The sequence below is a fragment of the Nostoc sp. CCY 9925 genome (assembly GCF_963920935.1).
Classification (GTDB): domain Bacteria; phylum Cyanobacteriota; class Cyanobacteriia; order Cyanobacteriales; family Nostocaceae; genus Nostoc.
Window position 1 is genome coordinate 115344 of the sequence record NZ_CAWUDO010000008.1, and the last position, 40590, is coordinate 155933.

Consider the following 40590-nt stretch of genomic DNA (forward strand, 5'->3'; position numbering starts at 1 on the left):
TCCCATATGTAATATTCCTTTGATATTTTAATTTTTTAGATAACAGCTTTATGTATTTCTACACCAGAAATAATTGTCTCATCATTTAATGAACATTCGCTATCATCTCTGAAAAATATTCAAATCCAAAATTATCAATATGTTGTGGTGTTAATGGTCTAGCATTAACTGTCCGCCAAATTAATTTCTTCACAGAACGCCAGTTAGCAAGTGAGTGAAGCATAATACTTTCAGAATGTCCAATAGTGTAAGCTGCTGCTCTAAATGGCATGGGCTGTAATGGCTTTCCTAATTGTTCGCAAACTTTCTTCATTTTTAAATGCTCCCATAAATCTACAAAAAACTCATCATCTGGAGTTTCCATAGACTTGGGTAAATCTTTTTCAGTTAGCCATACAATATTTGAGGAGGCTGACCAGCAATAAAAGTCGTTGCGTAGATATATCCTTTGTATCCCTTCCTGATACACAAAGCCTTTGGGAAAATACCATCCATTTGAGCCATAATTCTTTTTCACAAAACTGACAAGTTCTTGATGAATAAAATCATCTGCATCCATCCGCATTACATATCCTTGGCCAAAACCTTTGCAGGCAACCATACCTCGTTTGACCTTAAGTTTGATGTCAAGATATACTTCTCCAGTATTTTTTGGAATCGGAAAAGAATCAGTTACTATTTCTATTCTTGAATCTTGAGGATAATTTTGTGGTGGTTCATTGCAGACTAAAATTATTTTTAAGTCAGGACAAGTTTGTCGAAGAATGCTATTTAATGTTTGGGAACAAAGGCGAGAGACAAGAGACCAGTCTTTACTAACTTTTGGACTCTTCAAGGGAACAATAAAAGTGAGAATGGGTGATTGCATAGTATAAATACGGCTTCAATAATTGTTTTTGTAATCAGGCAATAGACTTAAATTATTTTTTTATAAAAAGATGATATGTACTATTAATGGAGCGATTTTGCCGCAAACTTTCTAAAGTATTTCTCCATAAATAATCTAACGTTGTATATAAATAAGATATACAAGATTTTAAAAAAGATTGTTTTTTTAAGTAAAATTTATCAAATAAATTTCTATTAGGCATCAAAGAATTTAGTTTATATCCTGCCCAATGTAGGAGAATAACTTGTTTTTTATGGTCTAAACTGCCATAATTCCACAGAAAGTATTTACCGTTATCCTGAAAAATACTACCTGATTGACGTGCCCACCCGTTTTGACAAATACCTCCAATTACTTCTGCAAAATGCCCGTAGCATAAGGGTTTCATATCGCAGCAATAGTTAATGAAAGCTTGATCTGTATTTCGGGGGTTGAGTTGGTTACGTATTTTCAACGCGTTCTCTGCTAGTTGCTCAAACTCTTCTATTGAAAATAGTCCTTTTCGGGAAGCCCAACGACCAGAGTTAAACCCACGCCCTCGTCTTTCCTTTAATAATTCTTGCCGAAATGTTCCTTGTTCGTAAACTTGATCGATCGCACAGTCATAATGTAGAAAGTCAAAACCAAAAGTTTCTATTGCTTCAATAAATGGTTTAATATCTGCTAACACAATTTGCCGAGCATCTAAGTACATAAAATACTCTAGTGGCCCCCAAAAAGATGCATAGCGTCTGAACCAATAGGGGCCAGTAGGGGTATAACCTAGCTCAAATGCTTGACCGATCGCTTCCAGTCGCGAAAAAGATGAATCAGTATATACTTCAAATTTGTAACTATCGCTCAATTTTAGTAAGCGATCGCACTGTTCGTTAAAAGGAATCAGAATCAGGCGTAAATCGGGGTTGAAGGTTCTGAAGCTGTTGAGAAAAGCGATCGTCCATTCATAAACTGCATCATTCGCTGAAAAATAGACTCCAATATTTTTAGAATGAGCCATATTAATCAATATAATTTTCTATATTTACGTAAAGTAAGAATCCATTCACTAGGAAGCATTTCACGTATTTTACTAATGATGTTTTTCTGCAACCAAAAACTTTTGTATTCATTAACAAAATACAATTCTTGCTGCAAAGATTTGCCAAAGTATTTTCTACAAATAGACCAACGCTCTTTAGTAAAGCTCAATATATCTCTAGAGACTCCTCCTGAAACGTCAAATCTAGAAATAACTACGGGAATTTCCTGAAACTTATAGCCACCAACGTAAACTTTAGCCATGAAATCATGATCTGCACACCAAGTCAAGAACGTATCAAAGGGATATTTAACTTGTAGTTCTCTTTTAACAAAAATACTCTGATGACAAGTAGGTATTTCACGCCATATTATAGACAGGTCATATGGCTGGCGTTGATATGTATGATATCCATATTTATCATTAAGAATATATTCGGTTCTGCCATAAACAACATCCACTGAATTATTAAGATATTTGGCGACATTAGCCAGTGTATCCTCTGCAAAAAATTTATCGCCGCAATTCATAAAAATTATCCAGTCTCCGGTAGCCGCTAAGGCTCCTTTGTTCATGGCATCATAAATTCCAGCATCTTTTTCGCTCACCCAATAAGAGATTTTGCCATCATTCTCTTGTAATAAGTTCACTGTTCCATCGTGTGAACCCCCATCAATGACAATATATTCTATATTTCTAAATGTCTGAGAATTAATACTAGCAAATGTTTCGCGTAATCCCTCAATCCTATTATAACTTACCGTAATTACAGAAATTTTTGGTAACAATTGCTCGAACGGTATTTGTTTTTCAAGAAAACTTTTGGCATCATTTTTTTTTTCAACCATAAATCATATTTAAGTCCATCTTCATAGAGGATTAGTACCGCTTCCAAGTTTTTGATTAACATTTAAATGCTGAGTAAGCAATACAAAAAAGTTAAATTAATTTTTAATTACTTTTTCTAAGGCAATAATTACCTGCAATCAAAAATTAGATGAGAGAGTTTATTGGCTGTAAATATCTGCATCACTTAATTTAGTATCTGGAGTAATTCTTCCTATATTATCTGTTGGATACTTCCAGTATTCGTTAAATAAATGATCTAAACGACCATTCTCAGTTTTGTCCCAGCGTCGTCCTCTCAAACCAAAAAGTAATTGTACTATACTAGCCAAATGGATTGCAGTTTTTTGAAGTTCTTCTTTGATAAAAGCAGCTAATGGAATACCGTAGGCTCCACAGCCAAGTAATGCAATATCAAACTCTGTGGCTTTTATCATTCCCTTCATAAAGTTTAATGCTTCAAACCATGAATCAAATTGATCTTGTTCAAGTGAATTACGCTGAATTGCACGTATTGTTTTTAATTCAAAGTCTGGTAGTATATTAGGATTATTGAATAATAACTTACGATTTACATATTGCATTTTAATATCTTCAGCAAATGGATGAACAACTAAAACTCGCTTACCTTTGAGCTTTTGTGACCACGGATTTTCGTAATGCCAAGGTTCAATATCTAACATTTTAATATATGTGGCTTTTGGGCAAACATTTGAAATAACTTTTTCTTCATTAGGTAATCCTAATAAACCCATGACATCTATTGCAGAAGAAGCACGTAAATATGTTTCAGCGAACCTCTCAATATACTCTGATTTCGTAGTCGGGAAAAAGCCAGCAGGATTATTTATGATTAATCTCAAACGAGAGTTATAACGTTTTTCGTACCAAGGAATGTGTTTGAGAAAATGTTGAATACATTCATATTCTACTGTTCCCCATCTTCCTAAGAAAAATGGCTCTCCTCGATCCAAAAGATTATAAATATAATCATTGACTTGTTGTCCTTTGAGAATTTCTTTGTCTCCGTAAAAATTTGGTAAGTTATCTTCAACAAAGGAAACTTTAGTTTCTTTAAATTCTCCAATATGGAAGTTGCCACCGACTAAATTTAATCCAAACTTTAAGCTCATTTTTAACAGCTTGAAAGTCTCATTGCTAGCATTTTTTGGCAAAATCATAATTTTAAAACAAAAAATAATTGATAAAAATACTCTTATAAAAACAAACTAAAAGTCAATTACGATACAATCTTCCTAAAACTATAACTCGCACGAAAATATAAACATGACCATGCAAACTTCAATATAGATTGAATTGTATTTTTCTGAGGTTCTTGTTTAGATGGAAGCCAAGAGAATCTTTGAGACAGTTGTTGACTGTAGTAAGTGTAGAGATGGCGCATAGGTACATAATTTTGAGATAACCAAGGTTTATCTGAACCTGTATAATGAATAATTTTGGGATTTTTCATTCGTTCAGTTATCTCTTCATTTTCAGGCAAACCTAACAACTTCTCTTTATAAAGCCGTGCTTCTACATTCCAAACCCCTGGCAAATGACAATAATTTCTCCAAAAAATTGCATTTAAAGCATCCTGGTCTGCAAAATGTAACTTACTAGCATTTTCTAAACAGAATTCTAAAACAACTTCGCCATATTGTTTGTTCCGCCAAGAAATAGTATCAATTAGCATCACCCCCGAATTAAAATAAATATCTTCATCATTAATATGAAAGTTTTTTCGAAAAGTATCTTCATAAGGTAGCTGTACATGAGGAACAGCACCAATTGGTTTACCTTTTAATTCATATTTAAACAAATCGTTCAGATCCCCTAGAACAATAATATCACAATCTAAATATATAATTCGTTCGCAGTTATGACATTGGTTTGGGCCAAAAAGCCGTGAATAATTATTCAGGTTAAAATGCTTTTGAAAAGCAGGTAAATACTTGAATAATTTTAGATCGATTGGAATGATTAATACTGTAGCGTCATACTGAGCGCAAACTTGTTGAATTCTATGAAGATTTTCTCTAGAAATATCTGGTGAAAGAATATAAAATTCAAATTTCTCTGGTTTAGATGTGTTTTCTAATATTGAAAGTATTGTGACTGCACAGTAGCGAGAATAATTCTCATCTGCTGCCAGCAAAATAGAAGTTTTTTCTTTCACTTGATTTGACCTTTAAGCATTTAAAAAATTAATCAATGTTATACTTTTCTGGCAATATAAAAATAGCCTGATGGATACAATGAATCCAAAACTTGGAATTTTTTACGTATATAATTACTCTTCTTCAATTGCAAAACAAAATAAAAAAGCATTATAGGCACAATTCTTTTGATTACAGGTAAATATGTGGAAAGGTTAGCAGTCATATATGACCAAGATTCAATAGCGCCACCTACAACCTCAAATAACTCTAATTTAAACCCTATTGATGCAATCATTTCCTTGAGGATGAATTCTGTATAACGATAGAAATCATAAGGTGATTCATGAATACGTTCAAAAAAAGGTACGTTTAAAATCACTACACCATCTTTTCTTAAGAGGCGATAAATTTCTTGGAGTAAAAGCTTTGGTTCGGCTATGTGTTCTAGTACATCAGAAAGAATTATTGTATCAAATGAGTTATCTGCAAGAGGGATGGAATTGTTAATATCACAGAATAAATCGGCATAAGGATTAGGATAAAGCGAATTTTCCCAATCTATACAGTAGTAAGAATTCGCTAAATCTTTGTATAGCCCATATAAAGGACACATTCCACATCCCAAATCTAATAAATCACCTTTGACATAAAGGGGTAAGTATTGTCCATAAACTCTTGCTGTTGATTCAGCAAAAATCCAACCACTTGCATTAAAATCTGGATTGCGTTTATTAACTGTAAGTTGATTATTTGATACTGAAAATTTTGTTTCCTTCCAAAGGTGTTGATTTTTCATTTTATTTAATTTTCTTTATTGAAATTACTACAAGCTTGAATAATAACTGATTGAAAGCGTTCTGGGGAGTAATCTTCCATGAACAATGAATAGCTAGATTCATCAATTTTGTAATTGGTATGTACCAATTCTTGAATACAATGTGCTATCTCTTCGGGATTATTATCTGTCACACTTCTCCAATTATATTGGTTGACAGTTTTTTCCATAATATAACCTTTACTAACAATAACTGGTTTACGATATGCCATCGTTTTAATCAGGATATTGCTACTGAAAGGATGACGACGATAATGCAAAAATACTAGATCAGATAATTTAATGAAGGTATCAAATTCTTCTTCGTTACTTATATAATAATCAAGGTCTATGTAAGAATTGTGCTTTAATTTACTTTTATAAAGTTCAATTGTTTTGATATCTTCTTCTCTAGTGTTTAACTCAGTTAGTCTGAGTTCTCCTAAAACCAGGAAAAAATATTTTTGGCAATCAAGTTTTGCAGCTGATTCCAGAAATAAAGGCAGATTTTTTCTAGAAGTTAAAATCCCTAAAATCGAGATAATTTTTCTGCCTTGGGCATTTTCTTTAATTTGTTGTAAAAGTTCTGTGTTGATAGTTGTTCTCACTAATTGGTTGTTATTAACTAATTCTGGAAGAAAACAACAAGTTAGCTCTTTAATTGTTTTAGAGAAAAATTTTTGATAAATTGGGTGCAAAACCATAATGCCTTTACAAGATGGTAAAGCAAAATTTTTCTCTCTATTGAAATAAATCCTACTTGTTTCTAAACCACATTGTATTTTAGATTGATAGGAAGGTTGAACATATAAACCAACCCATTGCCTTGGCATAAAGAAATGGGAAATGAATGTGGGAACTGCTGGCATTATAGAATCAGCATGTGTAAAAAACACTGGTATCTGCTGGTCTAAATCTTTAATCAGTCTTTTAACGTTCATTAAATTAATTAAAGAAGCAAAGCGAAAATACTGGAGCATCCGCAGTTTCGGTGCAAAAGAATCAATAGTCAACAAAAGTTTGTAAAGAATTTTATCTATAGGTTTGATATTGAGATCGATTACTTCGCAATTGTTCAGTTTTTCCTGGTCAATATTTTCTCTAAGTTTTTGGTTATTGCCACAGCAAGCATAAACAAAATAGTTATTTTTAATTAAAATTGATAAAATATTCATGAAATAAACTTCGAGATGACCTCCTCCTTGAGATCCTACAAACGCGAAGTCTACTAATAGTATTTTTTGCATTTTTATTAATTTAAAATTATATTTATTTAATAGTATTTATAATTTTACCAACCACTTGCTGATATAATTGCAGATACCTTTGAATTTGTAAGTCAAGAGTATATTCTTGTAAAGCGATCGCCCGACAATTTTCACCCATTTTCTGCCGTAGCTGGCTATCTTCAAGTAATTGAACTATACCATTAGATAAGTCTTGTGTATCTTCTAACTGAGCTAAGTAACCAGTAATTCCTGGACGCACTAACTCAGGTACACCGCCGACTTTAAAGGAAATCATTGGTGTACCACAAGCCATGCTTTCTTGTAATACTAAAGGTAAGTTATCAGCACGGGTAGGAAAAATAAATAAGTCAGCCGCAGAGTAAGCTATTGACTTGAGGCGATCGCTACTTACATACCCAAGTTTTAATGTTGGTATTCCTTCTAGATCGCCAAATTTCTCACTTGCCTTTCCCAAAATGAGTAATAGTATTTCTGATTTTAAAGCTTCAGGCAAATTTTGTAGAGCTTTGACAAGCAAGTCTCCACCCTTTCGAGACTCTTGAAGGAGATGTGCGCCAAACATCAAAACTTTTTTATTTGCTGGAATACCTAATATCTCCCTACATTTTTCTGCATTTAGAGGTTGATAAGCATCTGTATCAATACCATTGGGAATGTAATAAATTGGAAAACGGCTCAGCATACTCTTTTTTGCTTGTTCCGTTAGCCATTGACTGGGAGTAACTATGCTCAGATGAGATTTACTATAAACCCAGTTTTTCAGTTTCCATTCTATATGGGTATTATCTCTAGCGATCGCTGGATAAGTTTCCGGATAAGGACACTCACCGCAGCCTCTTTGCCAGCGATCGCAATCATAACTGTAGGAGCAATGTCCAGTAAAGCTCCACATATCATGGAGAGTAAAAATCGCCGGTTTACTTTCAGTTAATCCAGGAATAGCTAAGTAGTTAAAATAGCCTGTGTGCAGATTGTGGAAATTAATCACATCTGCTTGAGTATAGAAATTATGTTTAAAGATATCAAATGTACTAATTAAATTGAGATAATTTAATCCCAAGCTATTAGTAACGCGGGATAATTGATTTTCTAAACGATACTTACGAGAAACAGCAGCAACAAGCTCGCTATCAGTTTCCACCCAACCGACCATGAGCTTTGAGTTAATCCCTTGTTTAAGTAAACCTTGGTGAAGCCGATAGCCTGCGATCGCTGCTCCTCCACCAATATCAGATTGATTAATGTGCAATACATTCATGAAGTTTGTTTAGTAGTTTCCATTATTAGCTTGCAGAAACTTTGTCTAATTTGCTAATATTAATTTTCTTAAACGCCAGTAGAGCCAATTCGGTAGTAGGTGTTGAATTTGACCCCGACCAAAGCCATATATCTTGATCGTCTCGATCCATACGCGCAACTGTTGAGCAAATGTTTTAGGAAATGGATGTCCTTGAATCAGTTCGTCAATATTAATTTTGTCTTGACCAGAAGCATAAGACAAAATCTTAGGTAATAAGGCATCGACTTCGCTAATCATCATGCGATCTGTAATTGGCTCTGAGGCTACGTTTATGCGTGGCAGCGTCGTAGCTTGAAAGTACAAATCTTCTAAAGAGCTTTGCCAGTTGCTTCCAGTGTGAATTTCTACGATCTTTCTTCTGGTCTGTTCACCAATAGACAGTCTAAATTTCTCATCTTCAACTAATTGAGATAAAACTGTTGTGTACTCCTCCAGATCGCGCACACGAATCAGGCTTTGATCCAAAGCTGGTGTATCAGCACCAAGTATCCCACAGTCATCAGAGTATGGATAGCGACTCACCAAAGGTACACCATAGCTTCCTGCTTCAAGGAGTGATGTATTAGAGGCCAGGGGAAAACTGTCAACATAGATGTCAGCAGCTTGGTAAAAAACTTCAACATCTTCACGCTCCGGAAATGTTTTAATTCTACCGTTACAATACTGAATAGCTTTAGACCAATCTTCGCTTGGATTTGCACCAATAACTATTAGAATAGCTTGCTGATATTTCTCTATTAATGGAATATGTGCATCAGCAAAGCTAATTCCATCAATTGTTTTATACTTAGCCGATCTAGCAATCGATATTAATAAAATACTGTTTTCATCAATCCCAAGTATTCGCTTAGCCTCTAGACGATTGAGGGTTCTATGGGTAGGATTTAAAATAATCGGCAGCAGCATGTTGCGTTCTGCTGCAATACCTCTGCGCTCTTGCGATAAGCGCATACCTGAAAAACGGAGATTAGCAATTACATCACTAATACTCGCTCCTAACCACATACCAGTATCGGCATGATTGATAAAAATAATCGGTGGAGATTGCTGCTTATTTGAAAATGCAATTATGGGAATAACATCAGCAGGCATTATATGTAGTACAACAATATCGGCCGATAATGCTATTGTGCGTAATCGTTTTGCCCAAGAGATAACATCACCAATTGTTTCAACCAGTGAATAAATCTTACCGTGACTTTTAAAAACTGCATCTTTCAAGCTTTTAGGCACGTGGACTGAGGGTTGCTGCGTCAACACAATAGAGTGCGAACGCTGGTCATCTTGCTGTATCCAGCGGCGAATCATTGCGGAATGTCCACCAACACTATATACACTAGTAGCAACATGCAAAATATTTTTGACTTTTCCAGGCTGTGAGACGCTATTTCTAGAACTAGAATACAAGCTTGTTTGTATTTTCTTTTGCCCCAGTGCAACAAAAAGCTGTTCTAGTTCTTGACTAACAAACAAACCACAATGTCGTAAGAATGCATATAAAACTGCGGTTTGACCGTATACAACAGCATCATTATACTTGCCACGTTGTATTAAGTCTTTTGTTCGATCGAGAAGGCTACGAAACACCTCAAAGTTTTTTGAAACTAAAACGATGCCTTCTTCTTGCCAAAGGCGGAATGTATTATTAGCTGTTTTTTCCATATTAATCCTTGGATAAACTGTACTACGCTTTGGTAGACACTACACTCAAAAATGATAAATACTTTTCCAAAGATTAATTCCTTCTTTAACTAGTTAAATTGTAAGCATTATTTGATTTGCAACTCAGCTTGTTGTGCAAAGCAGAGTTATTGCTAGAAGAAATTTTTACTAAGAGGATGTTTTAAAACTACTAGCTGAGGTATCCAAAACTTTAGATCCTCCTAAATCCTCCTTAAATAGGAGGACTTTAAGAAGCTTATTCCCCGTTTTTAAGGGGGTTAGGGGGGATCTTGATACAACGCTAGACTTTACAAACATCCTCTAAAGGAATTTTTTCTTGCAGGACTTACGCAAAAATTGCCATAATTTCTCCTAGAGAAGAACGCCAAGGATTGGTAGAGTATGCGTAAGTCCTGCCTTTAAGGCTGACAAGCTATTTTCAAAACTTGCACTACATAGTCCTGTTCCTGTTCAGTCATCTGATGAAATAGGGGCAATAGGATAGTACGATCTTGTGCTTGCTCACTCTCTAAAAGGCGATCGCACTGTCCTCTTTCACAATCACACTTTTGCTGAGCAATTCCACAAGACCAAGTTTCATGATCATAGGCAGGTTCTCGGTGAGTACACATAACTCCACGTCGTGTGGAAATTCCCGCATCAAGCATTACCTGCATCACTTGTAGCTGATCGCACCCTTCGGGCAAGCGAACACAGTAACTCTGCCAGTTACTCCGTGCCCAAACTGCCTCAGTTGGTAACTTTAACCCTGGTATATCTGCTAAATTTTCTTGATACCGTTGTGCTAAATAACGCCGATGTTGCAGAAGCTCAGGTAGGCGTTTGAGTTGTTCTCGGCCGACTGCTGCCTGGATATCAGTCATGCGATAGTTGTAACCCAACGTGGGGTAAGACTCAAATATCACCTGTTTTGCAGCATGACGCACAGTGTCAGGTACGCTCATGCTATGTTGTCGCCAGAGGCGAAACTGCTTGTCCCACTCTGGGTTGTTGGTCGTCAACATTCCACCATCACCAGTGGTGATCAGCTTGCGGGGGTGAAAGGAAAAGCAGGCAATATCTCCACGTGGCTTGCCAATTTTTTCCCATTGTCCATCCCAGAGAATTTCACTACCGATCGCACAGGCTGCATCTTCAATTACTGGTAAATTGTGACTGTGGGCAATGTCCAAAATTGCTTTCAGGTCACAAGGCATCCCCATTTGGTGGACTACAAGAAGAGCGCGGGTGCGATCGCTAATCGCATCTTCAATTAATATCGGGTTGATGTTATATGTTTGTGGTTCAATATCCACAAACACCGGGATTGCCCCACAGTAGCGGATGCTGTTCGCAGTAGCAATGTAGGAATGACTGACAGTAATCACTTCATCCCCAGGCTGTACTCCCACAGCTAACAATGCTAGGTGTAGGGCTGTTGTACAATTGGAAACCGCACAAGCAGATTTTGCTCCTACGTAAGCTGCGAAATCTTGCTCAAAACCAAAGACTTCTGGCCCCTGCGTCACCCAGCCAGAAATAATTGCACGCCTAGCTGCCTCTGCCTCAGCTTCACCTATCCAAGGTTTAGCGATCGGAATATTTTGTTTATTTTCAGACATTGCTTGTTTCCTTCGTCTGCTTTTCAGAACGCCACCAATTCACCAACCGCCGTAACCCCTCTTCTAAAGATACTTCTGCTTCAAAAGCCAATAATTTCTCAGCTTTGCTCACATCTGCAAGTCGGCGCTGTACAGGGTTGACTTTGCGTTCTGAAGTGTATTCTGGCTGCAAGTCTACTCCCATTACCTTAGCCAAGGTATAGGCAAGGTCATTCAAACTGCTTTCTACACCACTGGCAACATTAAATACCTCGTCTGTGACATCGGCTTTGGCAGCTAAAATATTGGCCCTGGCGATATCTTCGATGTACACAAAGTCCATAGTCTGCTTCCCATCACCAAAAATGAGTGGCGCTTGACCTGCGGTGAGCCGATCCATCCACCGGATCAGTACTTCTGTGTAAACACCGTAAATATCCATACGCGGTCCGTAAACATTGAAGTAACGTAGCGCTACATAGTCCAAACCGTACATCTCATAGAAACTACGTAATAATCCTTCATTAAAGACCTTAGCTGCACCGTAAAGTGTACGGTTATTATAAGGATGGTGAGATTCCGTGGTAGGGAAATCTTCTGCCATGCCGTAAACAGAAGCAGAAGAAGCAGCTACTACTTTTTTTACTTTAGCTTTGACTGCGGCTTCCAAAACATTAAACGTCCCATCAGCCAGTACTTCCAACGCCAAACGGGGTTCTTCAGCACATTGGGTAATGCGAATTGCTGCTTGGTGAAAGACGTAATCTACACCTTGCATGACTTCTTCTAAAAGTTTTTGATCCCGAATATCGCCTTCAACAATCACCACAGGGCCATGTTCTTTTGCCCAGGCCAGGTTTGCCAGTCGTCCGCGGGTGAAATTATCCAAAACAATAATTTCCGCAACTCCCTCTTTCACTAGCAAATCAGCAATATGTGAGCCAACTAAACCTGCGCCACCTGTAATTAATACGCGATTATTTTGCATTTTCTTTTAAAAAAACAGTCTATTTTTCGAGTAGATTTTGACCAAGTTGTAAGTAAGTCGGCACTAATATTTCAAGCTATGTTAAGAAATTTGAATGTAGGGTGCGTTGTGCTACGCCCCTACAAAAACACACTTTCAAGCCTATTTTATTGCCTCTTACCTGCTATTTTATTAGACAGAGAATGCAAATTTATCGGCTTCAAAGTCATCCACTACTGACCCCATCTTGCCGCTTTTCACGTCTACCGTAAACAGGCGATTCTTTTTTCGACTTTTGTCAGCAGCAACCGCATACAATTGACCAGAAGCAGAGAAATTCAAGTCTCTAACATCATCGAATACAGGGACTCCTTGAAAGTTTAGTGGGTTCAGTCTTTTAATTTTGACCTTGCCCGTAATTACAGCTTTCTCCTGTAAGTTTATCGATATTAAAACGGGCGTACCCTCCGGGTCAGTCTCAGTTGCAAAAATATTTCCCTTCCCATCTTGGCAGAGATTAGCGAATCGATGGCTGGCCGCCAATGTGGGTAGATCTAGTTCATCCTGAGAAAGAATTTTACCTGTTCTAGAATCGATTACTCTGAACGAAAAAGGCGGGATACCCTCAATTCCGACTATGCACAAAAGTAGATTCTTGGGAAGGCTTAAAACGCTTTCAATAGTCTGATTAGGCGTCTTAAAATCTAGAACTTTTTTTGCTTTAAATTGAGGATTTTTAGCACCTCCAACGGTAAAAAGCAGGCGGTTGAAGTAACCATTTCTTTTTGTAGAGACTGTAGAAATTACTAGATTTCCGTCTCCAAGTGCTGCCAATTTCGTAATCCGATCGCCTTCACCCGTAAAGAAAGCCCGAGACTTTTTCGGTGTAGACAATGGATTATCCACAAACTGAGCTGGCACATCGATTTTAGAGAGAAGTTTTCCCGTCTTCACATCAGCAGTGCCCAGTTCTATTGGTGGAGTTTGGTCTTCTCGATTTAGACCATTGGGTGGAGTCAGAAGTTTGACTCTATAAAAAGCTTCCTGGCTAGCCCCAGGTTTTTGAGCAAGCGCTTTACCGGAGAGATCGGCAACAATAGTGGAAGTCAAACCAGCCGCAGCCAGTTGGGTAAATTCTCGGCGTTTTAATGGTGACATGATACATACTCCTTGTGGGATGGTTTAAGGAACAATGAGGTTTGCATCTGGCGCCTGGGGTTTAGCTCCCATATCTGCTAGAGCGTTAGCAGTTATTTGCTTAGCGCGAATATCCTCCCTAGCTGGGCTGACACCATCGCTGTCTAGCCCCCATGCCCACTGAATAGATCCGATAGAAAAGACTTTGGCTCCACTACCGGCTGTGTAGCGAACTGCATTAGTTATATTAAAGTTAGTGCCAGCAGGTAAGCCCGGTTCTCCAGCAGGTTCAAATTCATTAGCAATGCCATCAGGAACTACTGGCGACTCTGAAAGAGTAACAAGACCAGGAGGGGTAAACCCATTATTGATGACTGTATCCCATTCATTGCCTACTAATAGGGGTAGGCTATCTCCTTGCTGAAGATTAGTGTAGTTATAGTAAGGATCTGAAGGATTACTGACTACAAAATTGAACCCTCCATACCAAGGTGGGCCATAAAAAGCACCAGTATACATAACTCCTAACAAGGCATTTTCCGGTCGGTTGTTCTGGACGCTGCGATATTTATTCGTGGCTGCTGATGGCCCTTGCTGTATGGCAACTGGATCTATTTGCCAGTCGCCTTTGTAACATGCCATCACTCGGTTAGGCTTCACTTGACCAGCAGCAACAGTGGAACTTTCAAACCTGACTCGCCAATAAGCAGTATTGGCAGAGAAAAATGCCAAATTTTTTCCAGCATTGCGAGCATTCTCGAGGTTATCGCGTATTTCTTTAGACCAGTACTCATCATGGCCTATAGAGAGGAAGACTTGGTGATTAAGTAACAGTTGCGGGTTTGCGTGGACATCCATGTTTGTGACGTAGGTCACATTGTATGCTTGAGATTCCAGCCAACGTAGCATGTTGTATTCCACTCGCAGTGGGGTATCAAACTCTTGGGTGCTTGCACTAAATGATTGCCAATATGGTCGGTCGTAAGAAACCTTTAATGCTCTGAGTCCGTTAACACTATTGAATGAATATAAGCTAGAACCTCCCGTAGGGCTATAAGCCAAGACGGTGGAAACGCTGCTTTGGAACAGGACATCAGCAGTGCTGCTATCATCACGCACAACAAACCACACATGCGCCTCTTTGCCAGTTGCCTGTTCGGTCAGCTTGGCTATATAAAGACCACTAGTCCAGTTATTGTCTACTTGCAGGACGTAGGAAGTTGTCCAGTTACACTCCACCAGGTTTGTATTAGGGTCTTTAGTACACGCCGGTTGGACTGTACCATTGAGTGAAGCACTACTCAGTATCAGCCTTCCTCCCTTGCCACCGTAGTATCCCAAGCGATACACGTCGATCCTAAACTGTCCGGCTTGTCCAAGAGAAACTTTAATGTCTAGCGATCCTCCTTTATTGACACTAGTCGCCGAGGCATAGCCGGAAATTTCGCCAGTACCTGGGTTGACAAGCTTCCAGTTAGTTGTGCCGGGATTGAGGTTTTCCGAATAGATGGGATTGGGGTTGGTTGGAATTGCTGAAGCCGAGAAGGTGACACTGCCGATACCAGCTGCCGTTGCGGTGACTACTACTCCTCCAGGCCCAGTCGGTACTCCTCCCACCGTTAAGGTCGTGCTTGCTTGACCGCTAGCATCGGTGATTGCACTGATGGGCGAGACTGACCCCCCACCACTGGTAACAACAAAGTTTACTGTGACTCCTGACTGGGGATTGTTTTGAGCGTTTACGACTCGCACGACTAGGGGGTTGGGTATAGTCGCCCCCGTGGCAGCACTCTGATTGTCTCCACTGACTTTAACCAAACTACTGCCAACGACAAAGGCGATGTCGCGATAATAGTTAGTATTCCGGTGAGAACTGGTTGGGAAAGAATTCGCAGTCACATTAAACACCCCATTGTTGCCGTCTGCGACTGAGCTAAGATCCCCATTGACTATGGGGCTGCTCAGTTCATCATAAGTGGCAACAAAATAAGCGTTGGCGTTGACAGAGACCACATAAGTCGTATTAGCTTGAATGTTAACTGGCGGTTCTAGAAGCTGTTCCTGCCAGCCAGAAGCTGTCTCGTTAGTAAAGGTGACGCCCCCTAAAAACTCTCCTGTTGCATTCCAGATTTTACCAATATGAGTTCCTGTCTCACTGGGGGCTTTCCAGAAGCGAATGGCGGCAATCTGTCCTCCTTTGGTGCTGCGGAATTTCATGCCTAATTCATAGGGATCCCCATCGCTGAAATTTGGAATGCTTGGGACTTGGGTTGTCAGGATATTTTGGCTATTTCCTGAGGGAGTAGCACTGGCTGTGAAGGTAACGCTATCGACTTCGACAGCAGTGGCTGTCACAGTATTAGTCACAGGACTGGTGGCTCCAAAAGCAGCTCCCAGGGTTAAGGTGGTACTAGCCTGACCATTACTATCAGTTACTGCACTTGTGGGTAAGACTGACCCACCACCAGCAGTAACAGCAAAGTTGACTGTGACCCCGGATTGAGGATTACCATCACCGTCCTTGACCTGAACAAGCAAGGGATTAGCCAAGGGAGTTCCAGGAGTACCAGTCTGATTGTCGCCGCCGATCTTTGTAATGGTCGGCACAGCGACAGCTACAAAGTTGATGTCGCGATAATAGTTGCTATTCCGGGAGGAGTTATTGGGAAAAAAATTTACAACATTAAACACGCCATTGTTGCCATCTGCGACTGAGCTAAGATTTCCATTAACTATGGGGCTTTCCAGTTCATCATAAGTGGCAACAAAATGGGTGTTGGCGTTGACAGAGACCACATAGGTCGTGTTAGCTTGGATGTTAAGTGGCGGTTCTAGAGGCTGTTGCTGCCAGCCAGAAGTCGTCTCGCTGGTAAAAGTGACGCTTCCTAAAAGCTCTCCTGTTGCGTTCCAGATCTTGCCAACATGAATTCCTGTTTCGCTAGGGGCTTTCCAGAAACGAATGGCAGTAATCTGTCCCGCTTTGGCACTGCGAAATTTCATACCTAATTCAAAGGAACTCCCATCGCCAAAGTTGGGAATACTCGGAGTTTGATTGGTAAATAAAACAGCCATATACTGTAAGGTTTAGTGACTACGGTTGATAAAAAGTTAATTCGCCTAAATAGCAGCATTGAGCGATCGCCTCTGAACAAGCTACTATAAGGTTTGATAAGCTTCAGAAGTGACTCCTTACTCAATCTTTACTGTTACAGATGCTAAGTTCCCAGATAAGTACTGGGGATACAATTGATTACGCAGCGTACTTAGAAACTAAATTAGTCTAATTAAGAATGTAGTATAAATAGAGTAAATATTAGCTATCAGTTTGTCGTGCAAATTATTTAGGAGGCACGGCTGGAAGCAATTGCGACGAAAGGAATTTTTTCTTTAAACCTGACAAGGGGTTTTCAAAACTTTCACTACATAGTCCTGTTCTTGTTGAGTCATCTAACTATATCTGCCAAGCGATGCTTCACAGAGTTGGCTTTGTGCTGTGGAGTTTCTAATGACTCTTCAACTTGGAGTCAGAACATGCGCCATCCAGCTCGTGGGTAACCATCATACGGACTTTAGCAACCGTTTCAAAGCCGATCTAGTCCGTCTTGATACCTGAGAAGCGGCTCTTTTGAGATCCCAATTTATTGGCCTTGGCCAGTTATCGGGCAGCACCTCCCAATCGATATCAAGCTTCGAGTTTTTCGTCTGAAGAAGAGCTTGTGCCCGATGAGAAAACTGTGCTCTTTGCTTCGGAGGTACGACAGCCCAATGGTTCATCAGTGGATCGCGGTCAACTCGGCAAAGTCCAACAAGTAGAAGCCGCCGATTTCCACGGCTTCGATTCTGTCCCACTGAGTGGATCATAGTTGGATCTATTACAACCAGATCTCCCGCCTTGGCCGTCAATTGTACCGCGGACGGTGGTCGGTTGGACTTGAGTTGTTCTAGGCAATATCTTGCCGAAATTTCCTTACGGTGTGTCCCTGGAATTACCCAAGTTGCACCATTGTCCTCAGTGGTGTCCGTTAAACAGAAAAACATCCAAAGGTAGGAATGTGTATGGGAAATTTCAAAATCTCGATGCCAGTCGAAGCCCTCGATATGTTGATGCCAGTCAAATCCATCAATATCAGTTTCCTCAGGTAAGTGCCGTGCCTCAAGCAGTGCCATGTCCCATAACTTCGTTTCACCAAGAACGGCAGAACTCAGTAGGTGAAGTGTCTCGCGATCTAACAGATCGCGTGCAGATTGATCCCAGCAATAGAAACGTCGCACCGTACAAATGTACTGACTGGGCAAAGTATGAGAGAGCCTAATTCCAGAGGAAAGGGCGCGATCGACCGCAATGGTCGCCAGGTCGGCAGCTGCATTTAGCTTATCTAAGGTGTTTTGATCGAGCTGATTGGGAAAGACAGTGAAACCATTTTCTGAGATTGACTGTGCGTGCTGCTGAATCGACAAAACATCAAGTTGGGAAGGTATCATCACAGACCCCGAATAATTAAAAGCTTATTGTTTATGTTCTATGTTTTTCTTTGGTTCGTATCCTTCTCGCCAGCGTAAAAACTTAGCAGGAACACCAGCGACGATCGCATATGGTGGTACATCTTTGGTAACCACTGCTCCTGCACCCACAATGCTGCCTTTGCCAATTGTGACTCCAGGTAGGATGACTGCGTTCATGCCAATGTCAGATCCTGATTCAATTTTTACGGATTTGACCTCAAAATCTGTTTGGATGATCTCAGTTTCTATCGGTAATCCAGTGTGGGATGAACATAAAACTTTTGCTCCTGGACCCCAACCTACAAAGTCTTCGATGATTAAGTCTCGGGCATCAAAGTAGCTCTGCGGGCCAATCCAAACATTGTTTCCAATAATACATCTACCTTTAAACCATCCCTGGATAAATGTTTGTCCGCCGATGAACACTCCGTTACCAATCTCAAAAGTTTCTAAGTGTTTAAAATTAACATTAGTACCAATTTGCACACCATGTCCAAACTGGCGAGCCATTGCACGCCAGATGACTCGCCGCATCAATATGTCATAATCACTATCACCCGCTGCAAAGCGCCCGTACAAATTAATTAATGCACTGCGGTCGTACTGGGTACGTAAGTGTTCTGCTAATCCTATTTCAAAGTCAGGATCTTGTTTTAGTTGTTGTGAACCGTGGACAGCCTTAACTAGCTGTGTTCTCCCATTAAGCACATTAGACATTGGTGACCTCTAGTACAACACTTCTAGCGCTGATATCCATGCCTGAAACCTTTATTAATTGTAGTAATAGTTACATTTTTTCTATGCAAATTTAAGCACTTATCACTAATCTATCTTTAATTGCTGAGTTTGGAAATTGCCTAAATTATGTCAAATGGTTATGATAATCACGCTTAGCCTGCTTGTACTAAATTCGCCCAAGGAAACCATTCTATTGGATTTTCTGGTGTTACATCTGCACGAACTCGGATCTGGCGGACTTCTCCCAGGAACATAATATGTGTTCCTAGAGTTACCTCACCTATAACTTGACAGTCAAAGTGTATGGGCAAAGCAGGTAAAACAGGTGCCCAGTCATTTGGCTCTACTTGCAATCCTGCCCTTGCTATCTTTTGCGGATCTTTGGCAAGTGAAGTGTTACCTGCATATTTGATGGCATCAATGACAACATCGTTAATAAACGGCACACCACAGCCGAATTTGCCAGTTTTGCGGATAATATCTAAAGTCACGCGGGGAGCATAACGTTCATTAATTTTGGCGTAAGAAATGCAAGGTGTGATTACCAAGGGATGCCGGCTGACAATTGTTGTTGAGCCACAAGGCATAAGGTTGGGAGTTCCATCTTCAGCCCAGCAAGTAATCATGCCAGCCGAAGAGGGGAAAAAGCAAGGCCACCGAGCTCTGTCATTATCTACTTCTACTTGATCTTCTGGTAAGGGAGGAAGGTATTTGACTGCCATGCCATTTTCCACAGCATCGGCTTCAAAGGCAATCGTACCTGGCGATGGGAAAGCATAGTGAGGTGTATAGCCTTTTTTATAAGTGCCATCTTCCACTGAATCTCCAAGGATGGACACAGGCTTTTGCAGTTCGTACTGTGGTTGCCAAGCTGGTAGACTCCGCCAGAGGATTTGACTACGCCCTTCGGCTATGTCTTGCCGCAGTTGAATGGCATTGATTTCGAGAAAATAAACTCTGTGGCTACCAACGTCAACCCAAGGTTGAGAATAAATTGGTTGACCTGCAAAATCTTTGCCCGGTTTAACCAGTTTTGCTTCATAAACCATGTATGCCGAGTCGAACACAGGTGCGTCATTTGTCAACGCTTTATGTGTTGTTAATCCGCTATCAGCAATGCGTGAGTGAGTTTTTTCTTCGGGTACGGTAGCGATCGCCTTCATGGCTCGATCTAGCTCTTCACCCGGAGGAAGAAACTGCACAGCAACGCTACCACTGCTTTCTAACATATCACCAAAGGCACGGCGGACATGATGCCGTTGTGATAGCTCTTGGGTACAAAAGCTCAGAGCTAAAACGTAGGGAAATCTGTTGACAATTGATGCTCCGACAACTTTTTCCAGGGCAACTTGGGAACCGTCAGCAGTGGTGACTAAACAAATTGGCGAAGGAAAAAATCCCGGCCATCGACTATCATTTGATAGTTCTTCGAGACTTTCTGGTAAATCACGGATATAAACCTGTTTGTCTTCTGTGGTTCGCCAATTACTAGCAGCTTGCAAGTTATTCTGTGGCCACAGATAGCGATACTGTTCTACAAAATTAAGCATTTGTCGTTTCTAAAATTAAAGAATATTTGTAAACCTATAGAGTTTTGATAGCCTCTTTCAGCTTCTGACTCACAGTTGCGATCTGTGCTGTTGACAATTCTGCATACATGGGCAGTGATAACTCTTCCATAGCAGCTGATTCTGAGTGGGGAAAATCACCATATTGATAGCCTAAGTCAGAGTAAGCTGTTTGCAGGTGGACTGGGATGGGGTAGTGAATACCTGTTTGAATACCGTGCTCGTTAAGCTGTTGCTGGAGAAATTCCCGTTGGCTGGTACGAACTGCGTAGACATGATAAACGTGACGGCTGTAAGGTAACACTACAGGTGTAGGCACACAGTCGGCTAACAGTTGATTGTACTGGGCTGCATGTGCGATTCTGCCTTCCGTCCACTTTTCGATATAGCGTAACTTCACCCGTAAAATCGCTCCTTGAATGCCATCCATGCGGTAGTTATAGCCTTTGAGGACATGGTGATACCTGCGTTCTTGACCCCAGTCACGTAGCATCTGCATGGTATGGGTGTATTCTGGATTCTTGGTAACTATCATACCGCCTTCACCGTAAGCCCCTAAGTTTTTACCAGGGTAAAAACTAAAACAACCAATATCACCGATACTACCGACGCGCTGACCTTTGTACTCGGCTCCATGAGCTTGGGCAGCATCTTCAATTACAGTCAAACCATAACGGCGAGCAATTTCCATAATTGGTTCCATATCTGCTGGTTGACCGTATAAATGTACGGGCAGAATGGCTTTTGTGCGCTCAGTTATCGCCTTTTCGATTTGGGTAACATCTATGGTATAAGAAACCGGATCGATATCGACAAAAACAGGTTTAGCTCCGGTATAACAAATTGCTGCTACAGTAGCAACGAAGGTAAAAGGTACGGTGATTACTTCGTCAGCAGCACCGATACCAGCAGCTAGTAATGCTAGATGCAGGGCGCTAGTACCTGTATTGACAGCAATGCCATAATCTGCGTTGCAGTAACTGGCAAACTCTTCTTCTAAGGCTTTAACTTCATTGCCCAAAATGAATTGAGTACTTTCTAAAACTTTTAAAACTGCGGTATCAATTTCGTCTTTGATGCTCAAGTACTGAGCTTTTAAATCTACAAATGGAATCAAGCTGCTACCTCTGCTTTTAGTTCAATTAATTTGCCTTGTTGCTTCAAAGACTGGGTTGCAGCTTCGAGAATTCTGACTACCCGCAGTCCTGCTTCTCCATCGGTTAGTGGGCGATCGCCTTTTTGAATACAATCAATGAAGTGTAATCCTTCTGTATTCAATGCCTCTGTGACATCCAACTTGGGCGACCACATATCTCCTGTGCGATAACCAATCATCATCTGGTACACGCTTTCAGCATTGCCATTGACTGTAATACCCTTGTCGTAAATCTTCAGTTTCTCACTTGGTTCTAAGTCATCGTAAACAATCATCCGTTGACTACCACCAATCAATGTGCGGCGGATTTTCACTGGCGCCAACCAATTGACATTGATGTGAGCAATGAGATTTTTGTCAAAGAATAAGGTCAAGTAGGCAAGATTTTCTGGTTCTCCAGGAACGTGACTGACGCCTGTGGCTGAGACAGCATAAGGCTGGGATGGCAATACGTAATTCATGATCGATAAATCGTGGACTGCCAAATCCCAAATGACATTCACATCATGCTGAAAAAGTCCCAGGTTGACGCGTACAGAATCATAGTAGTAAATGTCACCCAAAGAATTAGTGGCAATCAAATCGTGCATTTTGCGTACAGCACCTGTGTAAACAAAAGTATGATCCACCATTAACACTAGCTTGCGTTTTTCTGCCTCTTCAATTAGGCGCATTGCCTGTTCGGAGGTAGTTGTCATTGGCTTCTCTACCAGCACATGTTTACCAGCTTGCAATGCAGCTAAAGCTAATTCAAAGTGAGTTGAAACTGGTGTGGCGATCGCTACAGCATCAATCTTGGGATCTGTAAAAATGTCTTGGCAATCTTGAGTAACTTGGATCGCAGGATACCGAGCTTGTACTTTTGTCAAGAGTTCTGGTTTAAAATCGCTGACTATTTTTACCTGAACACCTGGCATTTCGACAAAATTTCTGACTAGATTCGGCCCCCAATAACCATAGCCGATGACACCGATATTAATCATATTTTCTGTTGCTTTTAATTAATCTGAATTTATTGTCGCTGTTAACTACTGCCACGAAAACGTGGCAATCATTGATAGTTGGATCGCAAGTTATTTGCGATTCCATATAAAAAACTTTATCTTTGCAAGGCTTCAGAATTTACCCAGCAGTTATCCAATGTAGAAAACTGAAATTGTTCAAAGAATAGACAAGCAAAAATCTCACAAACTACTAGCTGAAATTTGCAAATTTTGGCGATCGCGTACATCCCCTATGACCCGAGCGGGAACTCCAACTACAATCGCATAATCAGGAACATTGTGAGTTACTGTTGCTCCCGAACCGACGATGGCTTTTTCACCAATAGTTACACCCGGCAGGATGGTAGCGTTACTACCAATAGATGCACAACGCTTCACTAAAGTCTTGATTGTATACCAATCATCGTCTGTTTTTAAACTACCATCTTCATTGGTTGCACGGGGATAAAGGTCATTAGTAAACATGACTCCATGACCAATAAAGACTTCATCTTCTAGGACAACGCCTTCACATAAGAAACTGTGGGATGAAATTTTACACCGACTGCCAATGGTGACATCTTTCTGAATTTCGACAAATGTACCAACTTTTGTGTCATCGCCAATAATGCAACCATAGAGGTTCACAAGATCGGGATGAAAAATTTTGACATTTTTGCCTAACTGGACATCATTATTTATTGGCATAATTTCTTATATTTTGAAATCACTAGGAATTTTAATGACATTTTATTTAGATTAAGTAACTTGCCAAATCGCATCTTCTATATAAGTAGATTCATCTGCTTGATATGGATCGTCTGGTCGCTGTATAGTGGGCGTTAAAATCTCAAACGGACAAATGTCTCTTAAGTTTTCAAGCAAAATTCCGCTATGAGCGCCATGTCCCAACCAAGTTCTTAAGGTGTAGGAACCCATATACAGCCTAAATTTTGGAACCTCACACCGAACAATAAATGTTCCCTTCTCCCGACAAAATGGAGCTTGATGAGCTTCAAAAAAATAGAAGGCACAAATAGGTTGTTCAAAAGCGCTAATAACTTGGAAGGAAAAACGCAAGTTTTCGTGAGGGTTAGTGATGTGAAGTGCAAACTCAAAAGTTATTGGCTTACCCCAATCGTGAAGTCCATGCTCTTGAGAGGTATGAACTTTTGCCCAAGCTATATGGTTGCCAGTTTTGTTTACAGGAGGTTGGTAATAGGCTTGTAACTCAGAATTATCTTTTTGCCCAGCTAGATATAATTGCACAGCTTTGCTAGTATCACCATCAAACTGAACGCTACCCTTAGAAAGTAGTATGCATCGTTTGGTGAGTTGGGCGATCGCTTGCATACTATGACTGACAAATAAAACTGTTCGTCCTTCTTTAGTCCCGACATCACCCATTTTGCCCAAGCACTTCTTTTGAAATGCTGAATCACCTACAGCCAAAACTTCATCGACAATTAAAATCTCTGGCTCTAAATGGGCTGCAACAGAAAAAGCAAGGCGGACATACATTCCTGAAGAATAGCGCTTGACTGGGGTATCTAAAAACTTCTCAATCTCAGCAAAGGCAACTATTTCATCAAATTTCTTCTTAATTTCGACTCTACTCATCCCCAGAACGGAACCATTGAGATAAATGTTCTCACGTCCCGTAAGTTCTGGATGAAATCCCGTTCCTACTTCTAATAAGCTTGCTACCCGCCCTTTAATGGCGACACGTCCCCTTGTCGGTTCGGTAATCCGACTCAGAACTTTCAACAGTGTGGATTTACCAGCGCCGTTGCGCCCAATAACACCAATAGCTTCGCCCTGCTGAATCTCAAAGGAAACATCTTTTAATGCCCAAAATTCTTCCCGTGTTGGGCTGGGCATTTTTTTGCCCCCAGGTTTAATAAATGTTTTGGCGAAAGATTTAGCACTATCAGCAATTACATCCCGCAGCGCTTTGTAGCGAATTCCTTCTTCCTGCTGGTGAGCAATAATATATTTTTTGCTTAAATTTTCTACACTAATCATATTCTCAGACATCTGCACAGATCCTTGCTAAATTACGTCAGCAAATGTCCGTTCCATTTTGCGGAAGTACCAAATGCCACTTACTAGTAACAGGGCAACTAGTCCTAAAGATAGGGTGAATCCAGTCCAGTAAAGTTTGGACTCTCCGCCCAAAATTGCCCAGCGAAAGCCATCAATCACGCCTACCATTGGGTTTAAATAGTAGAGCAAACGCCATTGCTCGGGCACAATGCTGCTACTAAAACCTACGGGCGATATGTATAGACCAAACTGCACAATAAACGGCACAATATAGCGAAAGTCTCGATATTCCACATTCAAAGCTGCCAACCACAAACCCACTCCTAGTGAGGCAGCAAAGGCAATGCTAATAAATAACGGTAATGATAATATCCGCCAACTGGGAACATAATTATACCAAGCCATCAGCCCTAAGAGGATCATCCCAGAAACGAGAAAGTCCACAAAGCTCACAATCACAGAACTAGCAGGCACAATCAGCCGGGGAAAATACACTTTAGAAATCAAGTTGGCATTACTAATTAGGCTGTTACTACACTCAGTTAGGGCACTGGCAAAAAACTGCCAAGGTAGCAACCCAGCAAATACCAGTATTGGATAAGGTGCTGTCCCTTCTGAAGGTAATTTCGCCAAGTTTCCAAAGATGACGGTGAAAACGAGCATTGTTAAAAATGGTCGAATCAGTGCCCAGAGCATACCAATGACTGTTTGCTTGTAGCGTACTAAAATATCACGCCAGGACAGAAAATAAAATAGCTCTCGATAGCGCCATAGGTCTTTCCAATACTGCTGCTCTGTTTGTCCAGCTTCAATTATCAGCTCTGGCTTTGACGTAATTCTGTTATTACTCATAATATTGATTAAAGACCACGCTTTTGAGCGTTAATTGACAAACTGAAAATCTTTGATGCTGTGATAGTTTAGTACTCTTGATTGCCTGCGAGTAAATTCTCCCACGGAAGGGTTTCCCTGAGGATCGATCGCTCCTGTTACGTGCTGCCAAAGTTCTTGTGGCGCTATAGCAACTTTATAGGTGCGTTCGTCTGTCTTACAGACGTGATACCACTTTGTCTGCTGGCACTCGTCGCACCAAAAGGACTCCAGCCACTCTCCTTCCAGGGAAACTGCGGTTTGGCTTGCTACTAGCATTAATGCACTACGGCGACTCATACCCCTCTCCTGCAACTGTCCTGCTTGATCGGCAAACAATTGATATTTTTGACTCCTGCTTTCCAGGTAGCAGCCATGAATTGGACAGTAGATACCTCGTCGTTTTGAACGTTTCCGATTTCGGTCACACCTTCTCTGCAATTCGACCTCCCACTTGAGTAAGTATACAGAAAATTCTGGAAGGTTACGTTGGAGGAACTGAGATCAAAAAGACCATCAAAGCTCGTCTCCTAAAGTTAAAAAACTAAATACTATTTAATTACAGTAAGCTCATTTACAAAGATTCTTAAATCAGCAATTTATTTTTTGTAATGTGGCAACAAGTTTAACTTATTATCAGACAACATATTACCTAAATTTTTTATTTAAGTGGTTATTTATCACTGTCAATCTGTCTTAGAGCATAACATACTCGAGCGACTTTATATTATCTTAATCAACCTCATTACAATAGGAACACAAAACTCTTTTTGACCTCATTTTTAGGAGTTTAAGCATGAGAATAAGTAAGGCTGATAAATTATTTATCATCTATAAGCCTAACTTCTAGCTCTTATTATGGAACTGTTGTGTGAATTATTTTCAGCTTTAATGATGCATTAAAAACAATCCTCCAAAAGCTAATTTTTTAGTGAATATCCAAGAGTTTTATTTAAGCAAGGCGTGAATCAAGCTTAAATAAAAAGTAAATATTTCTGGGAAAAACAAACAGTATTTTATATTTTGCCTATTGTTGCAGTGTTTACATATTCAGAAAGTACTGCCAAACTTAAAATAGATGGCAAATACTTACCATCAACGTGCGAGCTTGAACTGACCTTGCTAATAATATCTCCCTGGAAGCAGAGGCAGGAAGAAAGGGCAAAGCAGAATAATTTGTAGCCTGCATTTTTGAGGATTGGTATGAGGCTAAAAGCCTTTGGAGCCTACACCAATCTGTATCAATTAGTTCTCAAAGAACTATTTTGTATGGCTTTGAGGCATAGCGATCGCATCATCTGATAAGATTGCTTGCTGCAAGACATCAAGGTATTGTTGAGAGATAATCTTGGGTGTGAAATGCGATCGCAAGTACTGACAACCTGCCTTGCCCATACGCTCCCCTAATTGCTGATCGCGACTGAGTAAGCGAATAAATTGAGCTAAAGCATGACTATCTCCGTTGTCAAATGTGCCACCGCACTCAGCTTCAGCAATCATTTCTCTCAAGTATGAATACTGCGAACAAATTACCGCTATCGGTCGCCCTGATGCTAAAGCTGAGTAAAGCTTGCTCGGAACGACTAAACTTTCGGTGGATGCATCCACGCTCACTAGTGAGAGATCGCAAGCCGTTAATGAATAAGGCAGCACCTCTTTGTCTTGATATGGGAGAAATGTAAAATTCAAGAGTCCTAATTGATTCACTTGTTGAATCAATTCATCGCGTTTGGCTCCACCACCAATGCAGACAAACTGAATAGGCTCATCTTGCAGTTCTTGAGCAGCTTGGAGGATAGTTGCCATATCATGGCAGCGTCCCATATTTCCGGAGTAGAGTACGGTAAACTTGTTTACTAAGTTATGCTCCAACGCAAACCAATTTTCTTCCTTGGCAATTGGCACAATCAATTCCGGGTTTGCCCAACTGTGGATTACTGAAATTTTATCGGCTACTTGCGGGCAGTTTGCTAGCACTTTCTCTTTCATTGCTGGACTAAGCACTACGATTCCCTTCGCATTTAGCCAAACCTGTCTGTTAATAGCACGCCATAACCTTGCGATCCAGTTATGCTTTGAGATTACTCCCAGAGCGATCGCAATATCGGGATACAGGTCATAGAGAATGCAAACATAGGGAAGTCGAAACAATAGATGAGCTATGTAGCCAATTACTGGCAAAAAAGGCGGGGCTGTAGTGACTAACAATACATTGCTGCGTCGCCAAGCTCTGAGTAGATAGAGCATAGCACGTAAGGTATATAAGATCCCATTGACAGCTTTCCCACGAATTCGCCCTGGCCAAAGTTGGGCTGTGCGCGATCGCTGAACTCGGATTCTACCCATACGTTCAACTGCTAAAGCAGCCGTATGCGAGTCAAACGCATATCCTGGCTGACTTGTAAAAACCTCAATATTAACTCCTTGCTGCCCCAATTGTTTCACCAGTTCCTCAATCAGCTGTCCCGTAGGAGCATAGTCTGGTGGAAAAAATTGTGTGATCACAGACAATTTGATGGATTGCTGACTTTTCAGAGAATAGCCATTTTTTACATCTATCCGTGTCGAAATGGATTGCAAAAACTTTTGATTAATCCATTTATTAAGTCTCATCAGTTGTATCCTGCTCTATAATCTTGTTCAACACATTACTGAACTGCTCAAGCCATTAGTTACACACAAAAACTTGTCTTATTAAGAAATACTTTCAATATTCCTCGGGCAATATTGATTAATTTACTGGTATACATAGAGTCTCTTGACGGTCGCACATATATACGCTAAATGCAGTGCTAATTTTAGCCGCTTAAACATGTATGTGGATATATATACTCGTTTAATTTGTATACGCGATCTTTTGGGAACATGGGAACACAACAAAAAGCAAAAGTCTAAATGGCTACCATCATCTTACGATGTCTAATATTACTCTACAAGAATACCTTTTACAGACTTCTAAGCAGCTTTACTTGATGTATAGATAACTATAAAAGGTACTATCCACTGGCGTTGCCTAAAAAATTCGGAGTCTATGGTCATTGGGCTTTTGATATTTTGACTTAATTAATTGTAACTTTAGTAAGCAATATTTTTTACATATAAAATATTAAGTATTGTTTTAAATTCAATATCATATTTTACATGTAATTTCTTACAAGAATACCATGAGAAAACAATGTTTAAAATTTACCTAGCCACTTTACAAAAAATTTATTTTTTGAGAATGCACATAAACAAAAACTTCACAAACTAGTTACTTTGTTATAAATAAATTTTGGTAAGTGAAAATTTGTATATTTATTAAGTCTAAATTAGTACTTTTATGATGTTACTAGTAGGTCAAGTATTATAAGTATCAATTTTGTACACCGAACTAATCTTCAAATTTAAAATTGTATTAAATTTTACTCAATCAAGACATAGTAACGGTTTTGAGGATAAAAATTGACAACTCACCTAGTGATATTTAAATTACTTTGGCTACAATTGGGTAAAAGATTTCTCTTCTGCTTTATCCAAACGACACTTTGATGCAATTCGAGATTCCTTTTGACTTGACCTATGAAATGGAACTAAAAAAATGTATACTTAAAAACAAATATTTTATCATCATTGCTTACTCACCGAGAATTTGAGAGAGTGAAAAGCCTAAAATTATAACAGTTGAAACTAAGTAAGCGTTACCATAATAGAGGGTTAAAACTAACCTAGAGGATGTATTGATATTTACAAATTATCAAAATCTTGATTTCTGCTTCCCATTGATGACGCATTGTACTAACCAGCTTGCCAGTTTGGCGGCTAATAATAAACCTTTGTGTACTTGCTTCCTTAACTGGAAAGTACCGAAGCTATTAGACACATTAATTTTGTAGCGTAATTAATTAAGTATTTTTAAATAGATGGAGAATCATTCTTCTGAATCGTCAAGTTATGACAAGAATAGGAACTCTGTACCGCCATTTCTTCAGTCTCAACCTTTGCCGTGGTCACAAGAGGAAGCAAATGATTCGAGTTTCGCACAAATTCTGAGTGTTGTACGGCGACGAGCGTTAGTCATTGCAGGGGTAACTATTACTCTAACGACAGTTGTTTTTGCCAACTTGATACTAAACCCCGACTTACCAGTATATGAAGGCAATTTTCGCTTTTTAGTGGAACCTGTAAATGATGACTCGAAAGTAGTAGATATTGTCAAAGACCCTAATGTCAGCAAATCTGGTTTAGATTATCAAAGTCAAATTGAGGTTCTCAAAAGCCCTGAATTGATGGGAGAGATTGTAAAGCACTTACAAACTACCTATCCAGATATTAGCTACAGTTCGCTGATTGCAGATTTGACGATTTCTCGGTTTGCTGAAACCAAGATTATAGAAGTTCGTTATCGAAGTCACGATCCAAACCAAATTAAAATTGTACTCGACCAAATTGCTAAGGATTATTTAGATTATAGTCGAGAAAGGCGGCAAACCAAGTTACGCCAAGGAATTCTGTTCGTAGAAAAACAGCTGCCATCTATCCAAAATCGAGTCGATCAGCTTCAGAAAGAGCTGCAAACGTTCCGGCAAAAGTACGACTTTGTTGACCCAGAAGTCCAATCAGGACAGGTTGTTAGTCAAATCAGTAACTTGTCAAACGAACGACAAGCGGTCAATCGGCAATTGGCAGAAGCTCGCGCCAATCTATCTTTTCTACAGGGAAAAGATGGTAAGGTCGCAATGCTCAAGGATGCTGCTTTGTATCAACAGTTGTTGGCTCAATTGCAGCAAGTAGACGTTCAAATTGCAGCAGACTCAACTCGTTTGCAAGATACTAACCCAACCATCCAAACATTGAAGCAGAAACGAACAATGCTGTTACCCTTGCTAAACAAGGAAGCACAACGCTTTCTGAGTACAAAAATAGCAGAAGTAACGACTCAGCTTCAAACTCTAGAAGTGCAAAGTCAAGAGCTTGCTAAAGTAGAGCAAAAACTTGAACTACAGCGCAAGCAATGGCCAATTTTGGCACGACAATACACTGAACTACAGCGAAAATTAGAGGTGGCGACTGAGAGCCTGAATCGTTTTTTATCGACTCGCGAAAATCTCCAAATTCAGATATCTCAGACAGAACTTGGTTGGCAGTTGCTTGAGGCACCAAGTGAGCCGAAGTTTCCGATCTCAGATTCGAGCATCAAACGTTATTTAATACCAGGGTTGGTTGGGAGCATAGCTTTAGGAATTGCCATAGCCTTACTGCTGGAAAAGCTTGATAAGACCTACCATAGCGTTCAGGCACTCAAGGAAGAGGTCAAACTGCCGTTGTTAGGAAATATTCCATTTGAAAAACAAGTCGAAAGCACTCAAAACCAAGCAGCTAAAGGGAAAGTTCCCATAATAAAAATACCAAGTCCCATTTTAAAAGGCATTTATGGCTTAGGTGTCGTAGGAAAAAAAGACCATAGCAGCTATCGGACAAAATTTTTAGAAGCTTTGCGGGTACTTTATACAAATTTCCAATTGCTCAGTGGCGATCGCTCCATTACTTCTATAATTATTACCTCAGCTATGGTTGGCGATGGTAAATCTACTATTGCTTTTCATTTAGCTCAAGTAGCTACAGATATGGGGCAACGAGTACTACTTGTAGATGCTGATTTACGCCAACCCAACATTCACAACTTATCAAATTTAAATAACTCACGAGGATTAAGTAGTTTAATCTCAACAAATGCACCAATGAGTGATGCAATCCGAGAGCTACCCTCAATGAATCGACTATCTGTAATCACTGCTGGACCGATATCGTCCGACCCCACAAAGCTACTCTCATCTGAAAAGATGAAGCAACTAATGACAGATTTTCATAATACCTTTGACTTAGTAATTTATGACGCTCCACCTTTGTTGGAACTAGCTGATGTTAGCCTGCTAGCACCCCATACTGATGGCATGTTGCTAGTGGTAAGAATTGACAAAACAGACTCATCAATGATAAAGCAAACTTTAGAGCATCTAAAAACTTATCGTATGAATGTTTTAGGTATGGTTAGTAACGGTCAAAGGAGCAATATTAATGGTGATTAACCCAAGTTCCTAGTTACTGATTTAGGCGGTTTAAGACCACTGGCTATTGAGTACTTAGTATGCTAAATCAATGCAAGTTGGAGCTAAACTCACCCCAATCCTCCTTTATTGGGAGAATTGGGGAGAGAAAATGCTATGGGAACAAGTAATGATACTCACCGACATAAAATGCACGGGGTTTTCAATATATCCCTTATAGATTCTCTTGCCAAAATTAGCCGCCAATAGTTGTGCGTTCATGTACAGAAGGTGCGCTGGAACCATTACCCTCTGTCTGTCCAACTTTCGGGGTACTATGTAGTCGGAGGTCGGGCTGGGGTGGTTGTGGTTCTGGCCCCAGTGGTTGGGGATTTGCTACATACTGGAATTCACCTTTGCCATCCATTGATGGACCCTTCGCCCAGCGACCTTCGGCGCTTTCGGTTCCTTCTGAATGATTCCAGAACTGATAGGAAAACTCACGTTTCTCCAAGTCCAATGGGAAAGAACTGGGAACTGGAGTTTTTTCGAGTCCAGAACGTTCTAAATCTTCAATGGTTGCTAACCATAGGTTTTGATGCATCGTATCACGGGCAATCATGAAGCTCAAGGTATCTTTTACACCAGGATCGTCGGTCATCTCATACAGTCGTATTGCTTGCAAACGCCCTTGACTTTCTGCGTGCAGATTAGAGCGAAAGTCAGCCAACAGGTTACCGCTAGAAACAATAAAGCGACCATTCCAAGGATAGCCAACGCTATCAGATGGTGTCGCACCCAAACCAGAGACAATAGCGTGTTGGGGGTTCATCGCCGCCGCCATAATCACATCTCGTGGATTACTACCACCCATCACTGCACCCACAACCGCATCTTTTACACTTTCTTCTTGCATTTTGAGCGGTGCTTTATCGAGCAAATGGGCAATCATTGTAGCCAACATCTCAACATGGCCGATTTCCTCAGTACCAACATCTAGAAGCATATCCCGGTACTTGGCAGGCCCTCGACAATTCCAGCCTTGAAACAGGTACTGCATCATCACAGTCATTTCACCAAAAGTGCCACCAATGAGTTCTTGAATTTTCATTGCGTAAACCGGATCTGGTTTTTCTGGCGGCTTAAAATACTGTAGTTTCTTGGTGTGATAAAACATTTGGATTCCTTTTTAATTGCAGATAGTACAAACACAAAATCAAACTGTTGCCAAAGTTTTATTCGATATTTGTGTTGCCTCTCCTTATTTAGGAAACTAAGTAAATGTTTTATGTTCATCAGCCTATAGTTTGATAAAAATGTTATATAAATCCAGCATATTTAGAACTATAGATATATATAAAAAAACACAGATTAGAAATCATCTGTGTTTCTCCAAAGTTGAATTTTCAGTATCTAATTTTCATCCCGTCCGTGAACTTGAGCAGGAGGACTTGTTGCCTCAACAGCAGTGAATGGTTCTAGAATTTTGTATGTGTGGCTAGCTCCTTTTGGTACTACCCAAGAACTCCCTGGCTCTAGTAAGATATTTTGTCCTTCAATGTGCAATTCTGCACGACCATTGATTACATAACCAACAGTTTCATATTCCCGCGCCGTTGGATCTTTAGGTTCATTCGGTTGCTCATTTTCCCATAAACGCATAGAAATACTTTTACCAGATGCCAGATATTTTTGACCTAGTTGACCTTTAGGAGAATAAGCAGAGTCTATTTTTGTAACTGTTTTATCAGCCATATTTTCTCCCTTGAATAATGTACGGTATTTGTATCTGATTTGTGAATTTATTAAGTAGGCAATAGACAATATAAAATTGCCTATTGCCTATTCTGTTCCTTATCTGAAGTGTAGATAATTTTTTAGCACAATCAAATCAGATTGGTATATGAGTCAAAGAATTAGACTCAAAACTTGCTAAAATTCTAGTCTCTGTTTCTGACTGGTGTGTTAGGAGGATATTGATAATAACCTTCTGTATCTCTCTGTGATCTGCTAGTTCTGTCTGCGGCTTTGTTTTTTGTAGAATCAAAAAACTCTTTTGTAGCTCGAGGAGTTTTTTCATCCAAGTTAAGCTTTTCACGGACATTATCAGCAGCGTTTTTTAGCTTGTTCTGGGTGTTTCTAATTTGGTTATCGTTTCTAATGTCACCTTGTCCGTCTGGTACACCTTTATAATAAGTGCCCTCTGGAGTTATAACATCAGCTTGTGCTACATTACCGTAGCTAAAAGCTTGACCGAGTAAAAACATAAATCCTACCAGAAAAACCACAATCATCTGACGGATACGAATATTTTTTAGCCAAGAAATCAGTTGGTTCATAAAAATCCTTAATTGCATTATGTTGGGTGTGAAATTCACAAGGTTTGAGAACAACTTTAATAAAGTTGCCTTTCTTTCAAGAGGCGAAGCCACTATCTCTGCATTTCTAGGTTATTCCTAAGAAACAAGATTTTAAGAAAGTCTGTTTTTGTAGGGAAGCACGGCTGTGCTTCTCTACTAACGCTTATTTATATCGATACAGCAGCACCTGTAGTGGGCTTGGGAGGCTGAATTTGAGAGGCTGTCCGCGCCCGATACAACTCTAGTAATCGCTGTTCGTATCTCAATAAATCGTGGTAAATTTCTTTAAAAATAGCAGTTGCAACTGGGTCAGTGTACATTGCACACAAATTGCCAATATCCCCAATACCTGTTTGCACATCTCCCAAAGCAGAACGTAATTGATATATGTCGTCACTTCCTGTTAAGGCACTTTTCACTTTGGCATACTGATTAGCGATATTTGCCCCTAAAGAAGGTTTTTCACCTAATGCTTGAAGATATGTTTCTAGTTTTTCAATATGGCCTTGTTTCTTGCCAATCATTTCTTGAAAAACTAATTTTATTTCGGTATCAGATTCTTTTTCTGCGTACTTTTCTAAAGCTTCTAGCGAATAACGTTCACCAGCAAGGGCAGTATTTAAACCTCTGCCAATTTCACCTTTTGTTGAGCCACCCCAAGCATCAGCTAGTTTCCACCATTGAGCAGTTGTATCTTTTTCATTTGGCAATGCAGCATCTTTGCCACCATAACCCAAACGACTCAAAATAGCTGTGGTGAAAATTGCCAAATCTCCAGGTTCACGAGATGTAATCAAATTTCCATCTACTATTAAAGGTTCATCTGAATAATTTGCACCCGCATTAGTGATGTCTTTGCTAATAGCACTAAAGCCAGTAATTTGTTTACCTTTAAGTAAGTCGCCTTCAATCAAAACTTGTGGCCCGTGGCAAACCGCAGCGACCAATTTTCCTTGTTGTACAGCTTCTTGTACGAAACGTACTGTGTTGGGGTTGCGTCGCATTCTGTCGGGAGCCATACCGCCAGGAATCACTACTGCGTCGAATTCGGCTGCGATCGCTTCCGTTGTAGTACCATCAGCTTGTACGCTTAGCTTACCGCGTTTACCCTTGTATTTTTCATTCATCCGGGAACCAAGCACTACTACGTCCATTCCCGCTTGTTTTAGTCCATTATAAGGAACTGAAAATTCTACATCTTCCACTGCTTGTTCAATGAGGATAGCAACTTTTTTCTTACCAAAGTGATTGTTATTGTGAGCCATAATATGGTATTACCTGTTTATTTCGAGTATTTAACTAGCTAGTATTTTCATTGATGAGAACAATTAAACAACCAGGATTTCTCCTTTATATAATGTTTAAATTGTTCGCTATGCAGGTACTTCACCCGTTGATGAAGTAGCAAACAATTCTTCATAATCGTGAGACAAATGGGCGTGAAAAGCAGCAAAAGTTTCTGGCTTGACAGCATTTTGCAACACAGCAAATACAGCCCGGACATGAATTGCAGTAATAGTTGGTTCTGTATTTTCTTTTTGACTTGCACGGCTAATAAATTCTTGCAAGTTGAAAGAACGATCGCTATTTCCTTTTTGACCTCGCAAGAAATCGCCTAGTTGTTGAGGCAAGTTTGCAGCTAATTCTTCTGCTTCATCATGTGCTATCCGTTCTTTAAGAGTTTCTAATGTGGCACGGGTGGCACGTTCAGCTTCTTCACGAGAATCTGATTGAGCAAGAGTTTGTACATGTGTAATAAACTCGTTGTATTCCACTTTCTACCTCCGCTGTTCAAAATCTTGGAATGTTTTGTTGTTTAGCATTCAGGTAGTTAACAACATCAAAATGGGTAAATTAAAATCTAATTCTTGAATAATAAAAAATAGTTACAAGTTAGAAGTTGACTATCGAATAATTTCGGTTTCATCGCTCCTAACTCATAACTAAAAACTTCAACTACAAGTTGCTTGACCATGAATTTATATTTACCAATTTACGCTGCGATCGCTACTTTAGCTTCGTACTAAGGGGATAGATTATTTTATTACTAAAGCCATACATCTTTAGTAAGAGAACTTGGTAACGAGAAAACGTTATTGTAAAAGTGCAGAAAATAGCTAAGAATATGGCAAAAAAAAATCCCAATGACGAAATAAAAACTGATGATTTGCCGCAAGAAATTACTGAATCTTACGGTACTGGTGTGAAAGACTTGCCAGGATACAATATTGGTGGGCGATCCCTGCGAGACGAAAGACGCGAGTATACAGAAACTAGCCCCCAACTCACTGGTGGCGATGTTGATGCTTATTGGCAGGATGCAGATGCAGTTGGGGATGAAGCTGTTGGTGGTACTGTTGCGACTCCCGATCAAAATGTAACAGAAGATTTAGAAGCAGCAGTGGGCTTAGAAATGGACGATTTTGCGTTGCTGCGTACCAACGATATTTTAGAGGAACGTGACGACGCTCGCTGGGAGTTAGATCCGATGTCTTCCGAAGATTATCAACAACGAGAGTAAGCTGGGGACTGGGGACTGGGCATGAGGAATTGGGAGTGCTGAGTTAAGAATTAAGAATTATTCTCCTTGTCTTCTTTCTTGTCTTCCCATCTCCCCACTCCCCACTCTCCAGCGATGCACTGAGCTTGTCGTACCCCTACGGGGAAGCAAGCTACGCGGAGCGTCTCGTTCGCTCTTAGCGTCTCGTAGAGAAGAGAAGTGTCCCCAGTTCCTTTTACTTATTCTTTTTACACATCAATCCAGATACTACCTTCTTCCACACGAATCGGAAAAACTGGCAGTGTTTTTTCTTGTGAAACCAACGAGAGTACTTTACCTACACCAGGTGGCCAGGGACACCAATTTTTTACCTCACCAGTACTCAGGTCAAAACTACTGCGATGGAAAGAACAAACAATCGCTCCATCTTCAGTGAGTTTTGCACTTTTCAAAGGCAATTTTAAGTGGGGACAGACATTATCTACGGCATAAAGCTGATTTTCGTGATTCAAAAGTAGGATTTTTCGGTTGCCAACTTTTACCACTTGTCGGCTACCTGGCGATAGTGCTTCGGTTGCAAGAACTTTAGTCCAACTCATTAGGTTCTCCTTTCCTAATAGATCTGCTTTTAGTTTCCCGCAATTGTGACCAGTGCGATCGCTTTTTAGGAATGGGAAGGCGGAAGTGGAGAGTCGGAATAAAACTTAAACCTAAGATTTTCATTCACAGTATAAGCCGTATCTGGGTAGTCGCTAAATACGCCATCAATACCTAATTTGAAAAATAGCTCGTATTCTCCTTGGGGATTTCCTTGAAAGTCTAACGGTAAAAAGTGGTCTTCATTGCGGAAAGTCCAGGCATGAACCAGTAAATTAGATGCATGAGCATTGATAATTAAAGATGTTGGTGAGAGCAATTTACCAGTGCTGTCTCTAGAAACTAGTAGATTTTTATGAATTCCAATTGCCTGTGCATATTTAGCAATTTCTTCTAAACCTGAAGCAGTTACTAAATCTGCATATGTCTGATCATTGCTATTAACTACAAAATCATAAGGTTTACCAGTATTATTCAGCAATTGCACCAAAGGTAAATCAGTTTTTGTAGACAAATCTTGCAAATTACTCACTTCAAAAGACTGAATGAAAACAGGTGCATTGGCTCCTTGATAACCGTTTGCGGTTAAAGTTGCTAATAGGGCTGTTTCTAGGGGTAACCCAATAGATTTAAAGTAAGTCGGGTGCTTAGTTTCTGGATAAATTCCGATTTGACGATTAATTTTGGCGCTTTTCTCTTTGGCTAAATCGATGATTTCTTGGAATGTAGGAATTTCAAAGAATCCATCATAAAGAATATTTTGTGGGCGTAGTTGGGGAATTCGCTCTTTGGTTCGTAGTGTTTTCAGTTCTGCAAGGGTAAAGTCTTCGGTAAACCAACCTGTTTTTAATTCTCCATCAATTATTTTGGTGGTTTGATGGTGAGCAAATTCTGTATGTCTAGCAACATCAGTAGTTTCAGAAATTTCATTTTCGTGACGAGCAATTAAAACACCGTCTTTTGTGGAAACTAAATCTGGTTCAATATAGTCAGCCCCTAGTGCGATCGCTAATTCATAAGCAGCTAAAGTATGTTCTGGACGATAGCCACTAGCACCTCGATGTGCAATTATAATTGGGGGTTTATTTGTGAATCTTTTAATCACCTCAGTTTTAAAATCTTAATTTTTGTTTCGTCTGAACTTATCTCTATCTAATTCTTGATTTATATTCATAAATTTTAACTGAAAAAATTTATGTCTTCCTCACAAATCGATATATTTTCATATAACGCCAACTTTCTTCATTTTCTAAATCATATAAACTGCTCATTTCAGTTTTAAAATTATTCTTTAAATCCCAGTAAAATTCACGATTAACTATCAGAAATACTGTCTTGGAATTATTGGTAGCTGTGTTAATTTTTTCTCCTAAATTTTTTCCATTTATTTTTTCGAGAACATATGCTGGTAGATATAAAGTCGATGAATCTCCATAATACTTTAATAACCTATTCTGTCCCAGCAGTAATACAGATTTTCCAGATTCATCTCGATTTTTTACTAAATAATGAACGGCTGAACGATAGTCATCTTTTCCATATAGTGGATCTAAATAGTAATTAAAATTTGAATAAACATTCATAATTACCAAAAAAACAGTAGCTATTTTGGCAAATGTAGACAGGTTATCAAGTTTACTTTGAGGTTGATTTTGAGACTGATAATAATGCAAAAATGTTGACGGTATCAAAATGAAAAGCGGTATACATAAATAAAAAGAATGACGCGGTAACCAATTAATTTTAGTAACTAGAGCAAAGACAAAATTCAGTAAAAATGATGTGCCCAAAATCAATGCAAATAAATAATCAGCACGTTGATATTTTATTTTCTTGGAGTCACTAAATAAACTCTTCACTAAAGCTATAAAAATTACAGCAATAACAATAAAAAAGATTAGTAGATGAGGCCAGTAACCAAGTAAAATTTCTATTTTATTATCACCGCGTAATTCCTCCAGTGGTGGTCCATAGGATGTGCCGACTAATGTCCCGTAGACCACAAACATAATGTTCTGGAATATAGGTAATCCAGTACGAGTAACTGCTGTAGCTGTTGGATCAGATGCAGCAGGTGAAGACAAATAGAACCAAATCATTGGTGAGGAAAAAATTATTGAAGGTATCAACCATTTGATCCATTCTTTGAAGTTTTTATAAACGATAGCATGAGATATATAAAGGGCTGATGTAAACATTACTGTTAAGACACTGCCAAAAGTTGCTATGGCAGTAAAAATCCCAAAAAGCACTTTTGAAATGATTTTATTATTTTGGTCATCCTTGAGTGAATTACTAAAGAAATATATCTGGAGTGAAGCTATAAATATTAATAATGAGTAGGGTCTGGCATCTTGGCTATAGAATACGCTGAAAGAACTGACTGCTAAGATTAAGGAGGACCAAAATGCATGTTTTTTGCCATAAATATTTAGGCAAGTAAAGTACATAACAATTACTGAGCCAACTCCAAGCAAAGCTGACAGCGATCGAATGGCAAATTCACTATCCCCAAAAAATGAACGCCAATAGAACAATAACAAGTAGTAAAGTGGTTGGTATTTATCACCAGCTTCTCGGTTTACAATTTTATAGAGATTTTTTTGAAAACTTGTAGCATCAGATAAAGATAGGCTCCAACCTTCATCAAACCAAAGACTTTGATTTTGCAATAAGAAGAAACGGGTAAAAATGCTAATTGTAATAATTATAAAAAACACAAAATAATATTTTGGTTGTTTCATGTCCATCTCCAAAGCATTAATATACGCAGTATATAACTTTCCAATTCTCAAAATTCTATCTAGACTTGAGCAAGATATTAAAATAAATATCTCTCATTCCGAGTGAGAGTAATCCAATCTATCGAAGACCTTATCACATGAAGGAGTATTTTATTGTGTTAATTATTCTGTTAAACAGAATAACGTATCGTCAAATGATACTCAAAATAAATTGACTCCAGATTCTTGTAAGCATTTCTTATATGACGTTAAACCTTTAAAATCTTTAGCAGATGAGTAGGTATATTGCCATGAGTGAAAATACAGAAACGATTTTTAGTAAAATCATTCGTCGAGAAATTCCCACTGATATTGTATATGAGGATGATTTGGCGTTGGCATTTAAAGACATTCACCCCCAAGCGCCTATCCACATCCTCGTCATTCCCAAAAAACCTCTTGCCACACTAGCTGATGCTGAATCTCAGGATCATGCATTGTTGGGGCATCTTTTATTAACTGCCAAACGCGTTGCCCAAGAAGCTGGACTGAAAAATGGTTATCGAGTTGTCATCAACACAGGTGATGATGGCGGCCAAACAGTCTACCACTTACATCTACATATCTTGGGAGGACGGCAGTTAGATTGGCCTCCTGGTTAATAAAACCAGATGAATCGCACTTGGAAATGCGATTCATCCTTTAAACAAATCAGTACTATAATCAATACTGATTTAAAATTTCTTTACAAATCTTAATTTTGGTCTTAAGGTAGTAGCTATAGGTAAGTAAGTTCACTTACTGAAATCATAAATAACTAACCGCACTTATAAAACAATGACAGCAACCATTCAACGTCGCGAAAGCGCCAACG

35 protein-coding genes and 1 pseudogene (1 of these 36 cut by a window edge) are annotated in these 40590 nt (G+C 39.5%); 4 read left to right on the forward strand and 32 right to left on the reverse strand.

The window, feature by feature from the left end:
- The 14 genes from ACM0OY_RS06855 to ACM0OY_RS06920 form a co-directional block, all read right to left on the reverse strand.
- Window positions 1–6 carry the 5' end (the start) of an FkbM family methyltransferase gene (locus ACM0OY_RS06855; RefSeq protein ID WP_414568110.1) on the reverse strand. The gene continues 780 nt to the left of window position 1, outside the view, so 6 of the gene's 786 nt are visible here — the first part of the coding sequence; it begins with the start codon at window positions 4–6; its stop codon lies beyond the left edge, outside the window.
- A 79-nt stretch (window positions 7–85) separates the two neighbouring features.
- Complete coding sequence (locus ACM0OY_RS06860) at window positions 86–868, reverse strand: glycosyltransferase family A protein (RefSeq protein WP_414568111.1); 783 nt, start codon at window positions 866–868, stop codon at window positions 86–88.
- A gap of 52 nt (window positions 869–920) precedes the next feature.
- Entirely contained in the window at window positions 921–1886 is a 966-nt protein-coding gene (locus tag ACM0OY_RS06865; RefSeq protein ID WP_414568112.1) for a hypothetical protein, read from the reverse strand.
- Between the two features lie 5 nt (window positions 1887–1891).
- Window positions 1892–2755, reverse strand: a complete 864-nt coding sequence (locus ACM0OY_RS06870) for a glycosyltransferase family 2 protein (protein ID WP_414568113.1) — start codon at window positions 2753–2755, stop codon at window positions 1892–1894.
- 159 nt (window positions 2756–2914) lie between these two features.
- The gene (locus tag ACM0OY_RS06875) at window positions 2915–3934 is read right to left on the reverse strand and encodes a hypothetical protein (RefSeq protein WP_414568114.1); all 1020 of its coding nucleotides are present in this window, start codon (window positions 3932–3934) and stop codon (window positions 2915–2917) included.
- 59 nt (window positions 3935–3993) lie between these two features.
- Complete coding sequence (locus tag ACM0OY_RS06880; RefSeq protein ID WP_414568115.1) at window positions 3994–4932, reverse strand: glycosyltransferase family 8 protein; 939 nt, start codon at window positions 4930–4932, stop codon at window positions 3994–3996.
- A 38-nt stretch (window positions 4933–4970) separates the two neighbouring features.
- Complete coding sequence (locus tag ACM0OY_RS06885) at window positions 4971–5711, reverse strand: methyltransferase domain-containing protein (protein ID WP_414568116.1); 741 nt, start codon at window positions 5709–5711, stop codon at window positions 4971–4973.
- Window positions 5712–5716: 5 nt separating this feature from the next.
- Entirely contained in the window at window positions 5717–6904 is a 1188-nt protein-coding gene (locus tag ACM0OY_RS06890) for a glycosyltransferase (protein ID WP_414568117.1), read from the reverse strand.
- Between the two features lie 94 nt (window positions 6905–6998).
- Complete coding sequence (locus tag ACM0OY_RS06895) at window positions 6999–8237, reverse strand: glycosyltransferase family 4 protein (RefSeq protein WP_414568118.1); 1239 nt, start codon at window positions 8235–8237, stop codon at window positions 6999–7001.
- A gap of 45 nt (window positions 8238–8282) precedes the next feature.
- A complete protein-coding gene (locus ACM0OY_RS06900) occupies window positions 8283–9941 on the reverse strand; it encodes a glycosyltransferase (protein ID WP_414568119.1) in 1659 nt (552 codons plus the stop codon).
- A gap of 419 nt (window positions 9942–10360) precedes the next feature.
- Window positions 10361–11563, reverse strand: coding sequence for a DegT/DnrJ/EryC1/StrS family aminotransferase (locus tag ACM0OY_RS06905; RefSeq protein WP_414568120.1), 1203 nt, complete (start codon window positions 11561–11563; stop codon window positions 10361–10363).
- Window positions 11556–12530: an NAD-dependent epimerase/dehydratase family protein gene (locus ACM0OY_RS06910; protein ID WP_414568121.1), complete on the reverse strand. Its 975-nt coding sequence runs from the start codon at window positions 12528–12530 to the stop codon at window positions 11556–11558. The genes ACM0OY_RS06905 and ACM0OY_RS06910 overlap by 8 nt, the downstream gene beginning before the upstream one ends.
- A gap of 171 nt (window positions 12531–12701) precedes the next feature.
- The gene (locus ACM0OY_RS06915; protein WP_414568122.1) at window positions 12702–13667 is read right to left on the reverse strand and encodes a hypothetical protein; all 966 of its coding nucleotides are present in this window, start codon (window positions 13665–13667) and stop codon (window positions 12702–12704) included.
- Between the two features lie 24 nt (window positions 13668–13691).
- Window positions 13692–16718 (reverse strand): N,N-dimethylformamidase beta subunit family domain-containing protein, encoded by a 3027-nt coding sequence (locus ACM0OY_RS06920; RefSeq protein WP_414568123.1) that lies wholly within the window; start codon window positions 16716–16718, stop codon window positions 13692–13694.
- Window positions 16719–17293: 575 nt separating this feature from the next.
- Here ACM0OY_RS06920 and ACM0OY_RS06925 point away from each other — a divergent pair.
- On the forward strand, window positions 17294–17509 hold the full coding sequence (locus ACM0OY_RS06925; protein WP_414568146.1) for a hypothetical protein: 216 nt from the start codon (window positions 17294–17296) through the stop codon (window positions 17507–17509).
- A 13-nt stretch (window positions 17510–17522) separates the two neighbouring features.
- Here the strand turns inward: ACM0OY_RS06925 and ACM0OY_RS06930 are convergent.
- From ACM0OY_RS06930 to ACM0OY_RS06975, 10 genes and pseudogenes are all read right to left on the reverse strand, one after another.
- Window positions 17523–18128: pseudogene (locus ACM0OY_RS06930) on the reverse strand (phytanoyl-CoA dioxygenase family protein); the annotation flags it as partial.
- 24 nt (window positions 18129–18152) lie between these two features.
- Window positions 18153–18866: an acyltransferase gene (locus ACM0OY_RS06935; RefSeq protein ID WP_414568124.1), complete on the reverse strand. Its 714-nt coding sequence runs from the start codon at window positions 18864–18866 to the stop codon at window positions 18153–18155.
- Window positions 18867–19039: 173 nt separating this feature from the next.
- Window positions 19040–20437 carry a flavin reductase gene (locus tag ACM0OY_RS06940; RefSeq protein WP_414568125.1) on the reverse strand — a complete coding sequence of 466 codons (1398 nt, stop codon included), beginning with the start codon at window positions 20435–20437 and terminating at the stop codon, window positions 19040–19042.
- 34 nt (window positions 20438–20471) lie between these two features.
- Complete coding sequence (locus ACM0OY_RS06945; protein WP_414568126.1) at window positions 20472–21572, reverse strand: DegT/DnrJ/EryC1/StrS family aminotransferase; 1101 nt, start codon at window positions 21570–21572, stop codon at window positions 20472–20474.
- Complete coding sequence (locus tag ACM0OY_RS06950; RefSeq protein WP_414568127.1) at window positions 21569–22594, reverse strand: Gfo/Idh/MocA family protein; 1026 nt, start codon at window positions 22592–22594, stop codon at window positions 21569–21571. The genes ACM0OY_RS06945 and ACM0OY_RS06950 overlap by 4 nt, the downstream gene beginning before the upstream one ends.
- 201 nt (window positions 22595–22795) lie before the next feature.
- Window positions 22796–23302 (reverse strand): acyltransferase, encoded by a 507-nt coding sequence (locus tag ACM0OY_RS06955; protein WP_414568128.1) that lies wholly within the window; start codon window positions 23300–23302, stop codon window positions 22796–22798.
- Between the two features lie 51 nt (window positions 23303–23353).
- Complete coding sequence (locus ACM0OY_RS06960) at window positions 23354–24631, reverse strand: polysaccharide ABC transporter ATP-binding protein (RefSeq protein WP_414568129.1); 1278 nt, start codon at window positions 24629–24631, stop codon at window positions 23354–23356.
- A 15-nt stretch (window positions 24632–24646) separates the two neighbouring features.
- Window positions 24647–25492: an ABC transporter permease gene (locus ACM0OY_RS06965; protein WP_414568130.1), complete on the reverse strand. Its 846-nt coding sequence runs from the start codon at window positions 25490–25492 to the stop codon at window positions 24647–24649.
- A 30-nt stretch (window positions 25493–25522) separates the two neighbouring features.
- Entirely contained in the window at window positions 25523–25951 is a 429-nt protein-coding gene (locus ACM0OY_RS06970; protein WP_414568131.1) for a hypothetical protein, read from the reverse strand.
- An 819-nt stretch (window positions 25952–26770) separates the two neighbouring features.
- A complete protein-coding gene (locus tag ACM0OY_RS06975) occupies window positions 26771–28123 on the reverse strand; it encodes a glycosyltransferase family 4 protein (protein ID WP_414568132.1) in 1353 nt (450 codons plus the stop codon).
- Window positions 28124–29412: 1289 nt separating this feature from the next.
- On the opposite strand from ACM0OY_RS06975, the gene ACM0OY_RS06980 reads away from it, so the two are divergent.
- Entirely contained in the window at window positions 29413–31578 is a 2166-nt protein-coding gene (locus tag ACM0OY_RS06980; RefSeq protein WP_414568133.1) for a GumC family protein, read from the forward strand.
- 214 nt (window positions 31579–31792) lie between these two features.
- Here the strand turns inward: ACM0OY_RS06980 and ACM0OY_RS06985 are convergent, their stop codons facing one another.
- The 5 genes from ACM0OY_RS06985 to ACM0OY_RS07005 form a co-directional block, all read right to left on the reverse strand.
- Entirely contained in the window at window positions 31793–32713 is a 921-nt protein-coding gene (locus ACM0OY_RS06985; protein WP_414568134.1) for a manganese catalase family protein, read from the reverse strand.
- Between the two features lie 236 nt (window positions 32714–32949).
- Window positions 32950–33291, reverse strand: coding sequence for a cupin domain-containing protein (locus ACM0OY_RS06990; RefSeq protein WP_414568135.1), 342 nt, complete (start codon window positions 33289–33291; stop codon window positions 32950–32952).
- Between the two features lie 185 nt (window positions 33292–33476).
- Window positions 33477–33875, reverse strand: a complete 399-nt coding sequence (locus ACM0OY_RS06995; RefSeq protein ID WP_414568136.1) for a hypothetical protein — start codon at window positions 33873–33875, stop codon at window positions 33477–33479.
- Between the two features lie 188 nt (window positions 33876–34063).
- Entirely contained in the window at window positions 34064–35161 is a 1098-nt protein-coding gene (locus ACM0OY_RS07000) for a DJ-1/PfpI/YhbO family deglycase/protease (protein WP_414568137.1), read from the reverse strand.
- 108 nt (window positions 35162–35269) lie between these two features.
- Window positions 35270–35671: a DUF2267 domain-containing protein gene (locus ACM0OY_RS07005; protein ID WP_414568138.1), complete on the reverse strand. Its 402-nt coding sequence runs from the start codon at window positions 35669–35671 to the stop codon at window positions 35270–35272.
- A gap of 350 nt (window positions 35672–36021) precedes the next feature.
- On the opposite strand from ACM0OY_RS07005, the gene ACM0OY_RS07010 reads away from it, so the two are divergent.
- Window positions 36022–36417 carry a DUF6335 family protein gene (locus tag ACM0OY_RS07010; RefSeq protein WP_414568139.1) on the forward strand — a complete coding sequence of 132 codons (396 nt, stop codon included), beginning with the start codon at window positions 36022–36024 and terminating at the stop codon, window positions 36415–36417.
- Window positions 36418–36644: 227 nt separating this feature from the next.
- Here the strand turns inward: ACM0OY_RS07010 and ACM0OY_RS07015 are convergent, their stop codons facing one another.
- From ACM0OY_RS07015 to ACM0OY_RS07025, 3 genes are all read right to left on the reverse strand, one after another.
- On the reverse strand, window positions 36645–36995 hold the full coding sequence (locus ACM0OY_RS07015) for a Rieske (2Fe-2S) protein (RefSeq protein WP_414568140.1): 351 nt from the start codon (window positions 36993–36995) through the stop codon (window positions 36645–36647).
- 65 nt (window positions 36996–37060) lie between these two features.
- A complete protein-coding gene (locus ACM0OY_RS07020) occupies window positions 37061–38098 on the reverse strand; it encodes a glycerophosphodiester phosphodiesterase (RefSeq protein WP_414568141.1) in 1038 nt (345 codons plus the stop codon).
- A gap of 88 nt (window positions 38099–38186) precedes the next feature.
- Window positions 38187–39737 (reverse strand): glycosyltransferase family 39 protein, encoded by a 1551-nt coding sequence (locus ACM0OY_RS07025; protein ID WP_414568142.1) that lies wholly within the window; start codon window positions 39735–39737, stop codon window positions 38187–38189.
- A gap of 290 nt (window positions 39738–40027) precedes the next feature.
- Between ACM0OY_RS07025 and ACM0OY_RS07030 the strand changes: the two genes are divergently transcribed.
- On the forward strand, window positions 40028–40378 hold the full coding sequence (locus tag ACM0OY_RS07030) for a histidine triad nucleotide-binding protein (protein WP_414568143.1): 351 nt from the start codon (window positions 40028–40030) through the stop codon (window positions 40376–40378).
- The last annotated feature ends 212 nt before the right edge of the window (window positions 40379–40590 follow it).

What these genes read in the sequence shown, in the direction of transcription:
- ACM0OY_RS06920 (WP_414568123.1), bottom strand. Translation starts at nt 16,718, where the DNA reads ATGGCTGTTTTATTTACCAATCAAACTCCGAGTATTCCCAACTTTGGC.
- ACM0OY_RS06910 (WP_414568121.1), bottom strand. Translation starts at nt 12,530, where the DNA reads ATGCAAAATAATCGCGTATTAATTACAGGTGGCGCAGGTTTAGTTGGC.
- ACM0OY_RS06980 (WP_414568133.1), top strand. Translation starts at nt 29,413, where the DNA reads ATGGAGAATCATTCTTCTGAATCGTCAAGTTATGACAAGAATAGGAAC.
- ACM0OY_RS06975 (WP_414568132.1), bottom strand. Translation starts at nt 28,123, where the DNA reads ATGAGACTTAATAAATGGATTAATCAAAAGTTTTTGCAATCCATTTCG.
- ACM0OY_RS06950 (WP_414568127.1), bottom strand. Translation starts at nt 22,594, where the DNA reads ATGATTAATATCGGTGTCATCGGCTATGGTTATTGGGGGCCGAATCTA.
- ACM0OY_RS06935 (WP_414568124.1), bottom strand. Translation starts at nt 18,866, where the DNA reads ATGTCTAATGTGCTTAATGGGAGAACACAGCTAGTTAAGGCTGTCCAC.
- ACM0OY_RS06885 (WP_414568116.1), bottom strand. Translation starts at nt 5,711, where the DNA reads ATGAAAAATCAACACCTTTGGAAGGAAACAAAATTTTCAGTATCAAAT.
- ACM0OY_RS06955 (WP_414568128.1), bottom strand. Translation starts at nt 23,302, where the DNA reads ATGCCAATAAATAATGATGTCCAGTTAGGCAAAAATGTCAAAATTTTT.
- ACM0OY_RS06960 (WP_414568129.1), bottom strand. Translation starts at nt 24,631, where the DNA reads ATGTCTGAGAATATGATTAGTGTAGAAAATTTAAGCAAAAAATATATT.
- ACM0OY_RS06995 (WP_414568136.1), bottom strand. Translation starts at nt 33,875, where the DNA reads ATGAACCAACTGATTTCTTGGCTAAAAAATATTCGTATCCGTCAGATG.
- ACM0OY_RS06875 (WP_414568114.1), bottom strand. Translation starts at nt 3,934, where the DNA reads ATGATTTTGCCAAAAAATGCTAGCAATGAGACTTTCAAGCTGTTAAAA.
- ACM0OY_RS06940 (WP_414568125.1), bottom strand. Translation starts at nt 20,437, where the DNA reads ATGCTTAATTTTGTAGAACAGTATCGCTATCTGTGGCCACAGAATAAC.
- ACM0OY_RS06985 (WP_414568134.1), bottom strand. Translation starts at nt 32,713, where the DNA reads ATGTTTTATCACACCAAGAAACTACAGTATTTTAAGCCGCCAGAAAAA.
- ACM0OY_RS07000 (WP_414568137.1), bottom strand. Translation starts at nt 35,161, where the DNA reads ATGGCTCACAATAACAATCACTTTGGTAAGAAAAAAGTTGCTATCCTC.
- ACM0OY_RS06865 (WP_414568112.1), bottom strand. Translation starts at nt 1,886, where the DNA reads ATGGCTCATTCTAAAAATATTGGAGTCTATTTTTCAGCGAATGATGCA.
- ACM0OY_RS06900 (WP_414568119.1), bottom strand. Translation starts at nt 9,941, where the DNA reads ATGGAAAAAACAGCTAATAATACATTCCGCCTTTGGCAAGAAGAAGGC.
- ACM0OY_RS07010 (WP_414568139.1), top strand. Translation starts at nt 36,022, where the DNA reads ATGGCAAAAAAAAATCCCAATGACGAAATAAAAACTGATGATTTGCCG.
- ACM0OY_RS06915 (WP_414568122.1), bottom strand. Translation starts at nt 13,667, where the DNA reads ATGTCACCATTAAAACGCCGAGAATTTACCCAACTGGCTGCGGCTGGT.
- ACM0OY_RS06905 (WP_414568120.1), bottom strand. Translation starts at nt 11,563, where the DNA reads ATGTCTGAAAATAAACAAAATATTCCGATCGCTAAACCTTGGATAGGT.
- ACM0OY_RS06965 (WP_414568130.1), bottom strand. Translation starts at nt 25,492, where the DNA reads ATGAGTAATAACAGAATTACGTCAAAGCCAGAGCTGATAATTGAAGCT.
- ACM0OY_RS06890 (WP_414568117.1), bottom strand. Translation starts at nt 6,904, where the DNA reads ATGAATATTTTATCAATTTTAATTAAAAATAACTATTTTGTTTATGCT.
- ACM0OY_RS06895 (WP_414568118.1), bottom strand. Translation starts at nt 8,237, where the DNA reads ATGAATGTATTGCACATTAATCAATCTGATATTGGTGGAGGAGCAGCG.
- ACM0OY_RS07015 (WP_414568140.1), bottom strand. Translation starts at nt 36,995, where the DNA reads ATGAGTTGGACTAAAGTTCTTGCAACCGAAGCACTATCGCCAGGTAGC.
- ACM0OY_RS07025 (WP_414568142.1), bottom strand. Translation starts at nt 39,737, where the DNA reads ATGAAACAACCAAAATATTATTTTGTGTTTTTTATAATTATTACAATT.
- ACM0OY_RS06990 (WP_414568135.1), bottom strand. Translation starts at nt 33,291, where the DNA reads ATGGCTGATAAAACAGTTACAAAAATAGACTCTGCTTATTCTCCTAAA.
- ACM0OY_RS06860 (WP_414568111.1), bottom strand. Translation starts at nt 868, where the DNA reads ATGCAATCACCCATTCTCACTTTTATTGTTCCCTTGAAGAGTCCAAAA.
- ACM0OY_RS06870 (WP_414568113.1), bottom strand. Translation starts at nt 2,755, where the DNA reads ATGGTTGAAAAAAAAAATGATGCCAAAAGTTTTCTTGAAAAACAAATA.
- ACM0OY_RS07030 (WP_414568143.1), top strand. Translation starts at nt 40,028, where the DNA reads ATGAGTGAAAATACAGAAACGATTTTTAGTAAAATCATTCGTCGAGAA.